Here is a 57,671-nt window from a genome sequence, read left to right as displayed (position 1 = left end):
GTGGCCCCGGCGTACAGGGTGCCCAGCGCGGCGACCACCCAGTGCCAGGTGTTGGGGGCGCAGATCGCGACACGCTGGCCGGGCAGCACTCCGGCGTCGAGCAGGACCTGGGCCAGCGAGCGGACCCGCTCGCGCAACCCGGTGAAGCCGATCCGGGTCGAACCGTCCACCACGGCCTCGGACTCACCGAAGCGCTCGGCCGCGGCGGTGACGGCGGCCGGGACGGTGCTGGGGATCACGCGACCACCTCCCAAGCAATTGCTTGGTAGGCTAGCCTACGGGCATGGCGGTGACCAGAGCTCAGGCACGACAGTGGTTGGCCGACAACCTGGTCGGCGAGTTCGCCGCGCTCAGGGGGCTGGGCGGTCCCGGCCGGGAGCACGAGGCGTTCCAGGCCCGGCTGGACTGGGACCGGCACCTGGCCTCGGCGGGCTGGACCTGCCTGGACTGGCCGGTGGAACACGGCGGCCGGGGCGCGAGCCTGGACGAGCAACTGGTCTGGCACGAGGAGTACGCGCGGGCCAACGCCCCCGCGAGGGTCAACCACCTTGGCGAGAACCTGTTGGGGCCCACGCTGATCGCGCACGGCACACCCGAGCAGCAGCGGCGTTTCCTGCCGGAGATCGCCTGCGTCACGCAGTTGTGGTGCCAGGGCTACTCCGAGCCGGAGGCGGGCTCGGACCTGGCCGGTGTGCGCACCAGCGCGCGGCTGGACGGGGACGAGTGGGTGATCACCGGGCAGAAGGTCTGGACCTCGCTGGCGCACCTGGCGGACTGGTGCTTCGTGCTGGCCCGTACCGACCCCGCCGCGACCCGCCACCGCGGTCTGTCCTACCTGCTGGTGCCGATGCGCCAGCCGGGCATCGAGGTGCGGCCGATCCGGCAGCTGACCGGTACCGCCGAGTTCAACGAGGTGTTCTTCGACGGGGCGCGGACCGAGGCCGGGCTGGTCGTCGGCGGGGTGGGCAACGGCTGGGCGGTGGCCATGGCCACGCTGGGCTTCGAACGCGGGGCCGCCACACTCGGCCAGCAGATCGGGTTCCGGCGTGAGCTGGACGGGATCATCGCGCTGGCCCGCCGCAACGGCAGCGTCGCCGACCCGCTGATCCGTGAGCGGCTCACCAGGTCGGCGATGGAGTTGGAGGTCATGCGCTCGCACGCGCTGCGCACCAAGGCCGCCGACGCCTCGGTGACGAAGTTGTTCTGGTCCAGGTGGCACCGCGAGCTCGGCGAGCTGGCCGTGGACGTGCTCGGTGCGGAGTCGGTGATCGCCGAGCCGGAACTGGACCCGTGGCAGCGGCTGTACCTGTTCAGCCGGGCCGACACGATCTACGGCGGCTCCGACGAGATCCAGCGCACGATCATCGCCGAGCGCGTGCTCGGCCTGCCCAGACAGGAGCGCCGATGACCACGTTGCCGCCCTACCCGGCCGGGCACGACCTGCTCGCGGGCAAGGTCGTGGTGATCACCGCCGCCGCGGGCACCGGCATCGGCTCGGCCACGGCGCGGCGCTGCCTGGAGGAGGGCGCCCGGGTGCTGATCAGCGACTGGCACGAACGGCGCCTGGTACAGACCCACCGCGAGCTGGTCACGGCGCACGGGGACGCGGTGGCCGCCGCGGTCTGCGACGTCACCGACCAGTCGCAGGTGGACGCCATGCTGGGCGCGGCGGTCGACCGGTTCGGCAGGCTCGACGTTATGATCAACAACGCTGGCCTCGGCGGGACCAGGTCGGTGCTGGAGATGACCGACGAGGAGTGGGCGCGGGTGCTGGACGTCACCCTGAACGGCACGTTCCGCTGCACCAGGACCGCGCTGCGGCTGATGGTCGAGCAGGGCGCCGGGGGAGCGGTGGTCAACAACGCCTCGGTCGTGGGCTGGCGCGCGCAGGCCGGGCAGGCGCACTACGCGGCGGCCAAGGCGGGCGTGATGGCGCTGACCCGCTGTGCCGCCGTCGACGTGGCCGAGCACGGCATCCGGGTCAACGCCGTGGCGCCCAGCCTGGCGGTGCACCCGTTCCTGGCCAAGGTCACCACCGAGGACCTGCTCACCGAACTGACCGCCCGCGAGGCGTTCGGCAGGTCGGCGCAGCCCTGGGAGGTGGCCAATGCGATGGTGTTCCTGGCCAGCGACTACGCCTCGTACCTGACCGGCGAGGTGCTGTCGGTGTCCAGCCAGCACCCGTGAGGAGGACATCTTGAGCAAGCAGGGACGCCGTGCCGAGTTGCTCGCACTGGCCGCGCGCATGTTCGCCGAACGGGGCTTCCTGGCCACCACCGTGCGCGACATCGCCGACGCCGCGGGCATCCTGTCCGGCAGCCTCTACCACCACTTCGACTCCAAGGAGTCGATGGTCGACGAGATCCTGACCGGGTTCCAGGACGAGCTGTTCGGCCGCTACCAGGAGATCACCGGCTCCGGGCTGCCGCCGCGCGCCGCACTGGAGGCCGTGGTGGTGGCCTCGTTCGAGGCGATCGACCGCCACCACGACGCGGTCGCGATCTACCAGAACGAGGCCAAGTACCTCGCCCAGTTCGAGCGGTTCGGCTACCTGGACGACCGCAACGCCGAGTTCCGCAAGCTGTGGGTTGGCCTGCTGGAGGACGGGGTGCGCGAGGGCGCGTTCCGCCCGGACCTGGACGTGGAACTGGTGTACCGGTTCATCCGCGACACGGTGTGGGTGGCGGTGCACTGGTACCGCCCGGGCGGCGAGCTGTCCGCGCAGGCCGTGGCCGACCAGTACCTGTCGGTGGTGCTGGACGGCATCGCGACTCGGCGCCGCCCCGTCCGCAAGGGCTGAGGACGGGACTCGCGCGCCGGTGAGCGTGACTCGCGCTCCCCAGAGCGGGACTCGCGGGCTTTGCCGCGAGTCCCGCTCGCCCGACCGCGAGTCCCGGCCAGCCGACCGCGAGTCCCGGTCAGCGGTTGAGGAAGCTGATCACGGCGTCGCGTCCGGTGTGGCCCCGCTCGCGGTTCTGGATCGAGTGTGCGGCCCCCGGCACGACCACCAGCTTGCCGTCCGGCGCCGACCGCAGCTCCTGCCTGGCCAGCTCCAGCGGGGTGGACAGGTCGTGGTCACCGTTGAGCAGCAGCGTGGGCACCTTCGGCAACGGGCCCGCCGGGTTGCTGCCCGGTCGCACCACCGGCCAGTCCAGGCAGGTCTGCTGGTAGCCCTGGCCGATGGCCACCGCCTGGGTGAACGGCCACACCTGGCGCTCCGGCAGCAGGCGCCCGCTCAGCTCCAGCAGCGGCTCGCGCAGGAACCGCGGGGTCGCGGCGTTGCCCCAGGGCTGCGGGTTGTCCGTGCACAGCGTGGCCGTGTGCAGGCCCGAGCTGAAGTCGGCGGGCCTGCCGCCACCCGGAGCGCTGTCGGCCAGCAACCCGTCCAGCGCGGTGCTGTCCCCGCCGCGTGCGGAGTGGATCGCCGCGATCAGGTCGTGGTAGGTCGGGTCGGAGAACTCGTAGTCCACGATCGCGTCGTAGATCCGCACCCCGTCAGCGGCGCTGCGGTGGCGCACCACCCAGGCCAGGTCCTCGGCCGGGTCGAAGCCGCACTTCGCCTCGGCGCAGACCGCGCGGAACACCCGGGCCGTCGCGGACAGACCGGTCAGGTAGATCGAGTCCCAGCCGGTGCTGTAGTGGTGCGGCACGACCGAGTCCAGCACCAGCTTGGCCACGTGACCGGGCTGCGCGATGGCGTAGCGCGCGGCGGTGAACGAGCCGTAGGACACGCCGTCCACGACCATCTTGTCCACGCCAAGCGCGCGGCGCAGCAGGTCGAAGTCGGCCACGGTCTGGTCCGTGCCGTACAGCCCGGCGCGGTCGCCGAGCAGGCCCGCGCACTCGCGCACGGCGGCCGGGGTCGGCACCGCGATGTCCGAGCCGCCGACCTGCGCCTGCAACTGCGGGCAGTCCAGCGCACCCGCGCCGGTGCCGCGCTGGTCGAGCATGACGAACCGGTAGTCCGCGGCCAGCTCGGGCAGTCGCTGCCTGGCGATGCGCGTGATCGCGCCGACCCCGCCCTGACCCGGTCCGCCGGTCAGGAACAGCAGCACGCCCTTGGGCGCGGCCACGTTGTCCGCCGTGGCCACCGGCAGGTCCAGGCTGCCGGGCTTGTGCCCGGTGTGGTCCAGCGGCACGGTCAGCGTGGCGCAGGTGAAGCCCGGCTGGCCCGGGCACGGGTGCGCGCCCTTGAGCTGGGGCGGGATGGCCGCGGTCGCGGTGACGGCGGTGGCCACGAGGCTCGCCGCGGCGGTCAGGCACGCGACGGTGAGAAACCTGAGTCCCATACCGGCCGACGCTAGCGGGTCAGCAGTTGCCCAGCACCCGGGTTACGGCGATCTCCAGCACCACCCGGCGGGGATTGGTCCTCGGTGTCCGATACCGCTGCGCGTAACGACGTTCGCCCTCGGCCACCGACCCGGGGTCCGAGCGCAGCACCGCTCGACCCTCCACAGTGGACCACCGTCGGCCGTCCACCTGGCAGGCGGCCACCACGGCCCCCGCCGCACCCGCCGCCGCGACCAGCCGCGCCTTCTCCGAGTCGCCCGAGGTGATGACCCGCGCCAGGCCGGCGTCCAGGTCCAGCGTGACGCCCACCGGCACCACGTGCGGCGTGCCGTCCGGCCGGATCGTGGTCAGCGTGCACAGGTGCCGCTCACGCCAGAACTCGGCGAACCCCGCGCCCCGGGCGTGCAGATCGATGCTCACGGGAGGTCACGGTAGCCGAGACGTGTCAGGAAGGTGCCGTTCAGGACGCTGGACGTCGCGAAGGGCACCTTCGTGGCACGGGGTGGGGCCAGCGGGGTGCGGCAGCACGAGGCGCGGCGCCGTGCCGGGCCCGCGGCCACACGTCATGAAGGTGCCGTTGCGGGCGTTCAGCGTCTCGAACGGCACCTTCGTGGCGCGGCCGAGGGGCGGTGGCGGCCTGGCCGCGCGTGCCATGAAGGTGCCCCTTGGGTCGTTCAACGTCTCGAACGGCACCTTCGTGGCGCGGCCGAGGCGTGCTGCGAAAGGACCATTCGCTGCGTTCAGCGCAGTGAAAGCCACCTTCGCGGCGGTCGGGGCCGCCGCCCGCTCCGCGCCGCCAGCCGGGCCATGCTCGCCCGCCCGCCACCAGCCGGGCCACGCCCGCCAGCTCAACTCCACTCCACTAGTTGGGGCCGCCGCCCGCCCGCTCCGCGCCACCAACCGGGCCAGTCCGAGTCAGCCGGTCCCCGGGAACCACGGTGTTCCCGGGGACCAGCCAACGTGAATCGGGCCAACCGGCCCAATCCCGGCCCGCTACACCAGGGGCCGGTCGGTGGGCCGGATCGGCGCTGGCAGCACGTCCCGGCCGGTCAGGAAGGCGTCCACCCCGGCGGCGGCGGACCGCCCCTCGGCGATCGCCCAGACGATCAGCGACTGGCCGCGGCCCATGTCCCCGGCCACGAACACCCCGGGCACGCTGGTCGCGAACGACCGGTCGCGGGCCACGTTGCCGCGCTGGTCCAGGTCCACGCCCAACTCGGCGAGCAGGCCCTCGCGCTGCGGCCCCACGAAGCCCATGGCCAGCAGCGCCAGCTGGCAGGGCAGCTCGCGTTCGGTGCCCTCCACCGGCACGAACCGCCCGCCCTCGTTGCGGACCTCCACCAGCCGCAGCCCGCTCAGCGCGCCGGATTCGTCGCCCAGGAACTCCACGGTGGACACGGAGTACAGCCGCTCGCCGCCCTCCTCGTGCGCGGAGGTGACCCGATACAGCATCGGGTAGGTCGGCCACGGGTTGCGCTCGGGCCGGGTCCGCGGCGGCATCGGCATGATCTCCAGCTGGGTCACCGAGGCGGCGCCCTGCCGGTGCGCGGTGCCCAGGCAGTCCGCCCCGGTGTCCCCGCCGCCGATCACCACCACGTGCTTGCCCTCGGCGCTGATCGGCGACTGCGCGTAGGACTTGTTGGCGGGCGGCAGGTACTCCATCGCCTGGTACACCCCGGTCAGCTCGCGCCCGGGGATCGGCAGGTCCCGCCAGGCCGTGGCCCCACCCGCCAGCACGACGGCATCGTAGTCGCCGCGCAGCTGCGCCGCCGTGACGTCCACGCCCACGTTCACGCTGGCCCGGAACTGCGTGCCCTCCGCCTTCATCTGCTCAAGTCGGCGGTCCAGCCGCCACTTCTCCATCTTGAACTCGGGGATGCCGTAGCGCAGCAGCCCGCCGATCGCGTCGGCCCGCTCCAGCACCACCACGTCGTGGCCCGCGCGGGTCAGCTGCTGCGCGGCGGCCAGCCCGGCCGGTCCCGAGCCGACCACGGCCACCCGCTTGCCGGTGCGGCTCACCGGCGGCTGCGGGCTCACCCAGCCCTCGTCCCAGGCCCGGTCGATGATCTCCACCTCGACCCGCTTGATCGACACCGCCTCGCTGTTGATGCCCAGCACGCAGGCCGCCTCGCAGGGCGCGGGGCACAGCGCCCCGGTGAACTCCGGGAAGTTGTTGGTGGCGTGCAGCCGTTCGATGGCCTGCTGCCAGTCCTGCTTCCACACCAGGGTGTTCCACTCCGGGATCAGGTTCCCGAGTGGACAGCCCTGGTGGCAGAACGGGATGCCGCAGTCCATGCACCGCCCGGCCTGGCGCTCCAGCCGGTCGTTGCCGAACTCCTCGTAGACCTCGCGCCAGTCCAGCAGCCGCAGGTCCACCGGCCGGTGCTGGGCGTTCTCCCTCGGCGTGGTGAGGAAACCCCTCGGGTCAGCCATGAGCGGCCTCCATGATCGCCTCGTTGACGTCCCTGCCCTCGCGCTCGGCGCTGGCCCGCGCGGCCAGCACCCGCTTGTAGTCCTTGGGCATCACCTTCGTGAACCGGCCCGCCGCCGACTCCCAGTCGGTCAGCAGCGCGTGGGCCACCGCCGACCCGGTCTCCGCGTGGTGGCGGCCCACGACCTTGCGCAGGAAGGCCAGGTCCTCGGCCTCGAGCGGGTCCAGGTCCACCATCTCCGGGTTGACCCGCACCGGCACCGCGTCCAGCAGGTACGCCGTGCCGCCGGACATGCCCGCCGCGAAGTTGCGCCCGGTGGCCCCGAGCACCACGACCCGCCCGCCGGTCATGTACTCGCAGCCGTGGTCGCCCACGCCCTCCACCACGGCCAGCGCCCCGGAGTTGCGCACGGCGAACCGCTCGCCGACGCGCCCGCGCAGGAACAGTTCGCCGCCGGTGGCCCCGTAGCCGATCACGTTGCCCGCGATCACCTGGTGCTCGGCGGTGAACTGTGCCTGCTCGTGCGGGCGCACCGTGACGCGCCCACCGGACAACCCCTTGCCGACGTAGTCGTTGGCGTCACCGACAAGGCGCAGCGTGATGCCCCGTGGCAGGAAGGCACCGAAGGACTGGCCCGCGGTTCCGGTGAACGTCACGTCGATGGTGTCATCCGGCAGCCCCTCGCCGCCCCAGCGCCTGGTCAGCTCGGAGCCGAGCATGGTGCCCACGGTGCGGTTGACGTTGCGCACCGGCAACTCCAGCCGCACCCGGTCGCCCGAGGACAGCGCGCCCTCGGCGAGCTGGATCAGGGTGTTGTCCAGCGCCCGCTCCAGCCCGTGGTCCTGGTCGGTGGTGCGGTGCCGGGCCGCGCGCGGCTCCAGCTCGGGCACGTGGAAGATCGGCGTCAGGTCCAGCCCGGACGCCTTCCAGTGCCGCACCGCGCGCTGGGTGTCCAGCAGCTCGGCGTGCCCGACGGCCTCCTCCAGCGAGCGGAAACCCAGCCGCGCCAGTAGTTCCCGGACCTCCTCGGCGATGAACTCGAAGAAGTTCACGATGTACTCGGCCTTGCCGGTGAACTTCGCGCGCAGCGCCGGGTTCTGCGTGGCCACGCCCACCGGGCAGGTGTCCAGGTGGCACACGCGCATCATGACGCAGCCGGAGACCACCAGCGGGGCCGTGGCGAAGCCGAACTCCTCGGCGCCCAGCAGGGCCGCGACCACCACGTCCCGGCCGGTCTTGAGCTGGCCGTCGGTCTGCACCACGATGCGATCCCGCAGGCGGTTGGCCAGCAGGGTCTGCTGGGTCTCGGCCAGGCCCAGCTCCCACGGGGCGCCCGCGTGCTTGATCGAGGACAGCGGGGAGGCACCGGTGCCCCCGTCGTGCCCGGAGATCAGCACCACGTCCGCGTGCGCCTTGGACACCCCCGCCGCCACCGTGCCCACGCCGACCTCGGATACCAGCTTCACATGGATGCGCGCGGCCGGGTTGGCGTTCTTCAGGTCGTGGATCAGCTGGGCGAGGTCCTCGATGGAGTAGATGTCGTGGTGCGGCGGCGGGGAGATCAGCCCGACACCCGGCGTGGAGTGCCGGGTCCTTGCGATCCACGGGTACACCTTCGCGCCCGGCAGCTGACCGCCCTCGCCGGGCTTGGCGCCCTGGGCCATCTTGATCTGGATGTCGTCGGCGTTGACCAGGTACTCGCTGGTGACCCCGAACCGCCCGCTGGCCACCTGCTTGATCGCCGAGCGGCGCAGGTCCCCGTTGGCGTCGGGCAGGAAGCGCTCGGCGTCCTCCCCGCCCTCACCGGTGTTGGACTTGGCGCCCAACCGGTTCATCGCGATGGCCAGCACCTCGTGCATCTCCTGGGAGATCGAGCCGTAGGAGATGGCCCCGCTCGCGAACCGCTTGACGATCTCCGAGACCGGCTCGACCTCCTCGATCGGCACCGGCTCGCGCACACCCTCGCGGAAGCGGAACAGCCCGCGCAGGGTCATCAGCCGCTCGGACTGGTCGTTGACGGCCTCGGTGTACTCCTTGAACACCTCGTAGCGCCGCGACCGGGTCGAGTGCTGGAGCTTGAACACCGTGGTGGGGTTGAACAGGTGCGCCTCACCCTCGCGGCGCCACTGGTACTCCCCGCCGGTCTCCAGCTCGCGGTGGGCGGCGCGCACCCCGTCGACCGGGAAGGCCCTGCGGTGGCGCAGGGCCACCTCGCGGGCCAGCTCCTCGAAGCCGACACCGCCCAGCCGCGAGGTGGTGCCGGTGAAGCAGGAGTCGATCACCTCGGCGCCCACGCCGATCGCCTCGAAGATCTGCGCGCCGGTGTAGGAGGCCACTGTGGACACTCCCATCTTGGACATGGTCTTGCGCACGCCCTTGCCCAGCGCCTTGATCAGGTTGCTGGTGGCCTTCTTCGGCTTGGTGTCGGGCAGTTCCTCCACCGTGGCCATGGCCAGGTACGGGTTGACCGCCGCCGCGCCGTAGCCGATCAGCAGGGCGATGTGGTGCACCTCGCGGGCGTCACCGGCCTCCACGACCAGGCCCACCTGCGTGCGGGTCTTCTCCCGGACCAGGTGGTGGTGCACGGCGCCGGTCAGCAGCAGCGAGGGGATCGGCGCGTGCTCGGCGTCCACGCCCCGGTCGGACAGCACGATCAGCCGCGCCCCGCCCGCGATCGCCGCCGACACCTCGGCGCGGATCTCGTCCAGCCTGCGCACCAGGGCCTGCCCGCCGCCGTGCACCTCGTACAGGCCGTGCACCGTCACCGCGCGGAACCCGGGCAGGTCCCCGTCGTCGTTGATGTGCACCAGCTTGGCGAGCTCGTCGTTGTCCAGCACCGGGAAGGACAGCGCCACCCGGCGACACGACCTCGGCTCGGCGAGCAGCAGGTTGGTCTCCGCGCCGAGCACGGTGCCCAGCGAGGTCACCAGCTCCTCGCGGATCGCGTCCAGCGGCGGGTTGGTCACCTGGGCGAACAGCTGCGTGAAGTAGTCGAACAGCTGTCGCGGCCGGTCGGAGAGCACCGCGAAGGGCGCGTCGTTGCCCATCGAGCCGATCGGTTCGGCACCCGTGAGTGCCATGGGCCGCAACAACAGTTGCAGTTCCTCTTCGGTGTAGCCGAAAGCCTGCTGGCGGCGCACCAGCGAGGCGTGCGTGGGCACCTCGCGCTCCCGCTCGGGCAGCTCGTCCAACCGCACCAGCCCGGCCGCGACCCAGTCGGCGTACGGGTGCTCCGCGGCGAGCTGTCCCTTGATCTCCTCGTCGTCCACGACCCGGCCCGCCGCGGTGTCCACCAGGAACATGCGGCCCGGCTCCAGGCGGCCCTTACGCACGACGGTGGCCGGGTCGATCTCCAGCACGCCCGCCTCGCTGCCGAGCACGACCAGACCGTCCTCGGTGATCCAGTAGCGCGCGGGTCGCAGGCCGTTGCGGTCCAGCACCGCGCCGATCAGCGTGCCGTCGGTGAAGGACACCAGCGCGGGCCCGTCCCAGGGCTCCATCAGCGTGGAGTGGAACTCGTAGAAGGCCCGCCGCGCCGGGTCCATCTCGGTGTGGTTCTCCCACGCCTCGGGGATCATCATCAGCACCGCGTGCGGCAGCGAGCGCCCACCCAGGTGCAGCAGTTCCAGCACCTCGTCGAAAGAGGCCGAGTCGCTGGCGCCCCGCGTGATCACCGGGTAGATCCGGGACAGGTCGCCGGGGATCAGGTCGGTGGCCAGGTCCGTCTCGCGCGCGTCCATCCAGTTCCGGTTGCCGCGCAAGGTGTTGATCTCACCGTTGTGCGCCACGTAGCGGTACGGGTGGGCCAGCGGCCAGGACGGGAAGGTGTTGGTGGAGAACCGGGAGTGCACCAGGCCGATCGCCGAGGTGACCCGCGGGTCGGTCAGGTCCGGGAAGAACCGCTCCACCTGGGGCTCGGTGAGCATTCCCTTGTACACCACGGTGCGCGAGGACAGGCTCGGGAAGTACACGTCCGCGTCGTGCTCGGCGCGCTTGCGTACGCACAGCGCGATCCGCTCCAGCGCAAGCCCGGTCGCCGACTCGTCCAGCGGGGCCAGGAAGAGCTGGCTGAAGTGCGGCATGGTGGCCGCCGCAGTGGGTCCTACGTGGTCGGTGTCCACCGGCAGCTCACGCCAGCCCAGTACACGCGTGCCCTCCTCGGCCGCGATCCGTTCCACCACAGCGACCACCGCGGCCCGCTGTTCCGGGTTCACAGGCAGGAACGCCGTTCCGACAACGTATCCGCCCGCTTCGGGCAGTGCGAAATCAACCACCTGGCGGTAGAAGCCGTCGGGTACCTGGAGCAAAATGCCTGCCCCGTCACCGGTTTCCGGTTCCGCACCGCGTGCGCCGCGGTGCTCCAGGTTGCGCAGCGCGACCAGTGCCTTGCGCACGATCTCGTGGTCGCGGCGCCCGGCGAGATCGGCCACGAAGGCCACGCCGCACGCGTCGTGCTCGAACTGCGGGTCGTACAGACCTCCGAGCGGAGGCTGGTGGTGGGTCACGGCTTGCGGCCCTCCCGTGGTGGGACGCCCAAAGGGCGTAAGGTGCGCGGGGGTGCTCTCAACGCTGAGTGAGTTCGATTCGCACGACGCTGTGCGGAAGGGCGCCCCTCTTGGGGGTAGCTGCCATCGGCCCCGGGGTCACCGGGGTCTTGTGACGATAATGTGAACAGGGGGTTATCCGCATGCCCCGTGGTGTATCCCACGTGCTCTTGACAGCTTTCGGAGGCGGAAGTGGCGCTGGAAACGCAGGCAGATCCGGTGGACCTGGGTTTCGACCCGGAACGGCTCAGGCGGGTCGACTCCTACCTGGCCCGGTATGTGGACCGGGGCCTGCTGGCGGGCACCACCATGGCCATCTCCCGGGACCAGCAGCTGGCGCACGTCTCCCACCTGGGCTTTCGTGACCGGGAGGCCGGTCTGCCCGTCGACGGCAACACCCAGTGGCGGATCTACTCGATGACCAAACCGGTCACCTCCGTGGCCGCGATGACCCTGTACGAACAGGGCGCGTTCGACCTCAACGACCCGATCTCCCGCTGGTTGCCCGAATTCGCCGACATGAGGGTCTACGCCGCGGGCGCGGGTCGTGCGGCGCGCACGGTGCCCGCCGTTGAGCCGATCCGGGTGTGGCACCTGCTCACCCACACCGCCGGACTGACCTACGGCTTCCACCATGCGCACGCGGTGGACGAGATGTACCGTGAGGCCGGGTTCGAGGCCGACGTGCCGCCGGGGATGGACCTCGCCGGGGCGTGCCGGGCTTGGGCCGAGCTGCCGCTGGTGCACCAGCCGGGCACCGAGTGGAACTACTCGGTGGCCACCGATGTGCTGGGGCGGCTCGTCGAGGTGCTGTCCGGGCAACCACTGGACGAGTACTTCGCGAAGGCCGTGTTCGATCCGCTGGGCATGACCGACACCGCGTTCTGGAGCGACAGCGAGGACCTGGCCGCGCTGTACGTGGCGGCACCCGACACCGGCAAGGCCGTGCCCCACCCGGCGGTGGGGCAGGCGGCGACGAGGCCGCCCACCTTCCTGTCCGGCGGCGGGGGACTGGTGTCCACGGCCGCCGACTACCACCGCTTCACCCAGATGTTGTTGCGGCGCGGTGAACTCGACGGGGTGCGCGTGCTCGGGCCGCGCACTGTGGACCTGATGCGCGCCAACCACCTGCCCGGCGGGGCCGACCTGGAGGCGGTGGGCCGCCCGCTGTTCAGCGAGTCCCCGTTCGCGGGCACCGGGTTCGGGCTCGGCTTCTCCGTGCTGCTCGACCCGGTGGCCGCCAAGTGCCTGGCGCCCGCGGGGGAGTACGCCTGGGGCGGCGCGGCGAGCACGGCGTTCTGGGTGGACCCCGTCGAGCGGATCACCGCGCTGTTCTTCACCCAGCTGCTGCCCTCCAGCCTGCACCCGATCCGGCAGGGCCTGCGGCAACTGGTGTACCAGGCCCTCATCTAGTAGTGCGGTGTCCGGCAGCCCTCGCCGGTCCTTCCGCGCCCAGGCGGCGCCTCGCCGCACCGCCCCCGCGCCCCCGTACAACCAGTATGGAGACACGGGGCCGGCACGCCGATCCATCCACCTGGGCCGCGAAATCACCCGACGAGGATTTTGGACACCGCACTGGCCACGGACTCTTCACCCACCCGTGCGGATCGGTTCGTCGGCAGTCCGCGCGGGTGGGTCACGCTCACCGCGTGTCGTCCAAAGGACTGATGGCTGGCAGGCGCACCCTGCCCGCGCACCTGACGGTGTACGTCTTCGCGATCGTGCCCCTGCTGGCGCTGCTGGCCGCCGTGCCACTGGCGTGGGGCTGGGGCATCGGCTGGGCCGACCTGGTGTCGGCCGCCGTCTGGTACACGATCACCTGCCTGGGGGTGACCGTCGGCTTCCACCGCTACCTCACCCACGGCGCCTTCAAGGCGCGGCGGCCCATGCGCATCGCGTTGGCCCTCGCGGGCAGCCTCGCCGTGCAGGGCCCGGTGATGCACTGGGTCGCCGACCACCGACGGCACCACGCGTTCTCCGACCGCGACGGGGACCCGCACTCCCCGTGGCGCTACGGCGGCTCGCCCCTCGGCCTCGCGCGCGGGTTCTGGCACGCCCACATGGGGTGGATCTTCGACCGCGAGCTGACCAACCGCGAGCGGTTCGCCCCCGACCTCGCCGCCGATCCCGACATGCGTGCCGTGCACCGGCTGTTCGGCCTGTGCACCGCGGTCACCCTGCTCGGCCCCGCGCTGGTCGGCGGGCTGGTCACCTGGTCCTGGTGGGGTGCGGTCACCGGGTTCTTCTGGGCCGGTGTCGTGCGCGTCGCCGCGCTGCACCACGTCACCTGGTCGGTCAACTCGATCTGCCACCTGATCGGCGAACGGCCGTTCAGCGCCCGTGACCGCTCCGCCAACTTCTGGCCCCTCGCCCTGCTCAGCATGGGCGAGTCCTGGCACAACCTGCACCACGCCGACCCGACCTCCGCCCGGCACGGGGTGCTGCCCGGACAGGTCGACGTGTCCGCGCGGCTGATCTGGCTGTTCGAGCGCGCCGGTTGGGTCCACGACGTGCGCTGGCCCAGCCCCCAGCGGCTGAGCCGGTTGAGCGCCAGCCCGGCCGTACCCGGCACCAGCGCCACCGCCTACCCTCGATCAGACGATCAAGGACTGGCGAAGGGAACCCTGCTGTGACAACGAACCTCGCCCGGCGCGGCGTGCTGGCCGCCATGGTGGCCGGTGCCGTCTCCACGGTCGGCGCCGCCACGGCGTTCGCCGCAACCAAGCCAACCCTGGTCAGCACCTGGGACCTGGCCGTCTACCAGGTGCTCGGGCCGAACGGCGAGGTGACCTACGAGTCCCGCGCCCCGCAGTCGCGCGGCAGGCTCACCTACACCGCCGAGCACGCGATGTCGGCGGTGCTGGAACTGGCCGCACCGGGTGGCACCCGCAAAGTCGTCGCCTACGCGGGCACCTGGACCCTCGCCGGTGACGTCGTGAGCCACAGCGTGCTGACCTCGCTGGAGGCGTCCTGGGTCGGCACGGTCCACCGTCGACAGGTGCTGTTGCAGGGCGACGTCCTGTCGCTGACCGTGCTCGACCCGGCCCCGGGCCAGGCGCCCAGCAGGCTCATCTGGCACCGCGCGGCCCCGAACCACTGACCCACGCGGCGGGTCCGGGCCGGGGACTGATCCCGGGCCCGGACCTGCTCCGCAGTGCAGGACACACCGTCCACGAAGCGCCGACACGCGGTACCGGAAGCGCCGACACGCGGTGCTCCCCGCGCCGGACCCGCCCCAGGGCGGGACTCACGCCCCGTAGAGCGGGACTCGCGTGGCCCAGGGCGGGACTCGCGCCCCGCTGAGCGGGACTCGCCGGGGGTTAGGGGCGGATCAGGACCTTCAGGGCCTGGCGGTCGTTCATGGCGCGGTAGGCGTCGGGGACCTCGTCCAGGCCCACGGTCCGGTCGAACACGCGGCCCGGCTCGACCGCACCGGAGAGCACGTCGGGCAGCAGTTCGGGGATGTACTGCCGCGCGGGGGCGATGCCGCCGACGATGCGCAGGTTGCGGCGGAACACCGACGGACCCACGTTGGCCTCCGAGTACTGCGGCACGCCGACCCGGCTCACCGATCCGCCGGGCTTCACCACGTCCAGCGCGGTGTCGAACGCCGCCTTGGTGCCGACACACTCCAGCACGCAGGTGACGCCGTCACCACCGGTCAGGTCGCGCACGGCGGCGACGGCCTGCTCGCCCCGCGCGGCCACGACCTCGGTCGCGCCGAACTCCCTGCCGAGGTCGGTGCGACTGGTGTGCCGTCCCAGCAACAGGATCTGCTCCGCGCCCAGTCGCCGGGCGGCCAGCACGGCGCACAGGCCCACGGCGCCGTCACCGATCACCGCGACGCTGGAGCCCTTCCGCACCCCGGCGCACACGGCGGCGTGGTGCCCGGTGGAGAACACGTCGGACAGGGTCAGCAGCGAGGGCATCAGCGCGTCGTCCTCGCCCACGGGCAGCTTGACCAGGGTGCCGTCGGCCTGCGGCACGCGCACGGCCTCGCCCTGCCCGCCGTCCACGTCGCCAGGGCCCCAGCCGCCGCCGTTGCGGCAGGAGGTCTGCAACCCGGCCTTGCAGTAGTCACAGGTGTTGTCCGACCACACGAACGGTGCGACCACGAGGTCACCGCGGCGCAGGGTGGCGACCTCGCCGCCGACCTCCTCGACCACGCCGATGAACTCGTGCCCCATGCGCACGCCCCGCTCCTGCACGGGGATCTTCTGGTACGGCCACAGGTCGCTGCCGCACACGCAGGACCGGGTGATGCGCACCACAACGTCGGTGGCCTCGCGCAGTCTCGGGTCGGCGACCTCCTCGACGCGGACGTCGCCGGGGCCGTACATCAGGGTCGCGCGCATGCTCTCTCCCAGTCGTGGCGGATCTCCGCCAACCACGCTACGACCTGGAGCGCACTCCAGGGCAAATCCTCAGCCCGCCCACTTCAGCACCGTGAACAAGGTCATCATCGTGGCCTGCACGCCCAGTGACAGCGCGAAGAGCGGGATCAGCAGGGCCGACCAGGACGGCTTGCGCCGGACGAAGACCGCCACGGCCAGGTACAACCCCAGGCAGGGCAACAGGTACCGGTACACCGACACGAGGTTGCTGTTCAGGGTGAACATGACCAGCGAGGCGGCGCCGAACAGGGCCAGCGGCAGACCGGGTCCGCGCAGTGCCCGCACCAGGTAGCAGCTCGCGAGCACCAGCAGCGCGAGGCCGACCAGCGGCAGGATCGTGTTCGGCAGGTCGTACTGGCCCCACGCCGCCTGCCCGCTCAGCAGCCGCCAGGCCTGGTGCGACTGCCTGACCAGGGTGAGCAGGATGTTCGGTTCGAACACGTGGTAGGCCCACTCGTTGGTGGCCCGGTACGCCTTGGCCATCGCCAGTGGGTCACCGGCCACAATGGACAGCCACGTGGCGTAGCCGAGCCAACCCAGTGCACTGGCGGGGAACCACAACACCTGCCAGGACAGCAGCCCGCGGACCTTCCAGTCCCGCGAGCGCCAGAACTCCAGGAAACACAGGCCCACGAACAGAATCGCCGTGATCCGGGCGGCGGTCAACGGGATCAGGCACAGTCCCATGTAGACCCACTGCCGCCGCAGCGCGAACAGGTAGGCCCAGAACGCGAGCGCGATGAAGATCGCCTCGCTGTAGAACTCGTGCAGGAAGAACGCCGGGGGAGCGGCCAGGTACAGGGCCACCAGCAGCCACGGGGCGAGGCGCCCGCCGAGCAGGTGCCTGCCGATGCCCAGCAGCGCGAGCACACCCAGCCAGGTGGCCGCGGTGTTCACCAGCAGACCGGCCCACAGCGTGGGCAGCGCACCGAAGCTCGCCCACTGCACCAGGAGCACCGCGAACGGGAACAGCGGGTAGAACGCGGGCGCGGCCTTGTTCGTCGCGTACTCCCCGTTGAGCACGCGCTGGAACCAGCCGCCGTCCCAGTTGCCGGTGTGCGTCACCACGGAGGGCATCGCGTGCTTGGACAGCGCGGACTGGATCAGCGCACCGGCGATGGTCAGCACGGCCTGCCAGGCGAGCACCAGCAGCAGCACGCGCACGGCGTCGCTGTGCAGCAGGCCGCGTCGTGGCCGGTCCCCCTCGCTGACGGCCGTGTCGATCCGCGGCGGCGTCAGAACACCGGTCATACTGGAACTCCCCTCACGGAGTGAGGGTGCCTCGGGCAGGGCACGGGTTGCTTCTCCGTGGTGCGGATCACGCTCGCAGCAGCTGGCTGGCGTAGCTGCTGAGCGCCTCCCGATCAGGTTGCTGGGTCTTGGCGATCAGACTGGCCACGTGCTTCTCCACCGTGCGCGGGGAGATGTGCAGCCTGGTCGCGATGGCCTTGTTGCCCAGCCGCTCCACCAGCAGCCGGAACACGTCGTACTCACGGACCGTGACCCCCACCGCGCGCAGCACGCGGGGCACCTGGTCCGTGCCGGTTCTTCGCTGCTGCACCGAGACGCCGACCTGACGCAGCAGGCCCCGGCACGCGCTGGCGGTCGCGGTGACCCCGAGCTGGTGGAAGTACTCCTCGGCACGGCGCAGCCACAGCACCGGCTCGCCCCAGCCGTCCGCGTGCGCCGCCTCGGCGGTCAGCCGCAGGCCCAGGTGGCGGGCCATCGGGAAGGCCACCGCCGCGCGCTGTGCGCCCTCCATCGCCGCCGCGGCCTCCTCGGCTCGTCCGTCCCTGCCGAGCAGGATCGCACGGGCCAGCTCCGCGAAGTGCCGGTTCCAGCGCATCGCGCCCGCGGGGGAAGCGGTCACCTCCCGGTGCTGCGCCCACCCGGCCCGTCCGGCCAGCACCCCCAACAGCAGGTGCAGCCCGTGCCGCCCGGCCAGGTGGAAGTTCGTCGGGTTCGCCGCCTCGTGCGCCAGCGCCTGGCCCAGTTCGCGCTCGGCCAGCGGGCGGTCCTCCTCAAGCAGGGCGCAGAACACCCTGGCCAGCCCCACCGACAGGGTCAGCTCCTGGGACTTGTCCCCGCCCCAGGCGCGGAACTCGGCCAGCGCGCTTTCCATGCCCCCGCGGTCGCACTGGTGCGCGGCCAGGGTCGCGCGGGTCATCAGCACGTACCGGGCGATGCCCGCCAACTGCAACCGGGTCGCCGACTCCCAGAGCCGGTCCACCAGTTCGCGCGCCGTGCCGAACTGCCCGCCCAGCACCGCACCCAGCGCGATCACCGCCTCGGCGTTGTACGACATGGTGATCGCGCCGATGCGCAGCGCCTCCTGCCTGGCCCGCTCCAGGCTGCCGGTGTCGGCCTCGGCCAGCCAGTCGATCCCGGCCAGCCTGGTCAGCGCGTAGCTGCGCTGCAACGGCAGGTGGTGCTCCTCGCTGATCTGCCTGGCCCGCTCGAAGCAGGCCACGGCCTCCGCCAGGTCGTGTTCGCGGGCGATGATGCCCAGCAGCTCCCAGGCCTCGCACTCCACCACCGGCAGGGACACCCGCCTTGCCGCCGCCGCGGCCCGCCTTGCCAGCGCCTCCGCGGTGCGGATCCGCTCCGGGCTGGGGGTCTGCAACACCAGGTACGCCGCGATCATGTCCACCGGCGCGCTGTCCTCGTCGCGGGCGTCCCCGCCCAGCAGGGCGCGGGCGGTCTCCACCTGCTCGATGCCGTCGGCCCCGCGCCCGGCCAGGTAGGCGACCTTGGCCAGCCGGGTGTGCAGGGCCGCACGCCGCGAGCGGTCCAGCCCAGCCCCATTCAGCGCTGTCCCGTCCAACTCGTCCAGGGTGCCGGCGAGCTGGAAGGCGCGCTCGAACTGGCCCGCCTCGGCCAGCGCGGGCAGCAGGGACTCCAGGATGTCCGCGCGGATACCCGCGTCGAGCTGGCTGGTCAGCAGGCGGTTCGCGCGGTCGAGCAGGGCCACGGCCGAGCCCGCTGCCCCGTCGCCCAGCGCGCGCCGACCCGCCTCCGCGAGCAGCCTGCCCGCCTCCGCGGTCTGGTTGGCGTCCAGCCGCAGCGAGGCGGCGAGCTGGCACCAGTGACCGGGCAGCCCCGGGTACAGGCGCTGCACGACATCGGCCACCTGGCCGGACAGCTCCGCGCGGTCGCTGGGGGTCAGCTGGCCCAGCAGGGCCTCGGCGGTCAGCGGGTGGCGGAAGGCGTACCAGTCGGGCGCGGGCTCGTCGGGGGTCACCAGCTGCGCGGCCACCCCGGCGTGCAGGTGCGACAGCAGGGTCCGGTCGTCGGTGCCCGCGACCTCGCGCAGCACCGCCAGCGGGAAGCGGTGCCCGAGCACGGCGGCCACCGACAGCAGCATCCTGCCCTGCGGACCGAGCCGGTCGGTGCGGTGCGCGATGCTGCGCACCAGTGCGGCGGGCACCTCCGTGCGCAGCTCGCCGACGACCCGCCAGCCGCCGCCCCCGCGCACGAGCAGCCCGTTGGCCACCATGCCGTGCAGCAGTTCCTCGACCACGAACGGGATGCCCGCGCTGTCCGCGTAGAGCTTGTCCACGACCTCGGCGGGCAGCGAGCCGGGCGGGGTCTCCAGGCAGGCGGCGGCCATGTCGCGCACCTGCCCGCGGGTGAGCCGGTGCAGCGGGAGCAGCCGGCCGGTGTGCCGCTGCTCGGCGGCACGGGCCAGGTCCAGCGCCCCGCAGGGCTCGTCCCGGATCGTGGCCAGCAGCACGATCGGCAGCCGGTCCAGGTTGTCCACCAGGTACTCGACCACGGCCAGGGTCTCGGCGTCGGCGTCGTGCAGGTCCTCCAGCACCAGCAGGCAGCCCGTCCCGCGCCCGGCCACCGCGAGCAGCCGCAGCACCGCCTCGGCCAGCACCACCAGCGAGCCGCCCGCGGACTCGGAGGTGTGCCACTCCGGGATGAGCCTGCCCAGCACCGGGCGGTACGGGCCCAGTTCCTCGTCCTGGAACGGCTCCCCACCGCGCAACAGCGACAGCAGCGCCTCGGCCAGCGGCCGGAACGGCACCATGGGGCCGATCGTGGAGCCCCGTCCGCGCAGCACCCGCATGCCCCGGTCGAAGGCCGTGCCCCCGGCGGCGGCCGCCAGCCGGGACTTGCCGATACCGGGCTCGCCGACCAGGAACGCCGAGCTGCCCCTGGCGAGCAGCACCGTGTTCAGTTCGGCCAGTTCCTCGTCACGCCCGACGATCAGCGGAGCGCGGGTCTGCATGTGCAGACCTTAGACGGCGGGGCGTGACTTTCCCCGCCGTCCAGGCCGATGCCCGCGGAATTCGGTGATCAGGCCTGCGGGTGGCCCACGATGCTGACCACGGTGCTCACGTTCGCGGTGACCGCCGCGAACGCCCCCATGCCCACGGTCAGACCGAGCAGCGCGGTGGCGCGCAGTCCGGCCCGTGTTCTCGGCTGCACCGAGATCTCGCCCGCGGGATTCGCGCCGCTGTCCACGGTCTCGTCCACGACCGGCTCGTTGCGCATGGCCTCGCTCATCCCAGTTGACTCCTTGTCGAGTTGGTTGTGTCGAGTTGCAGCACGGACGGCACGTGGGCGAAGCCCAGCCGGAGCAGGCCGTAGCCGATCCCGGCCAGCCCGCTGAGCAGGCCGGGGGTCGGCACGCCGTCCGGGGTGCCGCAGCGCGGACCGTACTGGCTGAGCGATCCCAGCAGCAGCCCCGCCCGGCGGTTGCGGGCGGCCTCGGCCGCCTGATCGCCCCGTGACGCGAGCGCCGCCAGCGCGTCCAGCACGCCGAGCTCACCGTGACACAGGCTCAGGTCCCGCAACGGTGGTTGCTCGGCGAGCAGGGACACCTGCTGCGGCTCCCGCTCGGCCAGCACCAAGCCGGCCAGACCCGTGCACCAGCCCTGACCCTCGGTGTCGGTGCCGTGGCCGAATTCGTTGGCCGCCTGCTCGTGCCGTTCGCTGCCGATCGTCGCGGCCAGCCTGCGCAGCGCCCAGCCCACACCGGCGGGTCCGCGTGCGAACCCGGCGCCGGTGCTGGTCCGGTGCACCCCGGAGGTCAGCCGATCGGCGTAGCGGATGGCCAGGTCGCCCGCCTGGGCCAAGCCCGTCTCCCGGTGCACGGCCAGCATCGCCGCCAGCCCGCCCGCGAGTCCCTCCGCCACATCCGCAGGTTCGTCGGTGCCGGTGGTCCGCTCAAGGTCCGTTGCCAGATCGAGGGCCAGGCGCAGCGTGTCCGTGAGGTTCGCCCCGGCGAGCAGCCCGGACAGCCTGGCCAGCGCGTAGCAGATGCCGCCCAGCCCGTGGAAGCCGCCGGACCCCACCGCGGCGCCCAGTTCCCGGTTGGCCGCCAGGCTGGACAGCAGCGCGGGCAGCGGGCGCAGCGCGTCCACCGCGAGGTCCACGTAGCGCGGGGCGCCGGTCAGCTCCGCCAGCTGGGCCAGGAACAGCGCCACCCCGGTGTAGCCGTTGGCCAGCCCGGCGCCCATGGGCAGCACCAGCCACTGCCGTTCGTCCACCAGTTCCAGGCCCAGCCAGTTGACCCGGTCCTGGCCGGGGTGCGCGCGGGCGAGCAGTTCGTCGGCGATGCCGCAGGCGGCGGCCAGCAGTCGTTGCGGGTCGGGCACCTCGGCGGTCAGGTGACCGGGCAGCGCCTCGGCGGAGCGGTGCGGCACCGGACCCGGCCGGGTCGCGAAGGCGGCGGCGATCAGCCACTCCTGGGCGTGCCGGTCCACCTCGCCCATCCGGGACAGCTTGGCCCGCACCGAGGACAGCCCACTGACCGGCAGGGCCTGGCCCACCGGGCTGCCGTCGGCGGCCCACAGGTCGCGACTGCCGGGGCGGCAGGTGAACAGCGGCACGTCCCCGGCCCACAGGTCGGCGATCTCGTGCGGCACCAGCCGCCAGTGCAGCGGGTCCCGCAGCGAGTCGGTCCACAGCAGGTCGAACACCCGGTCCCGGTCCAGGGCGTCGCGCAGCACGTCGGGGTGCGTGGACTCGTCCAGCAGGGTGCCGTAGAGCTGGCTCGGCCGCGCCACGTAGCGGACCTCGTCCTCGACGAAGCCCGCCAGCAGCTCCGACAGTTCCTCGCGGTGCGCCACGATCCCGTCGTAGACCGCGCGGAACCCGTTGAGCAGCACGGACTGGTAGTCACCCGGCTCGGGCTCCAGCTCACCCAGGCGCGGCCGGTTGAGCGCGCCCGCACTGCGCAGCGTGCGGCGCACCAGGTGCATCGTGTCGGTACCGGCGGCGGCCCAGTCGGCGCTGTCCACCGGCAGGTGCGCGTCCCGGTCACCGCCCAGCCCCGACACGTCCAGCGCCCCGTTGTCCCCGAGCAGTACCTGCGGCAGCAGGCAGGTCCGCTGCACCGAACGCAGCAGGGCCGCCGCGGCCGGGTCCTCGCCGGAGGCGCTCACCGGCGGCAGCGTGGGGTGGAACAGGGTCTCCACGTCGACCAGCACCGGCTGGTCCCCGCAGGCGATCAGGTTCTCGTAGTGCGTGTCCGTGCCGTCCAGGGCGTAGAGCAGCGCGACCAGCGCGCCCTGGCGGTGGTAGAATCGGCTCACCTCGGCCACCGACCCGCACGGGCGGCTCTCGACGAACTCCAGCCAGCCGTAGCCCTGGCGCGTCACCAGCCGCACCCCGCGCAGGCCCAGCTCGGGAACCTTGCCGTTGAGCCAGTCCAGCAACTGCCCGAAGTGCTCGTGCAGGTCCAGCGGCCGGGGCTTGTAGACCACCCGCCTGCCGTCCGCGAAGACCAGCACGGCCACCGAGCGGCCCCGCCGGTGCGCGTCCCCGCTGTCGGCCAGCACCGAGACCAGCTCACCGGGATCGGTGCCGTCCAGCAGTTCCCGCACGACCACCGCCCGGTCGGCGTCCAGCCGCTCCAGCAGTTCGCGGTGCGCCGCCACGGCGTGCTGGCAGCTCTGCGCGAGCAGCCGGGCCAGCACGGGGTACGTGGTGAGCAGGCCCGGCAGGTCCAGGCCGCGGGCGAAGTCGGCGAACCGCTCGGTCGGCGTCTGCCCGGTCAGGTCCCCGCGCGCCCGCGCGCGGTTGAGCTCCAGCACGAGCGTGCGCGCGGCCACCCGCACCAGCCGTGCCCCCAGCCGCTTGCCGAACTCCTCGGTCAGCGGCCCCTCGCCGAGCTGGCGGCAGGCCGCCCGCACCAGCGGCCACAGCGCGCCCGCCAGCACCTCCACCCAGTTCTCGGCCGCCTCGCTCGCGCGGACCCGCCAGCGCAGGGCCGTGGCCACGTAGTCCGCCCAGTCCGGCCGGTGCACGCGGGCGGCCAGCTCCTCGGGCGCCTCACCCAGCAGACCGGTCAGCGCCGCCTCGTCCAGCCCGGTCTCCGCCAGCCGCCGGCCCAGCCAGTCGCGGTCGGGCGCACCGTGGGCGGACCGCCACTGCTCCAGTCGCAGCCGCGCGGACTCCGCGTGGTCGCGCGGGGCCGGTCCCGGCGCGGTCAGCCGCTCGTGCAGGGTCAGGCCACCGGCCCACCACGACCGGTCGCCGACGGCCACGGGGGGTTCACGGTGGCTCACGCGCTGAAACTTTGCACGCGGGCGCCGTCGGCACATGGGGGACTGGCCCCCAGATTCCCCTCGCCGCCAGGTTGTCCTGAACCGGACGAATTTGGGGGTGCGGTACCCATCCGCGAGCCCGATGCGGCACGAAGACTGCTGGTCATGTTCCCCCTGTCTCGCACCCGGCTCAGGCTCTGGCAGCTGGCCGGGTGCGACCAGGGGTCGATCGCCTTCCGGCTGTACGGGCCGCTGGACCTGGACGTGGTGCGGGCAGCTCTGCGGGACGTGGTCGTACGACACGAACTGTTGCACGCCGACGGCAGGCTCATCGCGGGCACCGACCTGGACCTGCTGGAACTGCGCTGCTCACGGTGGCAGCTGCCCGCCGCGCTGAGTGCGGCCTCGCACGAGCCGTTCGACCTGAGCAGGCAGCAGCCGCTGCGGGTGCGGATCCACACCCTGTCCGCCGAGGAGCACGTGCTGCTGCTGGTGCTGCACGGGGGGACCGGCTGGCAGTTCGGGCCGGTACTGGCCGACCTGGCCACCGCGTATGCCGCACGCAGCGCGGGCCGGGTGCCGAACTGGGCGCCGGTCCCGGTGGTGGCGGTCGACCGGGTGCCCCAGCCGCGCAGGCTGCGGTACTGGTCGGACACCCTGGCCGGGTTGCCGGAGGAGCTGCCGCTGCCCACCGACCACCCGCGCCCGCACATGCCGGGGCATCGGCGCGGGCAGGTCGAGTTCGCGTTCGACCCGGAACTGGCCGAGGTGGCGCGGGCCTGGGGCACCACCCCGTTCACGGTGGTGCAGGCGGGCTTGGCGGCGCTGCTGTTCCGGCTGGGCGCGGGGGAGGACCTGCCGCTGGGCACGGTGATCGCCGCGGAGCACGACGAGTTCTCGGGCAACGCGTTGGTGCTGCGCACCGACGTGGGTGGGGACCCGGGTTTCCGCGAACTGGTGCGCAGGGTGCACGAGGCGAACGGGGCCGCCTTCGCACACCGGCACGTGCCGTTCGCGGACGTGGTCGACACGGTCAACCCGACCAGGTCGGCCGCACGGCACCCGCTGTTCCAGGTGCTGCTGGTGCAGGACGGTGGCGCCGAGCGCGCCCTGCCACTGCCCGGCCTCACGGTGCGCGGCGAACCGATCGGAGACCAGGCCGCTGGGGTTGACCTGGGGCTGAGGTTCGCCGCGTCCGGCGAGGCGGTGCTGTGCTACCGCGCGGACCTGTTCGAGCGCGACACCGCCGAGGCGCTGGTGCGCAGGCTGCTGCGCCTGCTCGACCAGGCACTGTCCGATCCGGACGTCCGCATCGGACAGCTGGACCTGCTGGAGCCGGGCGAACTGCACGTGCTGGCGGACTGGGCCGAGACCGGCTCGGCGGCCCCGCAGACGACCCTGCCCGACCTGTTCGAGCGGCAGGTCTGGCTGGGCCCCGACTCGATCGCGTTGTCCTGCCAGGGGCGCGACACGACCTACGCCGAGCTCAACGTGCGGGCCAACCAGGTCGCGCACCGGCTGCTGCTGCACGGGATCGGCCCCGAGGACGTGGTGGCCCTCGCCCTGCCCCGCGGCCCCGAACTGGTGGTGGCGGTGCTCGGGGTGCTCAAGGCCGGAGCCGCCCACCTGGTGCTGGACCCGGCGCAGGACGTGCCGCCGGACGTGGCGCACGTGCTCACCGCGGGGGACGTGCCGACCGAGCCCGGCTCGGCTCCGGTGGGCAACCCGAGGCGGCGGCTGCACCCGCAGCACCCGGCCTACCTGATCCGGGCCGCGGGTCGCGGTGAGACGGTGGTCGTGCCGCACGCGGGCATCGCCGACCTGGCCGAGTCCACCCGCACCTGGTGGTGCCTGGAGCCGGACAGCCGGGTGTTGCAGTACAGCCCGCCGACCCAGGACGGCTACGTGGTGGAACTGGTGGCCGCCCTGCTCACCGGCGCGCGGCTGGTGCTGGCCCCGGCCGAGCGGCTGGCGCCGGGGCGTGCGCTCACCGAGCTGCTTGCCGAGCAGCAGGTGACCCACCTGGTGCTGCCGCCCGCCGCGCTGGCCGCCCTGCCCGACGGGGCGGTGCCCGAGGCCGCGGTGGTGGCGGTCAGCGGCGAGGGCTGCCGGCCCGAGGTGCTGCGCCGCTGGGCCACCGGGCGACGGGTGGTCACCTGCTACGGCGGCACCGAGACCACGGCCTGTGCCACGATGAGCGATCCGCTGGAGGATGGCGCGGTGGCGGGCATCGGCAGGCCCGCGTTCGGCCGCCGGGTGTACGTGTTGGACGGTGCCCTGCGCCGGGTGCCCATCGGCGTGCCCGGTGAGTTGTACGTGGCGGGCGGGCTGGCACGCGGTTACCAGGGGGAGCCGGGGCTGACCGCGCAGCGCTTCGTGCCCGATCCCTTCGGTGAGCCGGGCTCACGCATGTACCGGACGGGCGACCTGGTTCGCTGGCTCGGTGACGGCAGCCTCCAGTACCTGGAGCGGGTGGACGAGCGCGCTCAGGTGCGCGGCTTCCGTTTGCAACTGGGACGCATCGAGTCCACTCTGCACACCGAGCCCGCCGACTCGCCCGCCCGGTGACGGTGCGTTGTCGCAAGCGGTCTCCCGGTGCCCTGACGTGAGGGTTCACACCGACCTGCACCAGGTAGGCCGCCTCCGGGCGGGCACAATCCGATAGCGACTGTGCGTGAGCCGGCTCACTGTTACGCCCCCTAGCCGAAACTCGCCGAATCGGATGCAATTGTGCTGTGTCTTGCGTCTGGCCTCCACGGACGTCATGCTGTGGGCCACAATGACAATTGTTGCCCAACCCCGAGGGGCTTATGCCGCATCCGCGACCAGCGCTGCACCGGACCATTTTCGCTGTTGACGTGGAAGGGTTCGGCGATAGCAAGCGCACGAATCCGCACCGGGTCGCCGTCCGGTGCGGAGTCTATCGAGCGCTGCGACGCGCATTCACGCGGGTAGGAATACTGTGGGCGGATTGTGAACTCAATGATTGTGGTGACGGCGTGCTCGTGCTCGTGCCCCCGGAGGTGCCGAAGGCATTCCTGGTCGATTCACTTCCGCTGGAACTCGCCGAGGCATTGAGCGAGCACAACCGGAGCAGTCCGGAGGGGGAGCGGATTCGCCTTCGGGCCGGCCTGCACGCCGGCGAGATCAACTTCGATGAGCACGGGGTCAGCTCCTCCTCGATCAACCACGTGTTCCGGCTGATGGAGGCCCCCGCCTTCAAGGCCGCGCTGGCCGACTCGCCCGGGGTGCTCGCCCTGGTGACCTCCCAGTGGTTCTACGAGGAAGTGGTGTGCCACAGCGTGCACGCGGCAGCCGAGTCCTACCGCCGCATCCAGGTCAGCGTCAAGGAGACCAGCGCGGACGCCTGGATCGTGCTGCCTGATCAGGAAGAACCGCCGCGCGTGCCGGAGCTGCACGACAACCCCACGCCCGTGCCACGCCAGCTCCCCGTGCACACCCCGCACTTCGTGGGCCGCGCAGAGGAACTGGGCCAGCTCGACAAGCTGTTGGACAACCCGGCGCGCGAGGCGGGCACCGTGCAGGTCACCTCGCTGTACGGCCCGGCGGGCATCGGCAAGACCACCCTCGCCCTGCGCTGGGCGCACCAGGCGGCCGACCGCTTCCCCGACGGGCAGTTGCACGTGGACCTGCGTGGCGCGGGCAATCCGCTGCGCCCCGAGGTCGCGCTGCGCGGCTTCCTCGGCGCGCTGGGCGTGCCCCACGCGCAGGTGCCGGTCAGCCTCGGCGCGCAGGCCGCCCTGTACCGGACCGTGACGACTGGCCGGAAACTGCTGGTGCTGCTGGACAACGCGCGCGACGCCGAGCAGGTGCGCCCACTGCTGCCCGCCAGCCCGGACTGCCTGGTGCTGGTCACCAGCCGCGACCAGTTGCCGGGACTGGTGGTGCGGGAGGGTGCCCGGCCCATGCCGCTGGACACCCTCAGCGACGACGAGTCGGCCTCCCTGCTGGCCAAGCACCTGGGCTGGGACCGGGTCGCCGCCGAGCCCGAGGCCGTGGCCGCCCTCGTCCGCCGCTGCGGGCGCCAGCCGCTGGCGCTGGCCGTGGCGGCGACCCGAGCCGCGCTCACACCGTGGCTGTCACTGGGCTCGGTGGAGTCCGACCCGCGCTGGACCCTGGGCGTGGGCGACACCGGGGACCGCCGGGTGCCCGCCCGCTGTCACGTGGGCCTGGGGCGCACCTGAGCCCGCACCGCGCCGAGGAAGCGCTCCACGGCGTGCGCCATCGCGGTCGTCCGGGTGGACCCGAGCATGTCGAAGGCGTGGTGCGCATAGGGCAGTTCCGCGTAGCCGAACGGTTCGGCGCAGACCTGCCTGGCCCGCGCGGCGAACTCGCGGGCCTGGGTGACCGAGACGATCTCGTCCCGGTCCCCGTGCACCACGAACATCGGCGGGGCACCGGCGTGCAGCCGGGCCAGCGGTGAGGCCGCGCACCAGGGCTTGGGGTCCTCGTCCAGGTCGGCGTCGAACATGACCCGGCGCAGGTGTCCGCGCAGCCGGGGCTTGCCGTCCTCGTTGAGCGCGGTCAGGTCGTACACCCCGTAGAGCAGGGCGGCGGCCTGCACCGAGGTGTCGGCCTGCTCGAAGCCCGGTTGCAGGGCCGGGTCGTTGGCCGTCAGCGCGGCCAGCGCCGCCAGGTGCCCGCCCGCCGAACCGCCGGTCACCGCGATGAAGTCCGGGTCCCCGCCGTAGCGGTGCGCGTTGGCCCGCACCCAGGCCAGCGCGCGCTTCACGTCGATCATGATCTCCGGCCAGCGGGTCCGCGGCCCGAGCCGGTAGTCGATCGCCACGCACACCCAGCCGTTGGCGGCCAGGTGGCTCAGCAGCGGCAGGTTCTGCGTGTTCTTGCTGCCGCCGGTCCAGGAGCCGCCGTGGATCTGCACCAGCACCGGGGCCCTGCCGTCCAGCGGCAGCCCCGCTTGACGCCACACGTCAAGCACCTGGGCCGGTTCGGTGCCGTACGGCACGTCCCGCGCCGCGAGCAGCTCCCGGCGCAGGTTCCGCGTGGGGCCCGCCACGTGCAGCGGGGCCGCGCCCGGCCCGAACGCCTCGTCCAGCGCGCCCTGGAGCACGCCTTTCGCGCGCACGGCTTGACGGTGCAGGTCAAGTAGACCGGCCGCCGACCCCGTCGCGGCGAGCAGACCGGCCACGCCCAGCTTGCTGCGACCAGCCCCCAGCGCGGTGGCAGCGGCGGAGGCCGCCAGCTGGGCCCCGGCCACCGGCAGCGCGAACTCGCTGCCCAGCACGCCGGGCAGCATGCCAGCCAGGTACCACGGGTGGACCCGCCACGGCGCCCTGCGCGCGAACACCGTCACCGCCGCGCCCGCGGCCCCGGCCGCCAACGCCAACCCCGTCCCCAACCTCACCGCTACCCCCTCCACCCGCGAGTCCCGGCCAGCCGCCCGCGAGTCCCGCGCTCCGGTCCGCGAGTCCCGTCCTGCCGCTCGCGAGTCCCGCTCAGCCGTCAGCCCTGCGTGGCAGGTTCGGCCGCCGACGGCAACCGGTTCACAGCGTAAGGTGCAAGATCGTGGACGCGGTGGTGTTCGACATGGACGGTGTGCTGGTCGACTCCGAGCGCACCTGGGACGAGGTGCGGCGGGCGGTCACCGCGGAGCACGGCGGCACCTGGGCCGAGGACACGACCCGGGCGATGATGGGCATGAGTACACCGGAGTGGGCGCAGTACCTGGTCACCGCGCGCGGCGTGCGGCTCGACCCGGACCGCGTGGCCGAGCTGGTGATCGCGGGCATGATCCGCCGCTACGACGAGGGACCGCCCGTACTGCCCGGGGCGGTCGAGGCGGTGCTGGCCGTCGCACGGCGACACCCCGTGGCCATCGCCAGCTCCTCACCGCCCGCGCTGATCGAGGCGGTGCTGCACGCCACCGGCCTGTCGGAGGTGGTGGGCGTGGCACTGTCCAGCGAGCAGACCGGTGCGGGCAAGCCCGCGCCGGACGTCTACCTGGCCGCGGCCAAGGCCCTGGGCGTGGACCCAACCGGGTGCGCCGCCGTGGAGGACTCCACCAACGGCCTGCGCTCCGCGCTCAACGCGGGCATGACCGTCTACGCCGTGCCCAACCCGCACTTCCCGCCGGACCCCGCCGTGCTGGCGCAGGTGCACGCCGTGCTCAGTGACATCGGCGACTTGCCCGCCGCGCTCGGAACCTGAGCCGAACGGGCTACGTTGATCCGGTCAAAGCACTCGAACCGGATGCCTGGAGTACTCGTGAAGCGCACCCTCGTCCTGTTGCTCGCCGCCACCGGCCTCGCCCTGGTGGCCTGCGGGGGGACCGAGTCCAAGCCGTCCAGCCAGCCGCAGCCGACGAGCCAGCGGCCGCCCACCTCCACCAGCGCCAAGCCGCAGGTGATGAAGTTCGGCGAGGACCGCAAGGGCACGCACGGCGTGCTCAACGTCTCCGCCCCGGTGCCCTTCGACCTGCCCGCCGACCCGGCTCGCAACAAGGACCTGACCCGTGGGCTGCGCTTCGACATCAAGGTCAGCAACTCCGGGCAGCAGGCGTTGCAGGCCAGCGACTTCGTCTTCACGGTGACCACCGACGGGCAGCCCGCCGTGCTGGTCACCGACGAGGGCAAGCAGGTCACCGGCAAGCTGGGCGCCGACGTGCTGCCCGGCAAGGAGGGCAAGGCCTCGCTGGTGGTCGCCGCGCCGACCAAGCCCGCGGAGATCAGCGTGAAGATCGCCTTCCAGAAGGGCAATCCGCTCTACTGGACCGGCACGGTCTGAGACTTCAGTCTCAGCCCCGCCTGGCCGACTCCTTGGCCAGGCCGGTGGCGAGCTGACCGATCAGCGCCTTGATCACCAGCTGGACCCCGGGCAGGCGCGGCACGAAGGACACCGACCACTCGATCAGCGTGCCCGCGCCGTCCGGGCTCAGCCGCACCGTGCCGACGTAGTCGCGCACCGGCGCACCGGACAGCATCCGGTAGACGAGTCGGTTCGGGGCGTCGAACTCGGTGATCTCCTCGCGGATGCGGCCGACCGGGGTGCCCAGCGCGCGGATGGCGCCGACCCCGTTGCGGTCCTGGTCCCCGATCCGTTCCAGGTGGGCCGAGCGGCTCGCCGTCCAGCGCGGCATGCCCTCGTGGTCGGCCAGCACCGCCCAGACCGAGTCGGGCGGTACTGAGACCTTGCGGGTGGTGTGGTACTCGGTCATGGCGGCTCCTCCGCGTGCACGGTATCGAGACTGAAAGGTATCGGATATCGGCACATGCCGGTGATCGGCATTTTTGTCACATCGTTGCCAAACTCGTTCGCGCCAAAGGAAAACACCCCACTCGGGTGGGGCTGCCCCAACTGGCCGTCGTATCCTGCCCCGATGGGGTGACGCCGCCGCGCGCCCTGCGGGTCCAGGCCGAGCGGAGACCGATGAACACCGGTGGGGGCGCTGCCGCGCGCAGTGGACACCTGGTGCGGCGGGCCAGGGCCCTGGCCGAACTGGACCGGCTGGTCGACTGGCTGGAGACCGGCGGGGTCGACAGCGCCGAACTGTTCGGCACCACCGACGAGCGCGACTGGATGCTGCGGGTGACCGCGGCCCTGCTTGCCCTGCTCGGCGAGCACGAGGTGGACGAGCGAGGCCGCTGCCGCCGCTGCCGCGAACCGCGCCGCGGCTGGCGCAAGGTGCTGCCCGGCAGTCGGCGGGCGCCGGAGTGCGCGGTGTTGCGGCACACCGCCGCGGCCTTCGCCGGTGACGTGGAGGGGGTGTGGGCCGGGGTGTTGGCCGCGCTCGGCTACGACATGACCGAGGAGGAGGTCCGCGACTGGCTCGCCACCGCTGGCCAGGACGAGGACGGGTCGGCGTGGGCGAACCTGCCGCTGTACTCGGTCGACGTGGTCAACGGCTACGGGCAGGCCGACGGCACCGAGTTCGACCGCGAGCTGCTGCGCCCGCCGCCACCCCAGGTCGAGGACGACCCGACCGAGCCGATCTCCGGCTGGTTCCGCATGCCCTACGTGTACCCGGATGATCCAACCGAGCCCGGCACCGGGCTGCGTCACTACCGCGAGCAACTCCGCGTGTGGCGGTCCCCCGAGGAGCAGCTCATGGACGCCGACACCGAGGTGCTACCCCGGTCCGCCGTCTACTGGACCGTCGCCGACACCATCCCCGGCATCCGCTGGTGACCCGCTCTCGGGTGCGCGAGTCCCGTCCACCGGTCGCCGAGTCCCGTCCACCGGTCGCCGAGTCCCGCTCTCCGGTCGGCGAGTCCCGTTCTCCGGTGCGCGAGTCCCGCTGAGCCGCGGCCGAGTCCCGCTCTGGTGCGGGTGTCCCGTCCTGGTGTGCGCGACTGCCCGGCTCCGGTGAGTCCCGTCTTGGGGCGCATGAGTCCCGCTCAGTGGTCGCCGAGTCCCGCCGGGCGTCCGTGAGTCCCGCCCACCGGTGGCCGAGTCCCGCTCTGGCGCATGCCGGGTCCCGCTTGGCGTCCGTGAGCCCCGTCCGCCGGGCTGGTGAGTGCCGCCCGACCCCCGCGAGTCCCGCCCATCAGTCGCCGAGTCCCGCTCTGCGCGTGCCGAGTCGCGCCGGGCGTCCGTGGGTCCCGTCCTCCGGGCGCCGAGTCCCGTCCAGGTGCACGCCAATCCCACCCTGGGGCGCATGAGTGCCGCTCAGCGGTCGCCGAGTTCTGCTCAGCGGTGCGGGCGAGTCCCGTTCACCGGGCGTGTGAGTCCCGCCCGACCCCGCGAGTCCCGCTCGCCGATGCGCGAGTCCCATCCACCGGTCGCCGAGTCCCGTTCTCCGGTGCGGGCGAGTCCCGCGCCCACCCGACTCGCGAACACGCCGTACCGGAAGCGCCGACACGCGGTACCGGAAGCGCCGACACGCGCCGGAGGCCGCACCTCGTACGCCCCAGCCCGGGACTCGCGTGCCTGAGAGCGGGACTCACGGACCCCAGGGCGGGACTCGCGCGCTGGGTGGGGTCAGGAGGAGAAGAGGAAGCGGCTGAAGCCCTTCTTGCCGCGTTGGTGGTACTGGCCGGGGGCGCCCCAGCCGGGGCCCTGCTGGTACTGCCCCTGCTGGTACTGGGGCTGCGGCCGGTACTGCTGCGGCTGGGGCTGCTGCATCCACTGGGCCTCCGCGCGCGAGAGGGCCTCCAGCTCACCGTGGTCCAGGAAGATCCCGCGACAGCTGTCGCACTGGTCCACGTGCACCCCGTTGCGCTCGTAGGTGCGCATCTGACCGGGGCACTTCGGGCAGGCCATCATCATCGGATCTCCTTCATTCGGTGACATGCCTCGATCAGGGCCAGGTCGACCTCGTCGAGTTCGGTGCCGCGCAGCAGCGAGCGCGCCGCGCTGTGGGCCACGTGGGCGCGGGCGGCGGCGTCGACCTCGTACCAGTGGCGGCCGCACAGCCCGCCGGCGGCGAGGTAGGCGTCGAGCAGGCGTGGCCAGGAGTCCTCGGGCAGCACACCCGCGGCCCAGTAGCCGGCGACCCGGCCCAGGTCCCAGGACGGGTCGCCGAGCCCGAGGTCGTCCAGGTCGATCAGCAGCCAGCGGCCCTCGTACCGGACGAGCTGGCCCAGGTGCCAGTCCCCGTGCACGAGCCGGGGCGCGGCGGACACCGGCAGGCCGGTCCAGGCGCGAAGAACCGTTGCGGCGTGCGGGGAATCAGAACGGACGAGGCGGCGCATGGCGCGGGCGACGCGCTCCGGGGTCCCGGCCTGCGGCAGTGCGCCGAGCCCGCTCGGGTCGACCTGGTGCAGGGCCGCCAGCAAGCGCCCGGCCTCGGCCCAGGGGGCGGCCTCGGGGTCGCGCGGCACGGGCTCGCCCGCGGGCCACAGCGACACCCAGCGGTCCCCGGCGGGGATGAGTTCGTTCGGGGGCAACAGGATCGCGCGCAGCTCGGGCCGCGCCGCGACCGCCAGCCGCCGCGTCAGCTCAGTGCCGACGGTCTCGCCGTGGTGCACCTTGACGGCGAGACCGTCGGCCAAGACAACAACTCCCTGCTCCACGCAAGGTAAACGGTTGGCAAAGTCCGGGAGTTCCCTACCGGCCGGAGAAGGTGGCCTTGCCGGGGCCGTCGGTCAGGAAGGAACGCACCCCGCCGCGCAGGTCCTCGCTGTCGAACAGCGCGGCGGCGATGGTCGTGACCTGCTCGTTCGCCTCGGCGACCCCACCGTGCTCGTAGTGCGCGAGCACCTGCTTGGTGGCCGCGTGCGCCAGGGTCGGCCCTTGGGCCAGCCGCAGCGCGAACTCGCGGGCCGCCTCGTCGAAGCCCTCGTCGGGCAGCACGCGGTTGACCACGTTCCAGCGCTCCAGGGTCGCCGCCTCGTAGCGGTCCCCGGTCATCACGAACTCCTTGGCCCGGCCCACCCCGGCACGGGCGGCCAGCCGCTGCGTGCCGCCCATCGTCGGGGTCAGCCCGATGACGTTCTCCACCAGCCCGAACTTGGCGCGCTGTGCGGCCAGCAGCACGTCACAGGCGAGCGCGATCTCGAACGCCCAGGTCAGGCACAGGGCGTGCGCGGCGAACACGGTGGGGAAGGGCAGTGCCGCGATCCGGTCGGGCACGGTCAGCATCTGGTCGAACAGCTTCTTGGCGTCCTCGGTGCTGGCCTGGGCGTCGAACAGTGCGACGTCCACGCCGCCGCTGACCAGCTTGCCCTCGGCCCTGATCAGCGCGGCCCTCGGCCGGTCGGCCTCCAGCAGGCCCACCGCCTCGCCGAGCTCGTCCTGCAACTGCGCGGTGTAGAGGTTCAGCGGTGGGGCGGCGATGGTCAGCACGGCCAAGCCGGACGGGTCCCGGTCCAGGCGCAGCAGTTCCACGGCGGAGCTCCTCGTTGTCGGCGGCACCTACTCGCTAGTAGTTCACCGCATCCTCATCGCCGGGCCACCACCGGGTCAGCCGATGTCCGTGAACGGGACGTTGGGTACACACCGATCAATATTGTCAAGGAGGCATAAAACGATGAATCTGCCCAGAACGCGCGCCCGGCGCCTCACCGCGGTGGCCGGTGCCCTGCTGGTGCTGACCGCTGCCGCCGCACCGGCCGTGGCCAGCAACGGCGACGCCACCGAGCGCAGCGCCCGCGCCATGGGGGACCGCACCAGCGAGGTCCGCAACGCGATCAAGGGCGGCAAGGCCCGCAACGTCATCCTGTTCATCGGGGACGGCATGGGCGACTCCGAGATCACCATCGCGCGCAACTACGCGCGCGGCGCCGAGGGCAGGCTCGCGCTGGACACCCTGCCGCTGACCGGGGACTACACCACCTACTCCGTGCAGAAGGGCAACCCCGCCAAGCCCGACTACGTCACCGACTCGGCGGCCTCGGGCACCGGCTGGGCCACCGGGTCCAAGACCTACAACGGCGCCATCTCGGTGGACGCCTACGGCAACGCGCTGCCCACGATCCTGGAGCTGGCCAAGCGTGGCGGCTACCGGACCGGTGACGTGACCACCGCCGAGGTCCAGGACGCGACCCCGGCCGTGCTGGGCGCGCACGTGGTGGACCGCAAGTGCTACGGCCCCGACACGATGGCCAACTGCCCGGCCAACGCCAAGGAGAACGGCGGCGCCGGCTCGATCTCCGAGCAGCTGGTGCAGACCCGCCCCGACGTGCTGCTCGGCGGTGGCTCGGCCTCCTTCGACCAGAAGGTCCGCGCGGGCAAGTTCGCGGGCAAGACCGTGCTGGAGCAGGCCACCGCGGCCGGGTACCAGGTGGTCGGTGACGCGGCGGGGCTGAGCAAGGCTCGCGCGGACAAGCCGCTGCTGGGCCTGTTCGCCAAGGGCAACCTGCCGGTGCAGTGGACCGGGCCCGGCGCGAAGGTCGGCGGCACCCCGGCCAGCACCTGCACGCCCAACCCCGCGCTGCCCGCCACGCAGCCCAAGCTGGCCGACATGACGCGCAAGGCGATCGAGCTGCTGGACCGCCAGGACCGCCGTGGTGGCAAGGGTTTCTTCCTCCAGGTGGAGGGCGCCAGCATCGACAAGCAGGACCACGCCGCCGACCCGTGCGGGCAGATCGGTGAGACCGTCGGTTTCGACGAGGCGGTCGCCGCGGGCATGGCCTTCGCCCGCAGCCACCCCGACACCCTCGTGGTGGTCACCGCCGACCACGGCCACACCAGCCAGATCATCCCTGCTGACGCCAAGAGCCCCGGCCAGACCGCCACGCTGATCACCCACGACGGCGTGCCGATGACCATCAACTACGCCACCAACACCCCCGGCCAGTCCCAGGAGCACACTGGCACCCAGGTGCGCATCGCCGGGTACGGCCCGCAGGCCGCCAACGTGGTCGGCGTGACCAACCAGACCGACCTGTTCGACACCATCACCAGGGCACTTGACGTGCGCTGAATTGCCCATGTGGTTGTCCCCGACCTGGGGGCGAACCGTCTGAAGATCGTCTGACCTTGCTGAGACAGTACCGACTGCTACCGACTGGTTCTGGCCGTCGGATGTGCCGGATCTGTGCCTGATGATCATGGACGGGCACAGGTCCGGCACGCCGGTCAGCGCGCCAGCTCGGCCCAGTGCCGACCGCACCCCAGCAGGATGGCCCTGGCCTCGTCGCCCTCGGCCGCCGCACTCCACAGGATGTCGGCGTGCCGATTGTAGATCGCGACCTGCTCAGCGTCCGTGATCCGCAGCTCGCCCGCGATGTGCTCGACGCTGACCACGTCGTCGACGATCCAGTAGCCGTGCGGCAACAGGACCGGAAGCGGCCGATAGGCAGGGATCACGCCGACGCGCACTGTCGGCAGGCTGGTGGCTGACACGAGCCGGTCGACCTGCACGGCCATCACGCCCGGCGTGCACACCGGATGGAGGAGCGCGGCCTCAGCGATCAGGATCGTGATCTGCTTGCTGCTGTCGTAGAGCACCTGTGCCCGCTTCATCCGTTCGGCGACCGCCTCGTCGAGGCCGACTGCGGGCACGTCGAGCAGTTCGGACTGGGTGGTCAGGATTGCGCGGGTGTAGTCCGGCGTCTGGAGCAGGCCGGGCACGGCCATGATGTCGACGGCGCGGATCGTGCTCGCGGACAACTCGTCGGCCAGATCCTGGCGCTGCCGGTCGCGATGGCCAGCACGGAGTTGGCGTCTCCATGACAGCTGCTTCAGTCGCAGTTCACGCAGTTCGCTGCGGAGCGCCTCGGCGGCAGACTCCGGCACTTCGAGCACGGCAAGCAGGTCCACGAGGTCCGAGTCGCTCGGTGTCTGCTTGCCGCGCTCGATCTTCGAGACCTTTGAAGCGTGCCAGCCAAGCCGGGCGGCAAGGTCCTTGCCGTCGAGTTCGGCCGCCTCGCGTAGGCGCCGCAGCTTGTCGCCGAACGCCAGCCGGTCCGCCTCGAAGCTGCTGCTCACGCTCTCCTCGATCACTGTCGACGCTGGTACTCCTCGAATCGCAGAGCATGATCCCACGCGGTTGCTCGGATTGCGCGGAACTGCTCCACCGCGGGACCGGCAATCAGGTCGGCACCGATCACCTGACCATGCTCGAAGTCCAGCACGGCGGCGGTCGAATCGTCGAACAGCCAGAAGTCGGCAGCGCCGAGCGTGAGTCCGGCCGCCGTGTCGGCGGGCAGGACCCGGATGTCCTCGCCAGCCGCCACAGCCGGAGCTGTGATGACGCCGAGTTGCCAGCGCAGGTAGTCCGTCGGGGGCTCAGTGAGCACCCGGACCCGGGCGTACCTCTTGCCCTCAGCGACCTGCGCGACGATCAGCTCTGGCCAGTCAGCGAACCATTCCAACGTTGCCTGTGCCCCAGCGTCCGGGTCAGCGAGCCATTGCGCCAGCAGCGCGCCCTCGTCCGGCTCGTCGTACCAACCCTGCGTCTCCAGCCGCCACGCCGATCGCTCGAATCGGCTGAACAGGTCTTGGAACTGGTCGCGGCTGATGCGCGTCACGCCGACTCGCGGATCCGCTGCACCAGAGCTGCGGGGATCTCGATCGCGTCCTCGTGGTCCGGCAAGCCCCGCTCTTGGAGCGCGGCGCGGGCCTCGGCATCGGTGATTCGCCAGCCCTGCACGACGTAGGTGCCGCGGTCGGTCGAGAAGAACGACGGACAGCCGGTCTTGCCGGACTCGGTGGCGATGTGCGTCAGCTTCACGGTTCCTCCTGGCTTTGTGCCGGATGGGAGTAGGGGCCATTCAACCCGTCCAGTCGGCCGAGCAACTGTCCTCCAATCAGGTAGACATGCAGCTGTGATTGCTCAGATTGCTTGTTTGATTACTCACGCGGGAGGATGGTTGCGGCACCCCCTCCTGAGGAGTCGTCATGGCGGACACGACAGCAGCACTGATCGCGGGCCTCGTGGTCCTCGGCGGCCTGGCGCTCACTGCGCTCGCGCGCTGGGCCTGTACCACGGTGACGGTTCAGGATCTTGTGCTGCGGCTAACCGGGGAGTCGTCGTACGTGCCGACCTCGTGGTCGTCACGCCGCCCGCTGCGGCGCGGCCACGGTTACCAGCCCTCCCGGCGCCGCCGGGCAGGGGATTCCCGGCCAGCGCGCGCAGCCACGGCACCCGCCGGACGCCGCTGGCCGGGGCCCAGTCTCCGGCGGGCCCTTCCCTGGTGCCGGCCGGACCCTCCGTCTCGTCACCCCCGTTCAACGAGGCGGACTCCACCCCGCAGACCGCTCCCACAAGCCGCCCGCGGGGTGGCACCCAGCCTGCTCCGGCGGCGTGCTGCGCCCCGATCGCCGCGTCGCCGGAGCACGCCACCCGGAACGTGTCATGAGCACGCCCACCGAGGTGGAAACGTGGACGTGGTGGCCCGGTCCACGAGCCCGGCACGCGGTACCCAGCCGCGGACCCCAGCCTGCTCCCGGCCCGGCTCGCACCCTCGCAGGCGAGCACATCGAGATCCCCGCACAGCGGCCAGTGCGAGAGGCGTGGTGGCGGCCAGAGTGTCCGGCGTGCCACGCCGCGGCTGACCCCGCTCAGCATTGGACGGTATACCGGCTGGAGCCGTCGTGAGCCCGTGCCTCGAAGCCGCCGTGCGGCACATCCCAGTAGCCTGGCGCCTGTACGACCTCGGCGGTGCCTGGACGCGGCGGGGCTGAGCAAGGCTCGCGTGGACAAGCCGTTGCTGGGCCAATTCGCCAAGGGCAACCTGCCGGTGCGGTGGACCAACGTGGTCGGCGTGACCAACCAGACCGACCTGTTCGACACCATCACCAGGGCACTTGACGTGCGCTGAATTGATATCCGGTCACCCTTGTGTTGCTGGTAGTAATGCAAGGGTGACCGATGTGTCCGCGTTGGCTGGGGAGCTGCTCGGGCTGCTGTTCACCGAGCAGCCGGTGCAGGCGACCCTGATCGGGGTGCACGAGCACGACGAGCGGCTGCCGGAGCTGGACGAGTCGGCCAGACAGCTGATGCGCGAGCGGGCGGGCCAGCTCGCCGACCGGGCGCGGGACCTGCTGGCGAGTGGGCTGCCCGAGCAGGACCGGATCACCGCGGCGCTGGTGGTGCAGCAGGCCGAGGCGCTGGTCTCCCGCATCGAGTTCCCGCTGATCGACCACGTGGTGGCCTCGCCGCTGTCGGCCTGCGCGCTGAAACTGCTCCTGGTGCTGCCGTTGATCCGGCCCGCCGACGAGCCCCAGCAGCGTGCCTACCTGGCCCGGCTCGCGGCCCTGCCCGAGGCCCTGGGCGCGCTGGCGGATCGGCAGCGGCAAGCCCTCGCGCGGGGGCACGCCCCGGTGGCGAGCCTGGTGCGCTCCGCGATCCGAGCGATCGACCGGTACCTGGACGACCCCGGCAACGACCCGCTGCGCAGGCCGGAGTTGGCGGATCACCTGGTGCCCCAACGGGAACAGTTGCTGACCGTGGCCGTGCGCCCGGCCTACGCCCGCTACCGGGAGCTGCTCGCCACCCAGCTGCTCGGCCACGCCCGGCCCGACGCCCGCCCCGGCCTGTGCTGGCTGCCGGGCGGGAAAGCCGCGTACGCCAGGCTGATCCGCGACCACACCACCACGGAGCTGACCGCCGACCAGTTGCACCGAACGGGCCTGGACCTGATCGAGCGCCTGGACGAGGAGTACCGGGAGATCGGCGGCCGGGCGTTCGGCCTGGACACCGCGGCGGCGGTCCGCGAACGGCTGCTCACCGACCCGGGCCTGCGCTGGCGCGACGAGGCGCAGATCCTCGCCGTGGCCAGGGACGCCGTGGCTCGCGCGCACCGGGCGGCACCCGGCTGGTTCGGGCGGCTACCGGAGCATGAGTGCCTGGTCGAGCCGGTGCCGGCGGAACTGGCCGCCGACCTGCCCGCGGCTTACTACACGATCCCCTCCGTGGACGGCGCGCGGCTGGGCACCTACTTCGCCAACACCTCCACCCCCGACGAGCGCGAGCGGTACACCGCGGAGGCCACGGCCTTCCACGAAGCCGTGCCGGGGCACCACTTCCAGTTCGCCACCACGGTCGGCCGAGGGGACCTGCCGCTGCTGCGCCGGTTCGCCGCGATCGGCGCCAACGTGGAGGGCTGGGGCCTGTACGCCGAACGGCTCGCCGAGGAGATGGGCCTGTACTCCGACGACGTGGCACGGCTGGGCATGCTGGCGATGGACTCGCTGCGCGCGGCCCGGCTGGTGGTGGACACCGGGCTGCACGCGCTGGGCTGGAGCCGCGAGCAGGCGCTGGACTACCTGCGGGAGAACACCGCGCAGACCGAGGTCGACGTGGTGAACGAGGTGGACCGGTACATCGAGAACCCGGGGCAGGCGCTGGGCTACATGGTGGGGCGGCTGGAGATCCAGCGGCTGCGCGGGCTGGCCGAGCGCACCTGGGGCGCCGACTTCGACCTGCGCGCGTTCCACGACCTGGTGCTCGGCGCGGGCATCGTGCCGCTGGACCTGTTGGCGGAGTTGGTGCGGGAGTGGCGCCCGCGGGCCTGAGCGGATATGTTCAGCTTGCTGAACAATTTCCGGGAGGCCGGTGTGCGCTGTTGCGTGGTGGGTGGGGGACCGGGCGGCATGGTGCTGACGCACCTGTTGGCCAGGGCGGGGGTCGAGGTGACCCTGCTGGAGGCGCACCAGGACTTCGACCGGGAGTTCCGGGGCGACTCGCTGCACCCGGCGACCCTGGAGCTGATGGACACCCTGGGCCTGGCCGAGGACCTGTTGGCGTTGGAGCACTTCAAGGCCAGCCACTTCCGCTTCCACACTCCGCGCGGCAGCTTCACCACCACCGACTACAACCGGCTGGACACCAAGTTTCCCTACGTGGCGCTGATGCCGCAGGCCCGGTTCCTGGACTTCCTCGCCGAGCGCACCCGCGACCTGCCCGGGGCGCGGATCATCACCGGTGCCAAGGTCGTGGAGTTGCTGCGGGACGGCGAGCGGATCACCGGCGTGCGCTACGGCGACCAGGAGTCGCGCGCCGACCTGGTGATCGCCTCGGACGGGCGGTTCTCGCGAATGCGCAGGCTCGCCGACCTGCCCGTGACCTCACTGGGCGCCAGCAGCGACCTGCTCTGGTTCCTGCTGCCGCGCCGACCCGAGACCGATCCGCCCGAGGCCGACGTGGACCTGTACTTCGGCAGCGACCACTACGTCGGGCTGCTGGGGCGGCCCACGCAGTGGCAGGTCGGCTACACGCTGCCCAAGGGCGGGTACGCCGCCGCGCGGCAGGCCGGGGTCGAGCCGATCCGGCGGTTCCTGCGCGAGCACGTGAGCTGGCTGGCCGACCGCGCCGACCTGCTCACCGACTTCGCGCAGACCACCCTGCTGTCCGTGGAGATCGCCTGCGCCCCGCGCTGGCACCGGCCGGGTCTGCTCATGATCGGTGATGCCGCACATGTGATCTCACCCGTTGGCGGCAACGGCATCCTGATGGCGATCCAGGACGCCGTCGTCGCCGCCAACGAGCTGATCCCGTTGCTGCGCAAGGGCTTGCCCCTACCGGAGGAGGCGCTGGCCCGGGTGCAGCGGCTGCGTGAGCCCGCGATCGTCCAGGTCCAGGACCAGCAGGTCCGGGTCGAACGCCGGATCGCCGCCAACATCGCGGCCGGTCGCCCGCTCGCCCCCGGCGGGGTCTTCCGCCTGCTGGCGAGCCTGCCCGCCTTCCGCCGCCGCGCCGCCCTGGCCAACGCCTACGGCCCCGGCCGCCCCAGCCTGGACCCGGCGCTGATCACGAGCTGAGCCGGCCGATGCGGAACTCGTAGTCCAGTAGCCGGGATCCGTCCGGCTGGGGCGTGAACTCCACGACCAGCGCGTCCTTCACGCCGAACACCGTGTCCGAGTCGAGGTACTCGCCGCCGCGCACGAACAACTGGGTCACCAGCCTGCGGTGTCCCGGCGCGGAGATCATGAAGTGCACGTGCGGGGCGCGGTACGGGTGGCGGCCCACCTCGGCAAGCAGGCCGCCGACGGGGCCGTCCGCCGGGATCGGGTACGCCGAGGGCAGGATCGACCGGAAGTGCAGGCGGCCCAACGGGTCGGTGTGGAACCGGGCACGCAGCACCGGTCCGTCCAGCTCGGGCAGCTGCACGTCGTAGAAACCGTCCTCATTGGACTGCCACACGTCGACGACCGCGCCCGGCACCGGCTCGCCCGCCTCGTCGGTGACCCGCGCGCGCACGACCAGCGGCGTGCCGGGCAACCCGTCGGAGATGTCGGCCCCGTGCTCGGCGGCGGGCGGACCGTCCACATAGAACGGTCCCAGTACGGCGGAGGGCGTCGTGTCGGGCGTGCGGGAATTGGTGAGCAGGTCGACCACGCTGGACAGGCCGAGCACGTCGGAGAGCAGCACGAACTCCTGGCGCTTGTCGTCGGTGATGTGCCCGGTGTCGGTGAGGAACTCGATCGCGCGGGTCCACTCCCGCTCGGTCAGGTCGTTGCGCACGGCGTAGGAGTGCAGGTGCCGCACCAGGTCGGTGATCAGCTGGTGGGTGCGCGGGTCCTCGGTGCCCGCGAAGCTGGCGAGCACCTGACGGGTCAGCGCGCTCACCGCCTCGCCGGGGCGCTGTCCGCGCCACGCCCGGTGCAGGAACTCGTCCTGCGGTTCGGGCATGCCCAGTTCGCGCAGCGAGGTCGGTCCGCCCAACTCCGAGATCAGGTCGTACAGCGCGCCGGGTGCGTCCGTGACGCCCATGGCCCGCGCTACTGTGTCGGTGGAACCGTGTGCTGCCAACGAATGCGGCAGCAACACCGTGTGCGTCTCGGAGTGTGGGAGCCGGTACCGGCCGCCGAGTTCGTGGCAGAGCTTGTGGTGCCGCCCCGTGCTGACCGAGGCCAGGCAGTTGCCCGCGAGCCAGGCCGCTTCGAGCAGTTCGGCGCGGGAATCCACAGTGGACAGATCGCGCAGCGCGCGCGGGATCGTGCCGATCACGTGCAGTGCCATGGCATCGGTCATCGGTGAGGCCTGCGGCGAGTAGAGCGCCTCGATGGCGTGTGCTAGGGCGTTCACGGCGCTGGTGACCGTGGTGGCCACCGGCAGCGAGCGGGTCAGCTCCACGTCGTAGACCACCGTGCCGGGCAGCACCTCGGGCAACCGCCGGGTGGTCTTGACCCCGTCCCGCGTCTCGCCGAGCACGGGGGTGACCTCCGACCCTGCGTAGGTCGTGGGGACCACGATCTGCGGCGCCGCGGTGTGCGCGGCCAGCGCCTTGGACAGCCCCGTGGTCGAGCCCCCGCCGATGGCCACGATGCTGTCCGCGCCGTGCTCGCGGAACACCGCCAGCGCCTGCTCGGTGACCTCGACCGGGGTGTGCATGGTCGCGCCGCCGAACCGGGCCGCCGCGGGCACGCCGCAGTCGGCCCACCGGTCGCTGGCCAGCAGCAGTGGGCGTGTGCTGCCCAGCCTGGCCAGTTCCTCGGGGACCTGGGCGAGGGTGCCCGCGCCGAACACGATGCGGGCCGGTGAGCCGGACCAGGCGAAGCTGCGCATGATCCGAGCTAACCGCTGCCCGCCCGCCGGGGCCATCCCGATCCGTGACCGCACCCATTCAGGAAGTTGTGGTGTCCTGGGTCACTGCTAAAGTTCGCGAATGTGTCCACCCGCCCCGAACTGGTCGCGCTGCGCTCGTTCCTGAGCGTGTACCGGACCGGGGGCGTGTCCAGGGCCGCGGAGGCCCTGCACCTGTCCCAGCCCGCGGTGTCGCACCACCTGCGGGCGATCGAGTCCGTGGTCGGGCGGCCGCTGTTCCACCGGGCGGGCCGCGGCATCGCACCCACCGAGGCGGGCCACAAGCTGGCCGCGGAGATCGCCGAGCACGTGGACGCGCTGGAGGGCGCGCTGGACACCCTGCGCAGCGCGGCCGAGTGCGCGACCGGCCCGGTGTTCCTCGGCGCCCCGGCCGACCTGCTGGCCGGGCACCTGATCGAACGGCTCGCCCCGCTGCTGGCCACCGGGCTCACGGTGCGCTGCCGGGTGGGCCTGTCCCCGGACCTGCTGGCCGGGCTGCTCGCCGACGAGCTGGACGTGGCCCTGCTGACCAAGATCGAGGGTGTGCCCAGCCGCGGCCTGTACCTGGTGCACTCGCACGACGAGGAGTTCGTGCTGATCGGCCGGGCCGGTGAGGCGCCGTACGAGCCGGGGGAGCGGCCGTTCGTCGGCTACTCCGAGGACATGCCGATGGCCCGTCGCTACTTCCGGGACTGCTGGGGCACCGCCCCGCCCAAGCCGGTGTTCACCGTCGCCGACATGCGGGCCGTGGTCGTCGCCGTGCAGGCGGGCGCGGGTCTGTCGGTGGTGCCGCGCTACCTTGCCCAGCCCGCCATCGACGCCGGCTCGGTGCGGGTCCTGCACACCCCGCGCGAGCCCGTGCTCAACCCGCTCCACCTGGCCGCCCGGCGCGGCCGTGAGCACCTACCCCGCATCCGCGCCGTGTTCGCCGCCGTCACCCAGTAGCGCCAGCAGCGCCCGCTTGGCCTGCCGGGCGGGCTCGGCCGAACCGGTCACCGCCGCCATCGTGATCGCACCCTCGGCGAGCAGCAGGGCGTGGTCGGCCAGCTCCGGGGTTGGCGCGATGCCCACCAGGTACTCGCGGAACGCCAGCTTGTGCGCCCGCGCCGTCTCGGCCACCGGCGGGCAGCTCGCGCCCAGCTCACCGAAGGAGTTGACGAACGCGCAGCCGCGGAAGTCCGGCTCGCTGAACCAGTCGTGCAGCCAGTCGAACACCGCGAGCAGCGGTTCGGGCCGGGCGTCCGCGTACTGCGCCACCGAGCGGCGCCACCGCTCGTCGCGGCGCAGCAGATACGCCTCCACCAACGCGTCCTTGGACGGGAACAACTGGTAGAGGCGCTTGAGCGAGGCCCCGGAGGCGGCGCGGACCTGGTCCATGCCCACCTGCTGCACGCCGCGTCCGTAGAACAGCGGCTCGACCGCTTCGAGCACCGCTTCTGGGGTCAGCACCGACACCTCCGGGCGCGTGAGAACTCACGTTCTCAACCACCGTAGCTCAGCGGAAGAAAGCGCTCATACCCGGTACGTCGCTGAGGTAGGTGTCGATCCCGGCGATCTTGTCCCCGCGCACGGTCAGCACCGTGGCCAGGTGCTCGTCCAGCACCCGGCCGTCCGGCTTGGTGGCGGTGTTGTGCAGGGACAGCGCCACGCCGTCCTGCCCGACCAGCACGTGCAGCAGCTCGGTCCGCACCCCGTTGCCGCGGATCGCCATGGCCCGCGCGACAACCGCGTCGGCGCCCTCGATCCGGTCGGAGATCGTGCCCTCGCCGGGCATGCTCCACCACGCGTCCTCGGTGAACAGCTCGCGCAGCGCTGCCGCATCATCGGTGGTGAAGGCGTGCAGGAACCGGTGCGCAAGGGTGGCGTCGGCGGTGGGCATGGTGACTCCTGACCGTTCGATAGTTCGAATGTACGTGAACTGTAGCCCATCGGCTAGGCTGGGGGCGTGGTAGCACTCGTCCACCCGGCCCGGGAGCAGTTGCGCATCGAGGACGTCCTGGAGGCGCTGGCCAACCCGATCCGGCTGCGCATCGTGCACCGGCTGGCCGCCGGTGAGGAGCTGACCTGCGGCACGACCCTGCCCGAGGTGTCCAAGTCCACCGCCAGCCACCACTGGCGCGTGCTGCGCGAGGGCGGGGTGCTGTTCCAGCGCAGGGTCGGGCGCACCGTGCTGATGTCCCTGCGCCGCGAGGACCTCGACGCGCGCTTCCCCGGACTGCTCGCCAGCGTGCTGGCCGCCGTGGACAGCGACTGACACCTGCGCTTGGATTGCCCGATGACCGAGCCCAATCCGCTGGCGACCTGGCCCACCGGCAGGCTGCTGTCGGTCGCCGCCCGACTCACCGAGCGCTCCTGGGAACAGGTCCTTGCCGGGATGGGGCTGACCCACGCCGGTCTGATCGCACTGCACGTGCTCACCGAGGGGCCGCTGACCCAGCGCGGGCTCGCGCGGCGCTGCCGCGTAACCGACCAGACGATCAGCCGCACCGTGGACCGGCTCGTCACCGCCGGGCACGCCGAGCGCACCGTGGACGAGGTGGACCGCCGCAAGGTCCTCGTGTCGATCACCGCGGCCGGTGCGGCCGTGCACGCCCGCGCCACCCGTGCCGAGCGCGAGGATCCCGTGCTGCTCGGCGCCGTCGAGGACTACGAGGGCCTGCGCCGCCAACTCGTCCAGCTCATCGCCGCGATCGGCCTGGACGAGGACTGAGCGGTCGACGTCGGAACGTGCCATGAAAGTGCCTTTCACTGCGTTCAACGCAGTGAAAGGCACTTTCATGGCACTGACCGGGTGGATCAGCCGCTGACGGCCCGGATCCCGGTGACCAGCCAACTGGTGCTGGGCTGGCGCTCGTTCGCGGTCATGTTCAGCACGCGACAGGTACCGCCGGGCGGGCAACTGGTCATCATGTTGCCCTCACGGGTGTTCTGGTAGCTGCGCGCGGTGAAGTCCATGGCCACGAACACATTCGGCGCCCCGACCGGCAGGGTGAGCAGTTCGCCGGTGAAGTTCTCCCCGGACCAGACGCACACCTGGTGCTTGGTGCCCAGTTCACAGCGGCGCCCGCTCCAGTTGTGCAGCAACTGCTTGACCGGGTCGGCGGAGTCGCCGCCCGCGAACTGGGCGACCTCGCCCTTGCCCAGGACCAGCGCGTGGTCGTCGCCGGGATCGGTGTTGGAGGTGACCAGCGCGTTCTGCCGTGAGGCGCTGCGGTAGCTGTGCACCTCCACCGAGGAGGGCAGGGTCACCTTGCTCGCCCCGACGGGCAGGCGGTAGAGCTGCCCGGTGAAGTTCGGGCCGGTCCACACGCACAGCTCGTCGCTGCCGCCCAGGTGGCACTCACAGGGGGCGGCCACCGCGGGCAGCGGCAGTGCGATCAGCAGGGCGAACGCCGCCAGCAGTCGCTTCACGACCCGTACTCGGTGATCTTCTTGGCGATCCACGCCTTGATCTGCTCGTTGGACATCATGGTGCCGTTGTCCCGGGCAGCGCCACGGTCGTGGCCCATCTCCGCGCCGTTCTTGTGCGCGATCAGCGTGGGGATGTACTTGATGCTGTACCCGTTGGTGAAGCTGCGGTTCTGGTCCACGTCCACCTCGGCCAGGATCCACTTGCCGCCGTTGGACCTGGCCTGCTGCTCCAGCCAGGGCTTGAGCTGGCGGCAGCCGGGACACCAGGTGGCGCCGAAGTCCATGATCACCAGCTTGGTCTTGGACATGTCCAGGACCTGCTGCTGGTTGCTGGGGGTGAGCGTGACGATCGAGTCGTCCTTGACCTGGGCGGCACTCGCGGTGGGCGCGGCCATCGCCAGTGCCGCGGCCACGGCGACGAGGGCGCCGAGGACCTTGCTGATCCCGAACATGCAGGGGCTCCTCTCGGGCGGTACCGGCAGGGTTGCCGATACCGCCTACAGGGCACCAGAAGCCGTGTTCCGGTCAGCACCTGCGATCGGCGCGGACTTTTTCAGCGGCGGGTTCAGGACGGGCGCGCGATGGCGGACTGGGTGAGCTGGCTGCCGTCGGCGGCGAACAGCACGCAGAAGGACTCCCGGGCCGGGCCCTCGGAGGAGTCCTCCGACTTCTTGCGGTTCCACGCGTCGGCCGAGGGCACCAGCGCGCGGAAGCGCAACTTCGTGTCCCGGTCCTGGAAGCTGATCTTGTCCGAGGCGAACACCAGGGCGCAACTGCCCTCGGCGTCGCGGGAAACCGCGTCCTGCCCCGGGTAGCTGCCCTTGTAGCTGGTGTCCAGCGTGCTGGGGTTGGCGAACACCTCGATGTCGTGCGGCTCGGTGCAGGCGGTGCCGGTGGTGTACGAGCGGCCGGTGGCCATCGCCCCGCTCGCGCAGCTACCGGTGTTCAGCTTGAACTGGGGGATCTGCCCGCCGTCCCCGTAGGTCCAGGTCTGTTGCAGCGCAGGCGAGGCGACGCTGGTCGCGGTGCCGCCGAGCTTGCCGGTCAGCCAGCCCCCGCCGAAGGCCGCGGCGGCCACCAGCACGGCGACCCCGGCCAGCACCGCCACGCGCCCGACCCGTGAGCCGGTGCTCGGCTCGGGCGTGATCGGGGTGGTCGCCGGTACCGCGAGGTTGGGCTGCGACTGCCCGTTGTGCGGCCCGGCGGCGGCCAGGTCCATCAGGTGCGCCGCCTGCTGGGCGGTCAGCCGGGCCTGCGGCGAGCTGATCAGCATGCCCATGATCGCCGAGGCGAGCGGGCCCTGGCAGCGGGTCAGGTAGGGCACCTCGGTCATCACCGCGTGCAGGGTGGTCGCCGTGGTGGACCGCTCGAAGGCCGACCGGCCCTCCACCGCGTAGTACAGGGTCGCGCCCAGGGCCCACAGGTCGGTGGCCGGTGTGGCGCTGCCCAGCTGGATGCGCTCCGGTGCGAGGTAACCCGGTGAACCGACCACGGCCCCTGTGGAGGTCAGCCGGGGGTCGTCGTCGATGCGCGCGATGCCGAAGTCGGTCAGCTTGGCCCGCCCCGAGGCGGAGACCATCACGTTGCTGGGCTTGACGTCGCGGTGCACGATGCCCGCCGCGTGCGCGCACATCAGCGCGGAGAGCACCTGCTTGCCCATCGCCGCGGCAGCCGCCGGGTGCATCGGCCCGTTCTGCCGCACCAGCTCGGTCAGCGTGGGCGCCTCGATCAGTTCCATCACCAGGTAGGTGGTGTTCGCGTCGGAGACCACGTCGAACACGGTGACCACGGCCGGGTCGTTGAGCCGCCCGGCGCTGCGCGCCTCACGCAGCACGCGCTCCTCCAGGACCGCGCGCTCCTCACCGTGTACCCCGTCGGGCAGCCTCAGCTCCTTGAGCGCCACGTGCCTGCCGATCACGGTGTCCTCGGCGCGCCACACGACGCCCATGCCGCCCCTGCCGATCTCGGTGAGCAGGGCGTAGCGGCCGGCCACCAGTCGTGTGGTCCCAGGCGTGGTCACGTGCGACATCCTCCAACGAACTTTGCCCAGCCGAATTCGGCTCGGACGGTACAGAATGGGTCTTCGCGGGTGGCACCGCGTGGTGCCATTGCGCCCTTTGGGGCAGTCCCGCCCGCGCGCTGGGAGTCTCGTCGTCAGGGGAGGCGATGATCGTGCACCCATCCGTTCCGTTGTCCACCTGTGTCCTGACCGTGTTGCTCGCGCAACCGGTGCTGGCGGCCCCGGTCCAGCTCACCACCCCGTGGACCACCCAGGTCGACCAGAACAACCCGTTGCCCGAGTACCCGCGCCCGCAACTGGTGCGCCAGGACTGGCTCAGCCTCAACGGCCGCTGGCAGTTCGCCCCCGCCACCCAGGGCCAGGCCCCGCCGATCGGCACCTCCCTGCCCGACGCCGTGACCGTGCCCTACCCGGTGGAGTCGCTGCTGTCCGGCCACCGGCGGCACGAGGACCGGATGTGGTACCGGCGGCTGTTCACCGTGCCCGCCAACTGGTCCGGGCAACACGTATGGCTGAACTTCGGCGCCGTGGACTGGGACAGCACCGTCTGGGTGAACGGCACCCAGGTCGGTACGCACCGGGGCGGCTACGACTCGTTCCGGTTCGACATCAGCCCGGCCCTGCACGCGGGTGAGAACGAACTCGTGGTCGGGGTGCACGACCCGGTGGACGCGGGCGACGGGCCGATCGGCAAGCAGCGGCTCAACCCGGACCAGTTCTACAAGTACACCGCGGCCTCGGGCATCTGGCAGACCGTCTGGCTGGAGCCGACCCCGGCCCAGTCGGTCGCCGGGCTGGACCTGGTGCCCGACGTGCCCGCGGGCGTGCTGCGCGTGACGGCGCGCACCGACCAGACCGGTGGCGTACCGGTGCGGGTCTCCTCGGCCGCCAGCGGCACCTCGGTGAGCGGGGCGGCGTTCCAGCAACTGCTGCTGCCGATACCCAACGCACGCCTGTGGTCCCCGGAGGACCCGTACCTGTACGACCTCACCGTCACGGCCGGTTCCGACACCGTCACCAGCTACTTCGGCATGCGCGGCATCGGCGTCCAGCGGGTCGCGGGCGCGCCCAGACCCGTCCTCAATGGACGGTTCACCTTCCAGGTGGGCGCGCTGGACCAGGGCTACTGGCCGGACGGGATCTACACGGCGCCCACCGACGAGGCGCTGCGCTACGACCTGGATCAGCAGAAGCAGCTCGGCTTCACCATGGTGCGCAAGCACATGAAGGTGGAACCGCAGCGCTGGTACTACTGGGCCGACAAGCTGGGGCTGCTGGTGTGGCAGGACATGCCCGCCATGGACGAGGAGAAGCCGCCGTCGAGCACCGCGCGGGCGCAGTTCGAGACCGAGCTGCACGCGATGGTCGACCAGCACCGCAACTCGCCCTCGATCATCGCGTGGGTGAACCAGAACGAGGGCTGGGGCCAGTTCGACCAGGCCCGGCTGGCCACCGCCGTCAAGTCCTGGGACCCCAGCCGCCTGGTGGACAACATGAGCGGGATCAACTGCTGCGGCTCGGTGGACGGCGGCAACGGGGACCTCGCCGACGTGCACGTCTACGTCGGCCCCGGCTCGCCCGGCCACGGCGGTCGCGCCGGTGTGCTGGGGGAGTTCGGTGGGCTCGGGCTCGTCGTGCCCGGCCATGTCTGGGACCCCGCGCGGACCGTCAGCTACGAGATGCAGCCCGACGCCGCCGCGCTGACCCGCCGCTACACCGGGCTGATGTCGGACATGATCGGCTGGATGCGCGCCCGCGCGCTGGGGGCCTCGGTGTTCACCCAGGTCACCGACGTGGAGTCCGAGGTCAACGGCCTGCTCACCTACGACCGCCGCGCGGTCAAGGGCGATCCCGCCGCGATCCGCGCCGCCAACCAGCGAGTCCTCGCGGCCTCGCAGTGGCTCAACACCCCGGATTCCCTCCAGATCGGGCGCCGCGTGTCGCTGCGGGTCACCACCCCGGGCTTCACCGACCGGTACGTGCGGCACCAGTTCGGGCTCGGCGTCACCTCGGTGGTCAACGGGGCGAGCAGCCCGCTGGACAAGCAGGACGCCAGCTTCACCGTGCGGCCCGGGCTGGCCAACCCGGACTGCTACTCGCTCCAGTCGGTGAACTTCCCCGGCGCCTACCTGCGGCACAGCCAGTTCCGGCTGCACCTGGACGACAACAACGGCACCCCGCTGTTCGCCGCCGACGCCACGTTCTGCCTGCTGCCCGGGCTGTCCGGGCACGACGTGAGCCTGCAGTCGGGCAACTTCCCGGACCACCTGCTGCGGCACATCAACGCCGAGGTGTGGATCGCCGGGCTGGGCGGGGGCGGGGCGCAGGACAATCCGGCGCACTACGAGGAGGACACGACCTTCGCGGTGGAGGACGCCTGGTCGGCCAGGTCCTGAAGGGCACCTTCGCGACCTCGGCGAGGCGTGCCATGAAAGTGCCGTTCCTTGCGTTCGACGCAAGGAACGGCACTTTCATGGCCTTTTGAGCGGGGTTGGTCAGCGCGCCAGCTTGTCCAGCCACTCCAGCAGTAGGGCCGTCTCGGCGGGGGTGAGCGCCTCGGGTTGGTCGGCGCGCAGCCGCGCGGCGAGTTGCAGCACGCTGGCCGCCCCGTCGTGCTGCGCGGGGCTCGGGGCCTCGGTGAGCAGCGAGGCGTGCACGGCGTCGCGCACGCGGTGCGACAGCTCGGGGTCGGTGTAGGTCTCGGACTGCGTCACCAGGTTCAGCGCCACCCCGATGTTCGTGGCCATGATCACCTGTGCGGCCGTGTCGGGGTCGACGCGCAGCCTGCCCGCCTCGGCGCAGCGCACGAGTACCTCGCGCAGCAGGCCCATCGCCTCGGCCGCGGCGTTGGGCACCGCGCTGAAGCTGGGGGAGAACATCAGCCGGTACACCGCCGGGTGGGCCCGGGCGAAGGCGACGTGGGTGTCCCAGCCGGTGCGCAGGTCGGTGACCGGGTCGGCGGAGGGCTCCGCGGCGCGCTTGGTCGACAGGTAGCGCTCGAACCCGTAGTCGACCACGGCGCTGAGCAGCCCGTTCTTGTCCCCGAACAGCCGGTACAGCATCGGCGCCCCCACGCCAACGGCCTCGCACACCGCGCGGGTGGCGATGTCCCGGTCGGGCGAGGCGTCCAGCAGGGCCTCGGCCGCCTCCAGCATCTGTGTGCGCACGTCCATGAGCCCATGTTAGCGCAGTTACGACTCTGAGATAGCGCGGATACGAATCCGGGTGTAGCGTCGTTACCAGTCGAACGGAACGGCGATACGAGGAGTGGGTTCCATGACCGGCCAGCAGCGGGTGGCGATCGTGACCGGGGCGTCGGGAGGTATCGGCAGGGCGGTGGCCGAGCGGCTGGCCGCCGACGGCATGAGCGTGCTCGTGCACTACGCGGGCAACCCGGCCCGCGCGGAGGAGACCGTGCGGGCCATCACCGAGGCGGGCGGCACGGCCAGCGCGGCCCGTGCCGACGTGGCCGAGGAGTCGGAGGTCGCCGCCCTGTTCGACCTCGCGGAGCAGCGCTACGGCGGGATCGACGTGGTGGCGCACACCGCGGGCGTCATGCACCTGTCCCCGCTGGCCGACCTGGACCTGGCGGAGTTCGACCGGCTGCACCGCACCAACGTGCGCGGCACCTTCGTGGTCGACCAGCAGGCGGTGCGCCGGGTCCGCCAGGGCGGGGCGATCATCAACTTCTCCACCTCGGTGGTCAAGATCGCGCTGCCCGGCTACGCGGCCTACGCGGCGACCAAGGGCGCGGTGGACGCGATGACCCTGATCCTGGCCAAGGAGGTGCGGGGCCGCGACATCACCGTGAACGCGGTGGCACCCGGCCCGACGGCGACCCCGTTGTTCCTGGACGGCAAGGACCAGGCCACCGTCGACCACATGGCCTCCATGGCCCCGCTGGAGCGGCTGGGCGTGCCCGAGGACATCGCCGAGGCCGTGTCCTTCCTGGCCGGTCCGGCCCGCTGGATCAACGGCCAGGTCATCTACACCAACGGAGGGATCATCTGATGTCGAGCACCATTGTGATCACCGGCGCGTCCAGCGGCTTCGGCGCCATGACCGCCCGTGCCCTGGCCGATGCCGGGCACACCGTGTACGCCGGGATGCGCGAGACCACCGGCCGCAACGTCCCCGCCGTGGCCGCGGCCGAGCAGTACTCGGCACAGCACGGGGTTCGGCTGCACGCGGTGGAGATGGACGTGTCCGACCAGGACTCGGTGGACGCGGCGATCAACCGGATCCTGGCCGAGTCCCACCGGCTGGACGTGGTCGTCCACAACGCCGGGCACATGGTGCTGGGTCCGGCCGAGGCGTTCAGCGTGCGGCAGCTCGCCGCCGTGTACGACACCAACGTGCTGTCCACGCAGCGGGTCAACCGCGCGGCCCTGCCGCACCTGCGTGCCCAGCGCGACGGGCTGCTGGTCTGGGTGGGCTCCAGCAGCAGCCGGGGCGGCACCCCGCCCTACCTCGCGCCGTACTTCGCCGCGAAGGCCGCCGAGGACGCGCTGGCCGTCAGCTACGCAGCCGAGCTGGCCCGCTTCGGCATCGACACCACGATAGTCGTGCCGGGGGCCTTTCCCAGCGGTACCAACCACTTCGCGCACTCGGGGCGGCCCGAGCACACGGCGGTTGCCGAGCAGTACGAGCAGCTCTACGCCGACCTGGCGCAGGTGCCCGAACGGCTGGCCGCCATCACCCCGGCCGAGGCCGACCCGGTCGAGGTGGCCCGCGAGATCGTGCGCGTGGTGGACCTGCCCAAGGGACAGCGGCCGTTCCGGGTGCACGTGGACCCGGCACGGGACGGCGCCGAGCAGGTCTTCGAGCTCGGCGACCGCATCCGCACCGAGTTCTACGAGCGCATCGGGTTCCCCGACCTGCTCTCGCCCCGTTAGCGGCTCGCCTCGGAACTGACCGTGTCTCGCCGGCGACCACCCAGTCACGCCCGCCGACGCGGGCCGTGTCATGAAAGTGCCGTTCAAGACACCGGATGTCCCGAACGGCACTTTCAGGACACCGCAGCCTCGGCCCGGACTGGATACCAGGTCAACGATGCGCGACGCCCCGCTAGAAAGTCGTGCAACGGCGCCAGTGCACCAGTTCCTCGACGGCGCCGAACACCTGGACTCGCGGATCGTCCACCCCGATCCGGTTGGTGAGCACCAGTTGCAGGTCCACGGCCCGGCCGCGCACCGCGACATCGGCCTTGCCGTGCGTGTGCTCCCAGCTGATCCCCTCCGGCACGCGGTGCACCAGCCACTCGCCCCCGTCCAGGTCGGTGGCGTGGAAGTGCAGGCTCTGGCCGGTCCCCGGCAACTCCGCCAGCCCCGGTGACATCCGCACGGCGATCAGCGCGGGCAGCAGCTCCAGGAACTCGGTGATGCCGTCGGCGGCCAGCGCCGGGTCCACCTCGTAGCGACCACCGGTGGTGAACGCCGCGTCGGCCCGGTGCACCACCGTGTCGTGCGCGATGCGGCGCAGCCAGTACCCGGCGCCACGGCCGGTCGGGGTCCACACCCGGGCGTGCACCCCGACCTCGGCCACCGCCGAACGCAGCCGCTCGGCCCCGTCCAGCAGCCACTGCACGTGCTGTGCGGGGTCCTGTGGCGGCTCGGCCTCGTTCGGCAGCGGCTGCTGGGCCCCGCTGGACACGATGTCGGCTGCCCAGTGGTGCGCGCGGCCCACGTGCGTGATCAGGTCGGCGAGTGTCCACTCAGGACAGGTCGGCACGCGTCGCGCGGTGTCAGCCCCCGCGACGGCCTCGACGAACCTGGCCGCCTCCGCGGGCATCTCGGTCAGGTAGTGCTCGTACCCCAGTGCTGTCACGGGCAGCAGCGTATTACCGGGCCATCACCCGGGACAGCTCCTCGTAGCTCAGCCCCGTCGCCGGTGCCGTGCCCGCCAGCAGCCCGGACATCGCCTGCCGGGCGGCGTCCCAAGCCACGCGGGCAAGGCCCGAACCGGTCGACACCCGGCGCACCCCCGCCGCGGCCAACTCCGCCAGCGAGGGCATGCCGGGCCCCGCGAGCACGTTCAGCGGGGCGCCACCGAGTTCGCGCAGCACGCTCGGCAGTTCCTGCCACGGCAGACCCGGCGCGAACAGGCACGACGCGCCCGCGTCCCAGTACCGCAGCAGGCGGTCGACCCCCTCGGCGTGGTCCCCGCCGCCCGACCACCAGGTGTCGGTCCGCGCGTTGATCACGATCGGCACCCCGGCGTCCTCGGCCGCCCGCCTGGCCTGCGCGACGCGGTCCGCCGCCTGCTCCGCACCGTGCAGATCGGTGCTCGGGTGGGCCGTGTCCTCCAGGTTGACCCCGGCCACCCCCACCTCGATCGCCGCCCGCACCGTGCCGTACACGTCCTCGTAGCCGCCCTCCAGGTCGGCCGAAACGGGCAGGTCCACCGCCCGCACGACTGCCCCGACGGCCTCGATCATCGCCTCGGCCCGCACCAGTTGGCCGTCCGCCGCACCCAGTACGGCGGCCACCGCCGCGCTGCTGGTGCCGATCGCCGACACCTCGGGCAGCGCCGCGAGCAGCCGCGCGGAGGGCAGGTCCCACGCGCAGGGCAGCACCAGCAGCCCGCTCTCGTGCATGTGCCGGAACTTGATCACCTTGTCGGACATGGCCCCACCGTAGGCCGTGCACCTGTCGGCCGCCGCCGACACGTGGGCCAGGCCGCCTGAGCCGCTGGTGTCATGAAAGTGCCGTTCACTGCGTTCAACGCAGTGAACGGCACTTTCATGGCATCGCCCGCCCTGGTCTATAGTTTGGACGGGACGGTACCGTTCCGTCCATTTGGAAGTGATCGGAGTCGCCTCATGTCAGGACCACGCCGTACCGCCCGCGACCTCGTCACCGAGGCGCTGCGGCTGCTGCTCGCCAAGGACATGGCCGGGTTCGCCGGGCTGTGGGCCGCCGACGGGATCCTCGAGTTCCCCTTCGCCCCGGCGGACTACCCGCAGCGGCTGGTCGGCCGCGATGCCATCGCCGACTACCTGCGGGACTACCCCGACCACCTGGACGTGCGGGCGATCACCGCCCAGACCGTGCACGACACGACCGACCCCGAGGTCGTCATCGTCGAGTTCGAGGTGGCGGGCGAGGCGGTGCGCACCGGCAGGCCCTACCAGGTGCGCTACATCGCGGTCGTCACGGCACGCGAAGGGGAGATCGTGCACTACCGCGACTACTGGAGCCCGCTGGCCGCCGCGGAGGCGTTGGGCGGGCTGGACGAGCTGACCGCCTCCTTCGCCGGTGGGGAGCCGAACGCGTGAGCGTGTTGGTCACCGGCGGAACCGGCACCACCGGCAGCAGGGTCGCCGCCCAGTTGCGCGAGCGGGCAGCCGCGGTGCGGATCGCCACCAGGACACCGGCGGACGGCGATCCCGGGCAGGTGCGGTTCGACTGGGCCGATCCGGCCACCCACGGCCCGGCACTGGTTGAGGTGCAACAGATCTACCTGGTGGCCCCGATCGGCGAGGCCAACCCGGTGCCACTGGTCGAACCGTTCCTGACCGAGGCGCTGCGGGCGGGCACGCGGCGGGTGGTGCTGCTCAGTTCGTCGGCGATCGGTGAGGGCGATTCCGGACCGGGCGCCCTGCACCGCCTGGTGCGCACGAGCGTGCCGGAGTGGACCGTGCTGCGGCCGTCCTGGTTCATGCAGAACTTCCTGCACGAGCACCTCATCGCCGTGGGCATCCGGGACCGCGGCGAGATCGTCACCGCGACCGGTGCGGGCCGGGTCGCCTTCGTCGACGCCGCCGACATCGCCGCGGTCGCCACCCGGGCGCTGCTGGATCCCTTGCCGCACAACACCGAGCACGTGATCACCGGGCCGGAGGCCCTCAGCTACGCCGATGCCGCCGCGGTGATCGCCGGGGCCACCGGCCGACCCATCCGGCACCGGCCGGTCAGCACCGCCGAGATGGTCGACAGGTTCCTCGCCGCCGGGATCCCGGCGGAGTTCGCCGCCGTGCTGGCCGGTCTCGACGAGGACATCCGGCACGGTGCGGAGGACCGCGTCACCTCGGTGGTCCCCGAGATCACCGGACGCCCCGCCCGGTCGTTCGCCGAGTTCGTCTCGGCGCACCGGGCGGCACTCGGCGGATAGCCCCGCTGTCAGCGCCGGGGGCCGCCACCGTGCTCGCCTCGGTCGTCTCGTGCACGTGGTCGTCGCGGCTCAGCGCGGAACCGCCAGGTGCACGGTCCACCCGCCGTCCGGGTCGGGCCCGGCCCGGAGCGTGCCGCCGAGCAGGGCGACGCGCTCGCGCATGCCGATCAGGCCCATGCCGCTGCCGCTGGCGACCTCGGCGGGCGCCTCGGCGGTGGCGGGCGCGTTGGCGACGGTGAGGGACACCTGGTCCTCGGTGCAGGTGAGGGTCATCGCGCGGGCCGCGCCCGGTGCGTACTTGGCGGCGTTGGTCAGCGCCTCCTGCGCCGCGCGGACCACGGTGTGCGCGGCTTCCACGGTCACCGCCCCGGGTTCCCCGACCACCTGGAAGGCGACGGCGTCACCGTTGGCCATCAGGCGCAGGGTTTCGGTCAGGGGCAAGGTGTCCTCGCGCAGCGCGTGCACCGCGCGCCGGGTGTCGCCGATGCTGTTCACGGCCAGTGCCCGCGCCGTGCGGATGGCCTGGACGGCCTCCTCGCCCCGGCCACTGCTGTTGAGGGCGTCGGCCATGTCCAGTTGCAGCGCGATCCCGGACAGGGAGTGCCCGAGCACGTCGTGGATCTCGCGGGCGATCCGGCCGCGTTCCACCAGCGCCGCCTCCCGCGCCTCGGATGCCGCCGCCCGCTGGGCCTGCAGCGCCGCCCGCCGGGCGCTCAGCACGGCGTTCACCTGGTCCCGGCGGGAGATTCCGATGTAGACGGGCAGCCCGACGGTCAGCGTGAGCCACCAGGGCCACTGGCCCGGCGCCGAGGTGACCTGGGTGACGACCCAGGTCGTGGCCGTCGCGGTCAGCGCGCCGAGGACCGCGACCGCGACCGCGGCCCGCCGGGACGCCAGCTTGGCGCCGGCGGCGGCCGAGGCGAGGAAGGCGAACGCGGCCGAGACCGAGGTCGCGTGCGCGAGCGGGAGCAGGACCGCCGCGCCCACCGCGTAACCGGCCAGGAGACCGGCCCGGTGCCAGGGACGCAGCCGGGGCCACGGGAACAGGGCGCTGATCGAGAGCGCCGAGACGACCGCG

At 72.2% G+C, this 57,671-nt stretch carries 51 protein-coding genes (2 of these 51 only partly in view); 23 read left to right on the top strand and 28 right to left on the bottom strand.

What is annotated here, in order from left to right; genetic code table 11:
• On the bottom strand, positions 1–239 hold the 5' portion of the coding sequence (locus tag KALB_RS25185; protein WP_025358482.1) for a FadD3 family acyl-CoA ligase. It extends 1,234 nt beyond the left edge of the window; only the first 239 of its 1,473 coding nucleotides appear in the window; its start codon is at positions 237–239; its stop codon lies beyond the left edge, outside the window.
• Positions 240–283: 44 nt separating this feature from the next.
• Here KALB_RS25185 and KALB_RS25180 point away from each other — a divergent pair, with 44 nt between their 5' ends.
• From KALB_RS25180 to KALB_RS25170, 3 genes are read left to right on the top strand one after another with little or no spacing between them, the layout of a single operon-like run.
• Positions 284–1,408, top strand: coding sequence for an acyl-CoA dehydrogenase family protein (locus KALB_RS25180; protein ID WP_025358481.1), 1,125 nt, complete (start codon positions 284–286; stop codon positions 1,406–1,408).
• Positions 1,405–2,187: an SDR family oxidoreductase gene (locus tag KALB_RS25175; protein WP_025358480.1), complete on the top strand. Its 783-nt coding sequence runs from the start codon at positions 1,405–1,407 to the stop codon at positions 2,185–2,187. The genes KALB_RS25180 and KALB_RS25175 overlap by 4 nt, the downstream gene beginning before the upstream one ends.
• 10 nt (positions 2,188–2,197) lie before the next feature.
• Positions 2,198–2,800 (top strand): TetR/AcrR family transcriptional regulator, encoded by a 603-nt coding sequence (locus KALB_RS25170; RefSeq protein WP_025358479.1) that lies wholly within the window; start codon positions 2,198–2,200, stop codon positions 2,798–2,800.
• A 118-nt stretch (positions 2,801–2,918) separates the two neighbouring features.
• Here KALB_RS25170 and KALB_RS25165 read toward each other — a convergent pair whose 3' ends face one another.
• The 4 genes from KALB_RS25165 to gltB form a co-directional block, all read right to left on the bottom strand.
• Positions 2,919–4,289, bottom strand: coding sequence for an alpha/beta fold hydrolase (locus KALB_RS25165; RefSeq protein ID WP_025358478.1), 1,371 nt, complete (start codon positions 4,287–4,289; stop codon positions 2,919–2,921).
• A 19-nt stretch (positions 4,290–4,308) separates the two neighbouring features.
• Positions 4,309–4,710 (bottom strand): TIGR03618 family F420-dependent PPOX class oxidoreductase, encoded by a 402-nt coding sequence (locus KALB_RS25160; RefSeq protein WP_025358477.1) that lies wholly within the window; start codon positions 4,708–4,710, stop codon positions 4,309–4,311.
• A gap of 573 nt (positions 4,711–5,283) precedes the next feature.
• Positions 5,284–6,723: a glutamate synthase subunit beta gene (locus KALB_RS25155; protein ID WP_025358476.1), complete on the bottom strand. Its 1,440-nt coding sequence runs from the start codon at positions 6,721–6,723 to the stop codon at positions 5,284–5,286.
• Entirely contained in the window at positions 6,716–11,227 is a 4,512-nt protein-coding gene (gene gltB, locus KALB_RS25150) for a glutamate synthase large subunit (RefSeq protein ID WP_025358475.1), read from the bottom strand. Before gltB ends, KALB_RS25155 begins: the two co-directional genes overlap by 8 nt.
• 231 nt (positions 11,228–11,458) lie before the next feature.
• Between gltB and KALB_RS25145 the strand changes: the two genes are divergently transcribed.
• From KALB_RS25145 to KALB_RS44220, 3 genes are all read left to right on the top strand, one after another.
• Entirely contained in the window at positions 11,459–12,679 is a 1,221-nt protein-coding gene (locus tag KALB_RS25145) for a serine hydrolase domain-containing protein (RefSeq protein ID WP_025358474.1), read from the top strand.
• Positions 12,680–12,933: 254 nt separating this feature from the next.
• Entirely contained in the window at positions 12,934–13,899 is a 966-nt protein-coding gene (locus KALB_RS25140; protein WP_025358473.1) for an acyl-CoA desaturase, read from the top strand.
• Positions 13,896–14,366, top strand: coding sequence for a lipocalin-like domain-containing protein (locus tag KALB_RS44220; RefSeq protein ID WP_025358472.1), 471 nt, complete (start codon positions 13,896–13,898; stop codon positions 14,364–14,366). Before KALB_RS25140 ends, KALB_RS44220 begins: the two co-directional genes overlap by 4 nt.
• 220 nt (positions 14,367–14,586) lie before the next feature.
• On the opposite strand, the gene KALB_RS25130 is transcribed toward KALB_RS44220, so the two are convergent.
• The 5 genes from KALB_RS25130 to KALB_RS25110 form a co-directional block, all read right to left on the bottom strand.
• Complete coding sequence (locus KALB_RS25130; RefSeq protein ID WP_025358471.1) at positions 14,587–15,621, bottom strand: zinc-binding dehydrogenase; 1,035 nt, start codon at positions 15,619–15,621, stop codon at positions 14,587–14,589.
• A 69-nt stretch (positions 15,622–15,690) separates the two neighbouring features.
• Complete coding sequence (locus tag KALB_RS25125) at positions 15,691–16,911, bottom strand: glycosyltransferase family protein (RefSeq protein ID WP_025358470.1); 1,221 nt, start codon at positions 16,909–16,911, stop codon at positions 15,691–15,693.
• Between the two features lie 67 nt (positions 16,912–16,978).
• Complete coding sequence (locus KALB_RS25120) at positions 16,979–19,894, bottom strand: helix-turn-helix transcriptional regulator (protein WP_025358469.1); 2,916 nt, start codon at positions 19,892–19,894, stop codon at positions 16,979–16,981.
• 68 nt (positions 19,895–19,962) lie between these two features.
• Positions 19,963–20,172, bottom strand: coding sequence for a hypothetical protein (locus tag KALB_RS25115; protein WP_025358468.1), 210 nt, complete (start codon positions 20,170–20,172; stop codon positions 19,963–19,965).
• The gene (locus KALB_RS25110) at positions 20,169–23,180 is read right to left on the bottom strand and encodes a type 2 lanthipeptide synthetase LanM family protein (protein ID WP_025358467.1); all 3,012 of its coding nucleotides are present in this window, start codon (positions 23,178–23,180) and stop codon (positions 20,169–20,171) included. Before KALB_RS25110 ends, KALB_RS25115 begins: the two co-directional genes overlap by 4 nt.
• Before the next feature lie 144 nt (positions 23,181–23,324).
• Here KALB_RS25110 and KALB_RS25105 point away from each other — a divergent pair, with 144 nt between their 5' ends.
• Together KALB_RS25105 and KALB_RS25100 are read left to right on the top strand one after the other, a co-directional pair.
• Positions 23,325–25,727, top strand: a complete 2,403-nt coding sequence (locus KALB_RS25105) for a non-ribosomal peptide synthetase (protein WP_025358466.1) — start codon at positions 23,325–23,327, stop codon at positions 25,725–25,727.
• Positions 25,728–26,158: 431 nt separating this feature from the next.
• Complete coding sequence (locus tag KALB_RS25100) at positions 26,159–27,364, top strand: ATP-binding protein (RefSeq protein WP_052360483.1); 1,206 nt, start codon at positions 26,159–26,161, stop codon at positions 27,362–27,364.
• Here the strand turns inward: KALB_RS25100 and KALB_RS25095 are convergent.
• Complete coding sequence (locus tag KALB_RS25095; protein WP_148309618.1) at positions 27,340–28,545, bottom strand: alpha/beta hydrolase; 1,206 nt, start codon at positions 28,543–28,545, stop codon at positions 27,340–27,342. The genes KALB_RS25100 and KALB_RS25095 overlap by 25 nt on opposite strands.
• Before the next feature lie 161 nt (positions 28,546–28,706).
• On the opposite strand from KALB_RS25095, the gene KALB_RS25090 reads away from it, so the two are divergent.
• Together KALB_RS25090 and KALB_RS25085 are read left to right on the top strand one after the other, a co-directional pair.
• On the top strand, positions 28,707–29,348 hold the full coding sequence (locus KALB_RS25090; protein ID WP_025358463.1) for an HAD family hydrolase: 642 nt from the start codon (positions 28,707–28,709) through the stop codon (positions 29,346–29,348).
• Between the two features lie 57 nt (positions 29,349–29,405).
• Positions 29,406–29,924, top strand: coding sequence for a hypothetical protein (locus KALB_RS25085; RefSeq protein WP_025358462.1), 519 nt, complete (start codon positions 29,406–29,408; stop codon positions 29,922–29,924).
• 10 nt (positions 29,925–29,934) lie between these two features.
• Here KALB_RS25085 and KALB_RS25080 read toward each other — a convergent pair whose 3' ends face one another.
• Positions 29,935–30,354 (bottom strand): SRPBCC family protein, encoded by a 420-nt coding sequence (locus tag KALB_RS25080; protein ID WP_025358461.1) that lies wholly within the window; start codon positions 30,352–30,354, stop codon positions 29,935–29,937.
• Positions 30,355–30,566: 212 nt separating this feature from the next.
• Between KALB_RS25080 and KALB_RS25075 the strand changes: the two genes are divergently transcribed.
• Entirely contained in the window at positions 30,567–31,325 is a 759-nt protein-coding gene (locus KALB_RS25075; protein WP_025358460.1) for a hypothetical protein, read from the top strand.
• Between the two features lie 792 nt (positions 31,326–32,117).
• Here KALB_RS25075 and KALB_RS25070 read toward each other — a convergent pair.
• From KALB_RS25070 to KALB_RS25060, 3 genes are read right to left on the bottom strand one after another with little or no spacing between them, the layout of a single operon-like run.
• The gene (locus KALB_RS25070; protein WP_236650005.1) at positions 32,118–32,405 is read right to left on the bottom strand and encodes a TFIIB-type zinc ribbon-containing protein; all 288 of its coding nucleotides are present in this window, start codon (positions 32,403–32,405) and stop codon (positions 32,118–32,120) included.
• Positions 32,402–33,130 (bottom strand): phosphotransferase family protein, encoded by a 729-nt coding sequence (locus KALB_RS25065; RefSeq protein ID WP_025358458.1) that lies wholly within the window; start codon positions 33,128–33,130, stop codon positions 32,402–32,404. The genes KALB_RS25070 and KALB_RS25065 overlap by 4 nt, the downstream gene beginning before the upstream one ends.
• A gap of 55 nt (positions 33,131–33,185) precedes the next feature.
• The gene (locus KALB_RS25060) at positions 33,186–33,956 is read right to left on the bottom strand and encodes an enoyl-CoA hydratase/isomerase family protein (RefSeq protein ID WP_025358457.1); all 771 of its coding nucleotides are present in this window, start codon (positions 33,954–33,956) and stop codon (positions 33,186–33,188) included.
• A 151-nt stretch (positions 33,957–34,107) separates the two neighbouring features.
• Here KALB_RS25060 and phoA point away from each other — a divergent pair, with 151 nt between their 5' ends.
• Complete coding sequence (gene phoA / locus KALB_RS25055) at positions 34,108–35,502, top strand: alkaline phosphatase (protein WP_025358456.1); 1,395 nt, start codon at positions 34,108–34,110, stop codon at positions 35,500–35,502.
• A gap of 155 nt (positions 35,503–35,657) precedes the next feature.
• Here phoA and KALB_RS25050 read toward each other — a convergent pair whose 3' ends face one another.
• Genes KALB_RS25050 through KALB_RS25040 form a run of 3 tightly spaced genes read right to left on the bottom strand, consistent with a single transcriptional unit; the run spans position 35,658 to position 37,254 of the window.
• On the bottom strand, positions 35,658–36,524 hold the full coding sequence (locus KALB_RS25050; RefSeq protein ID WP_158510805.1) for a helix-turn-helix domain-containing protein: 867 nt from the start codon (positions 36,522–36,524) through the stop codon (positions 35,658–35,660).
• A complete protein-coding gene (locus tag KALB_RS47750; protein WP_025358454.1) occupies positions 36,521–37,051 on the bottom strand; it encodes a DUF6879 family protein in 531 nt (176 codons plus the stop codon). Before KALB_RS47750 ends, KALB_RS25050 begins: the two co-directional genes overlap by 4 nt.
• Positions 37,048–37,254 (bottom strand): hypothetical protein, encoded by a 207-nt coding sequence (locus KALB_RS25040; protein WP_025358453.1) that lies wholly within the window; start codon positions 37,252–37,254, stop codon positions 37,048–37,050. Before KALB_RS25040 ends, KALB_RS47750 begins: the two co-directional genes overlap by 4 nt.
• A 964-nt stretch (positions 37,255–38,218) precedes the next feature.
• Here KALB_RS25040 and KALB_RS49905 point away from each other — a divergent pair.
• Genes KALB_RS49905 through KALB_RS25030 form a run of 3 tightly spaced genes read left to right on the top strand, consistent with a single transcriptional unit; the run spans position 38,219 to position 41,285 of the window.
• Entirely contained in the window at positions 38,219–38,344 is a 126-nt protein-coding gene (locus KALB_RS49905; protein ID WP_268872213.1) for a hypothetical protein, read from the top strand.
• 43 nt (positions 38,345–38,387) lie between these two features.
• Positions 38,388–40,040, top strand: a complete 1,653-nt coding sequence (locus KALB_RS25035; protein WP_025358452.1) for a DUF885 domain-containing protein — start codon at positions 38,388–38,390, stop codon at positions 40,038–40,040.
• Positions 40,041–40,046: 6 nt separating this feature from the next.
• Positions 40,047–41,285 carry an FAD-dependent oxidoreductase gene (locus KALB_RS25030; RefSeq protein WP_042220779.1) on the top strand — a complete coding sequence of 413 codons (1,239 nt, stop codon included), beginning with the start codon at positions 40,047–40,049 and terminating at the stop codon, positions 41,283–41,285.
• Here the strand turns inward: KALB_RS25030 and KALB_RS25025 are convergent.
• On the bottom strand, positions 41,275–43,032 hold the full coding sequence (locus KALB_RS25025) for a maleylacetate reductase and hydroxyquinol 1,2-dioxygenase domain-containing protein (protein WP_025358450.1): 1,758 nt from the start codon (positions 43,030–43,032) through the stop codon (positions 41,275–41,277). The genes KALB_RS25030 and KALB_RS25025 overlap by 11 nt on opposite strands.
• Positions 43,033–43,134: 102 nt before the next feature.
• Here KALB_RS25025 and KALB_RS25020 point away from each other — a divergent pair, with 102 nt between their 5' ends.
• A complete protein-coding gene (locus KALB_RS25020; protein WP_025358449.1) occupies positions 43,135–43,995 on the top strand; it encodes a LysR family transcriptional regulator in 861 nt (286 codons plus the stop codon).
• On the opposite strand, the gene KALB_RS25015 is transcribed toward KALB_RS25020, so the two are convergent.
• Together KALB_RS25015 and KALB_RS25010 are read right to left on the bottom strand one after the other, a co-directional pair.
• Positions 43,954–44,499, bottom strand: a complete 546-nt coding sequence (locus KALB_RS25015; RefSeq protein WP_081789951.1) for a TetR/AcrR family transcriptional regulator — start codon at positions 44,497–44,499, stop codon at positions 43,954–43,956. The two genes, KALB_RS25020 and KALB_RS25015, sit on opposite strands and share 42 nt — an antisense overlap.
• Positions 44,500–44,545: 46 nt before the next feature.
• The gene (locus KALB_RS25010; protein WP_025358447.1) at positions 44,546–44,929 is read right to left on the bottom strand and encodes a nuclear transport factor 2 family protein; all 384 of its coding nucleotides are present in this window, start codon (positions 44,927–44,929) and stop codon (positions 44,546–44,548) included.
• A 66-nt stretch (positions 44,930–44,995) separates the two neighbouring features.
• Here KALB_RS25010 and KALB_RS25005 point away from each other — a divergent pair, with 66 nt between their 5' ends.
• Together KALB_RS25005 and KALB_RS25000 are read left to right on the top strand one after the other, a co-directional pair.
• A complete protein-coding gene (locus tag KALB_RS25005) occupies positions 44,996–45,304 on the top strand; it encodes an ArsR/SmtB family transcription factor (RefSeq protein WP_025358446.1) in 309 nt (102 codons plus the stop codon).
• Between the two features lie 21 nt (positions 45,305–45,325).
• A complete protein-coding gene (locus KALB_RS25000; RefSeq protein ID WP_025358445.1) occupies positions 45,326–45,760 on the top strand; it encodes a MarR family winged helix-turn-helix transcriptional regulator in 435 nt (144 codons plus the stop codon).
• An 86-nt stretch (positions 45,761–45,846) separates the two neighbouring features.
• Here KALB_RS25000 and KALB_RS24995 read toward each other — a convergent pair whose 3' ends face one another.
• From KALB_RS24995 to KALB_RS24985, 3 genes are all read right to left on the bottom strand, one after another.
• A complete protein-coding gene (locus KALB_RS24995; RefSeq protein WP_025358444.1) occupies positions 45,847–46,461 on the bottom strand; it encodes a hypothetical protein in 615 nt (204 codons plus the stop codon).
• The gene (locus KALB_RS24990; protein ID WP_025358443.1) at positions 46,458–46,913 is read right to left on the bottom strand and encodes a thioredoxin family protein; all 456 of its coding nucleotides are present in this window, start codon (positions 46,911–46,913) and stop codon (positions 46,458–46,460) included. Before KALB_RS24990 ends, KALB_RS24995 begins: the two co-directional genes overlap by 4 nt.
• A 113-nt stretch (positions 46,914–47,026) precedes the next feature.
• On the bottom strand, positions 47,027–48,481 hold the full coding sequence (locus KALB_RS24985) for a serine/threonine-protein kinase (protein WP_236650004.1): 1,455 nt from the start codon (positions 48,479–48,481) through the stop codon (positions 47,027–47,029).
• Between the two features lie 146 nt (positions 48,482–48,627).
• Between KALB_RS24985 and KALB_RS24980 the strand changes: the two genes are divergently transcribed.
• On the top strand, positions 48,628–50,877 hold the full coding sequence (locus KALB_RS24980) for a glycoside hydrolase family 2 (RefSeq protein ID WP_025358441.1): 2,250 nt from the start codon (positions 48,628–48,630) through the stop codon (positions 50,875–50,877).
• A 99-nt stretch (positions 50,878–50,976) separates the two neighbouring features.
• Here the strand turns inward: KALB_RS24980 and KALB_RS24975 are convergent, their stop codons facing one another.
• On the bottom strand, positions 50,977–51,654 hold the full coding sequence (locus tag KALB_RS24975; RefSeq protein WP_025358440.1) for a TetR/AcrR family transcriptional regulator: 678 nt from the start codon (positions 51,652–51,654) through the stop codon (positions 50,977–50,979).
• A 103-nt stretch (positions 51,655–51,757) separates the two neighbouring features.
• On the opposite strand from KALB_RS24975, the gene KALB_RS24970 reads away from it, so the two are divergent.
• Together KALB_RS24970 and KALB_RS24965 are read left to right on the top strand one after the other, a co-directional pair.
• Positions 51,758–52,492 (top strand): SDR family oxidoreductase, encoded by a 735-nt coding sequence (locus KALB_RS24970; protein WP_025358439.1) that lies wholly within the window; start codon positions 51,758–51,760, stop codon positions 52,490–52,492.
• Complete coding sequence (locus KALB_RS24965; protein ID WP_035976982.1) at positions 52,492–53,376, top strand: SDR family oxidoreductase; 885 nt, start codon at positions 52,492–52,494, stop codon at positions 53,374–53,376. Before KALB_RS24970 ends, KALB_RS24965 begins: the two co-directional genes overlap by 1 nt.
• A 172-nt stretch (positions 53,377–53,548) precedes the next feature.
• Here KALB_RS24965 and KALB_RS24960 read toward each other — a convergent pair whose 3' ends face one another.
• Both KALB_RS24960 and KALB_RS24955 read right to left on the bottom strand, forming a co-directional pair.
• Positions 53,549–54,307, bottom strand: a complete 759-nt coding sequence (locus KALB_RS24960) for a maleylpyruvate isomerase family mycothiol-dependent enzyme (protein ID WP_025358437.1) — start codon at positions 54,305–54,307, stop codon at positions 53,549–53,551.
• 13 nt (positions 54,308–54,320) lie between these two features.
• Positions 54,321–55,106, bottom strand: coding sequence for an isocitrate lyase/PEP mutase family protein (locus KALB_RS24955; RefSeq protein WP_042222458.1), 786 nt, complete (start codon positions 55,104–55,106; stop codon positions 54,321–54,323).
• A gap of 195 nt (positions 55,107–55,301) precedes the next feature.
• Between KALB_RS24955 and KALB_RS24950 the strand changes: the two genes are divergently transcribed.
• Both KALB_RS24950 and KALB_RS24945 read left to right on the top strand, forming a co-directional pair.
• Positions 55,302–55,757 carry a nuclear transport factor 2 family protein gene (locus KALB_RS24950; protein WP_025358435.1) on the top strand — a complete coding sequence of 152 codons (456 nt, stop codon included), beginning with the start codon at positions 55,302–55,304 and terminating at the stop codon, positions 55,755–55,757.
• Positions 55,754–56,593, top strand: coding sequence for an NAD(P)H-binding protein (locus KALB_RS24945; RefSeq protein WP_025358434.1), 840 nt, complete (start codon positions 55,754–55,756; stop codon positions 56,591–56,593). The genes KALB_RS24950 and KALB_RS24945 overlap by 4 nt, the downstream gene beginning before the upstream one ends.
• Before the next feature lie 69 nt (positions 56,594–56,662).
• Here the strand turns inward: KALB_RS24945 and KALB_RS24940 are convergent, their stop codons facing one another.
• Positions 56,663–57,671, bottom strand: the 3' portion of a protein-coding gene (locus KALB_RS24940) for a sensor histidine kinase (protein ID WP_025358433.1). The gene runs 155 nt beyond the window's last position; the window shows 1,009 of its 1,164 coding nt (coding positions 156–1,164); its start codon lies beyond the right edge, outside the window; its stop codon occupies positions 56,663–56,665.

It is taken from the genome of Kutzneria viridogrisea DSM 43870, from assembly GCF_000525635.1.
GTDB lineage: Bacteria > Actinomycetota > Actinomycetes > Mycobacteriales > Pseudonocardiaceae > Kutzneria > Kutzneria viridogrisea.
Note: the sequence above shows the minus strand (reverse complement) of the source record. Positions and strands in the feature narration are given on the sequence as shown.

Coding starts and splice junctions, on each gene's coding strand:
- KALB_RS25180 (WP_025358481.1), top strand. CDS start 284: ATGGCGGTGACCAGAGCTCAGGCACGACAGTGGTTGGCCGACAACCTG.
- KALB_RS25175 (WP_025358480.1), top strand. CDS start 1,405: ATGACCACGTTGCCGCCCTACCCGGCCGGGCACGACCTGCTCGCGGGC.
- KALB_RS25165 (WP_025358478.1), bottom strand. CDS start 4,289: ATGGGACTCAGGTTTCTCACCGTCGCGTGCCTGACCGCCGCGGCGAGC.
- KALB_RS25155 (WP_025358476.1), bottom strand. CDS start 6,723: ATGGCTGACCCGAGGGGTTTCCTCACCACGCCGAGGGAGAACGCCCAG.
- KALB_RS25140 (WP_025358473.1), top strand. CDS start 12,934: ATGGCTGGCAGGCGCACCCTGCCCGCGCACCTGACGGTGTACGTCTTC.
- KALB_RS25130 (WP_025358471.1), bottom strand. CDS start 15,621: ATGCGCGCGACCCTGATGTACGGCCCCGGCGACGTCCGCGTCGAGGAG.
- KALB_RS25125 (WP_025358470.1), bottom strand. CDS start 16,911: ATGACCGGTGTTCTGACGCCGCCGCGGATCGACACGGCCGTCAGCGAG.
- KALB_RS25120 (WP_025358469.1), bottom strand. CDS start 19,894: ATGCAGACCCGCGCTCCGCTGATCGTCGGGCGTGACGAGGAACTGGCC.
- KALB_RS25115 (WP_025358468.1), bottom strand. CDS start 20,172: ATGAGCGAGGCCATGCGCAACGAGCCGGTCGTGGACGAGACCGTGGAC.
- KALB_RS25105 (WP_025358466.1), top strand. CDS start 23,325: ATGTTCCCCCTGTCTCGCACCCGGCTCAGGCTCTGGCAGCTGGCCGGG.
- KALB_RS25080 (WP_025358461.1), bottom strand. CDS start 30,354: ATGACCGAGTACCACACCACCCGCAAGGTCTCAGTACCGCCCGACTCG.
- KALB_RS25075 (WP_025358460.1), top strand. CDS start 30,567: ATGAACACCGGTGGGGGCGCTGCCGCGCGCAGTGGACACCTGGTGCGG.
- KALB_RS25070 (WP_236650005.1), bottom strand. CDS start 32,405: ATGATGATGGCCTGCCCGAAGTGCCCCGGTCAGATGCGCACCTACGAG.
- phoA (WP_025358456.1), top strand. CDS start 34,108: ATGAATCTGCCCAGAACGCGCGCCCGGCGCCTCACCGCGGTGGCCGGT.
- KALB_RS25030 (WP_042220779.1), top strand. CDS start 40,047: ATGTTCAGCTTGCTGAACAATTTCCGGGAGGCCGGTGTGCGCTGTTGC.
- KALB_RS25025 (WP_025358450.1), bottom strand. CDS start 43,032: ATGCGCAGCTTCGCCTGGTCCGGCTCACCGGCCCGCATCGTGTTCGGC.
- KALB_RS25010 (WP_025358447.1), bottom strand. CDS start 44,929: ATGCCCACCGCCGACGCCACCCTTGCGCACCGGTTCCTGCACGCCTTC.
- KALB_RS25000 (WP_025358445.1), top strand. CDS start 45,326: ATGACCGAGCCCAATCCGCTGGCGACCTGGCCCACCGGCAGGCTGCTG.
- KALB_RS24990 (WP_025358443.1), bottom strand. CDS start 46,913: ATGTTCGGGATCAGCAAGGTCCTCGGCGCCCTCGTCGCCGTGGCCGCG.
- KALB_RS24980 (WP_025358441.1), top strand. CDS start 48,628: ATGATCGTGCACCCATCCGTTCCGTTGTCCACCTGTGTCCTGACCGTG.
- KALB_RS24975 (WP_025358440.1), bottom strand. CDS start 51,654: ATGGACGTGCGCACACAGATGCTGGAGGCGGCCGAGGCCCTGCTGGAC.
- KALB_RS24970 (WP_025358439.1), top strand. CDS start 51,758: ATGACCGGCCAGCAGCGGGTGGCGATCGTGACCGGGGCGTCGGGAGGT.
- KALB_RS24965 (WP_035976982.1), top strand. CDS start 52,492: ATGTCGAGCACCATTGTGATCACCGGCGCGTCCAGCGGCTTCGGCGCC.
- KALB_RS24955 (WP_042222458.1), bottom strand. CDS start 55,106: ATGTCCGACAAGGTGATCAAGTTCCGGCACATGCACGAGAGCGGGCTG.
- KALB_RS24950 (WP_025358435.1), top strand. CDS start 55,302: ATGTCAGGACCACGCCGTACCGCCCGCGACCTCGTCACCGAGGCGCTG.